Genomic DNA, 57671 nt, shown 5'->3' with positions numbered 1-57671 from the left:
TTAAAGGTTAAAACGATATCTTGTTGCTCACCTTTTTTGTCTCGACGAAGAACAAGACGGTTAATCGTTTTAATAGTCTCAGCATTATTGAGGTCAACTGTTACCGTATTACCTTCAACTTTAGCAGTTGCACCTTGTCTAGTGTAATCGTTCTTACCAATAGTCACAGTAGCACTGTTAGGAATGATCTCAAGCTCTGGAACAACCTTATCTTCAAGCTTGAATGATTGTACTGGTCCAGGCCATGGAGAAGTTACGGTATAGGTAAATTCTTCATCTGATGTTTTTAGATCTTCATGTTCCTTTTGGTTAACCGCTTTTTTAATTTCAGTCTTAACTGGCGGTTTCACATAGACAGCGTTGGAACGACGGATACTGCTCTTTTTATTATTAGCAGGATCTGCAGCATGCTCTGCTTCATTTGGTGTTTCACCACCATTCCACATGATTGATGCTTGGTTAGCTGTACCATATCCAGAACTATCTTGAAGAAGTTTAGTATAGTCCGCTGTTCCTTGCTTCTGGAACTCTTCTTTGAATTTAGCTTTGACGATGAGACGTGCCTGTTTGAAGACTAAGCCATCATAAGAACCTTTATCTTCTTCTGGTTTAGCTCCAGGAGCTTTAGGAATCTGAGCGTAGAGGACTGTTCGATCATTTCCAGAAGCATCTTTCTGTGTGGTTTGTTCAACCTTGTAGTTGAGGCCTAAACCTGAAAGGTCTTCTACGTTAGCTGAAACAACTTCCAAGCGGTAATCAAGTGGATCCACCAACATGGCGTTTTCTTTCCACTCATAAGGGGAGTTGTTAAAGCGATAATTAACTGTATAGGTAAAGCCTTCTTCAGCAGTTGTTAAGTTAGCTGCATAGGCTGGCTTTTTAGAAAGGGCAAGCGGATCTTCAACCTGACCGGCATCATTGCCAGCATCATTGTCTGCAATCTTCTTGGTAGCACTTGGGTAACAGTATTTGATTTCTTCAACTTCAACAGTTGTTGGTTCCTTACCACCAATTTCAGCTGATTCATAATCACCAACCTTAAATTTACCTGTTAATTGAGGAACTTCAATCTTCTCTTTTGATGGCTTATAGTCATCTGCAGGATCTTGTTCATCATCTTCATCAACATTTTCAGAAGTTGTTACACGACCTAAGTCGTAATCAAACTTATTATCACCTGGATTAAAGATACTTTCAGGAACTGAGATAGTGACTTTGTTACCATCTTGTGTTACCTTACCAAGAACTTGTGTCTTCTCATCAGTAACTTTGTCTACAACAGTCTTCCCATTGATACGGACCGCATCTACAGAGTAACCGTCTGTAACTGTAAACTGACCTTCAACATTCTCCTTCACTAAAGCTGCTGTTACAGCTTTTAAGATCCTATCCGAAAAACGTTTAGCATCTGATTGCTCATTGACATAGAAGGAAGCTTTGGCTCCGTTGACCTCTTTATCTGGTGATGCAACAGTTTTAAGAGCTTCATGGAAAATACTTTGAACAGAGCGTGAATCATTTGGATCAAGACCTTTTGACTCATAAGCACCGTTTTTATATTGCCCTTTCTGACTGTTAACATCTTCCCAGAAACCAACAACTACTGTCCCAGTACTCCCAATGGCTTTCTTAATTCTATCACCAGCGGCTTTTAACTCTTTAGATCTTGTAAGGTAATCTTGAGCACCTTCATAAAAATTATTGGCTGAATAGCCGGAACTGTTCAATCTCTTATTACTTACATCAACGTAGACCTTGTTATCAGAGCTATCCCTATAGGCATTAGCAACCCCGTCTGTGACTAAAAGGAACACTGTCTTACGGTTGTTGGCCATACCACCACCTTTTAACTTAGCGGTCTCATAGTCTTTAAGGACATCATCAATAGCCGGAACTGTCGGTGTACCACCACCAACACTGATCTTATTAATAAAGCTGTGCACTTGGGACTGATTTGTCAATAAGCCAGAGTTTTCATACTTGTAACCAGGCCAACCTTGCGAAGCGTATGACACACGACGTTCTTCTTTTGCAAAATCGCGAGTCCTATTTGATGAATAATATTTAACATTATTAACACCCTGATATGATGAAACAAACACTCTGTCTGTTGTCTTTGCATCATTAGTGAAAACAAGACGAGGATTCTTCTCATCGTATTTTTCCAGTGTCGTAGGCGTTGTTAAATCTACCAAAGCTTTTTTTACACTACCAATAGTGTCGCTAAACGAACCAGAGGCATCCTGCAGAATCACCAAATCAATTGGTTGACGAGGTAATTTCCATTCTACCTTCTCTGTCTTTTCAATAACACGTTTACAGCCCTCACGACTAATTTTAGGCTCCCCAGGCACTGTTGTCGGGTTAACGGTTGTTGCTAAGACACTTGTCGCGCTTGGTAAGACTACAAAGAGAGTTGCAAGACTCACCCATAGCTTACGCAGTTTTTCTTTCACTTTCGTTCTCCTTCTATTCATTGACACTATTGTCGGCAGTCATTCTTGTGTGTTTACTTCTTCATGTCTTTCTCATTCGGGTATCGTATCAGTTATTAATCTAAAGCTACACTAAATGACTATTCGATCTACTCCTTCAGAACCGTTTTTAGTTCTTTGGTTAATTGATCTTTTGATTGGTGGTCAACAAAAATTCTTTTAATTTTTTTCGTTTTGTCTACTATGTAAAGAGTAGGAATGGTTTCAACTTGTAGTTGATCAGCGACTTTTGAATTAATATCTAAATAATATGGAAAGGTGAACCCTTCTTCTAAGTAATATTTTTGAGCTGTTGCCTGTGTCTCTTCTCTACCATCTGTAACATTTAACGCTACAAAATGAATTTGAGAACCTAGCTCATCAAAAACTTCCTGAATGACAGGAAGTTGTTCCTGACAATAAGGACACCAAGAAGCCCACTCAATAAGTAAAATAGGCTTGTCAGTGAACGAATCAATTGATACTTCTTTCTGGTCAGGTGTCAACATTGTGAAATTTGGCATCTCTTGACCCAACATCTTTAAAGCACGATTAAGCGTCTCGCTATTTTCTTCTGACTTAGCAAATATATTTTCTGCATCAAGCTTTACGGTCTCTTGCTTAACCAGAAAAAAAAGCGCTCCCAAGACTGTCAGCATAGCAGCAGCCAAAAGCCACCGCTTTGATTTAATCACTTTTGTATCTTCCTCCTTTCCTAAATAGATTTTTAAACAATAACTGATACTTCAGATTAACACATATTGTCAAAAAAAGCAATATTTGAATACTTTTATATTGTAATTTGATGAAAAAAGATTAAATTAATGTTACGGAGCAATTATATTATATTATCAATTTACCCTCATTTATCCTAATATCAGCAGTAAAATGGCTCAAAAAGAGTGCCTAAATGTAAACATGTCTTCTATACGACTTTACTAAAGAATGTTTTTCATGCGTTTGTCCTGTTTCTGATTTTGTTAATCAGCGTAAAAGGAGGCAATCGTGATATAATGAACTTAAACACTCACTCTTATTTGACTTGTCTTAAGGAGGTCTCATGCAAATTCGAACCATCATTGAAAAAGATTATGAGCAAGTCCTCGCTTTACAAAATCATATCTGGACACCCTATAACTCCCCTGTTTTTGATCAAAAGTGGACGGTTGACGATATTTTGAAGCGTCGCGGCTCAAGAGCAGACATACTGATAGCTGTTGAAAACGATCTGGTCTTGGGCATGCTGTCTTATAATCCCATGTATCCCTTTGAACAGGGCGATCATGTCGTAACTTTTGGACTTGCCGTCCACCCAAATGCTCAAGGCAAGGGTGTTGGTAAAGCTCTGCTGCTAGCTTTTTTTGAACTAGCTCATTCACTGGACTTTCTCAAGATTTCCATGCACGTAACTGCCGGTAATAGCTCTGCTATCGCCCTCTACGAAAAAATGGGCTTTCAATTAGAAGCTAAACTGGAGGGAAACCTCCGCATCAATGGCGTTTTCCACGACAATTTGATGTATGGCAAATGGCTGGAGGGTCAAGATGCTTGATAATCTCGCGCTCCGCATGCGCCCCCAAAACATCGATCAAGTCATCGGCCAAAAGCACCTAGTCGGCTCTGGTAAGATTATTCGCCGCATGGTTGAGGCCAAGCGTCTGTCTTCTATGATCCTCTACGGGCCTCCAGGAATCGGTAAGACCTCCATCGCTGCTGCTATTGCTGGAACAACCAAATATGCCTTTCGGACGTTTAACGCTACTGTTGACAGTAAAAAAGACCTTCAAGCCATTGCTGAGGAGGCCAAATTTTCGGGTGGGCTCATTCTCCTGCTTGATGAGATTCACCGACTAGATAAGACGAAGCAAGATTTTCTCCTGCCCCTGTTAGAGAGCGGTCTCATCACCATGATCGGTGCTACTACCGAAAATCCTTTTTTCTCTGTGACACCCGCCATTCGTAGCCGCGTCCAAATTTTTGAGCTCGAACCCTTGACCATTGAACAAGTCAAGCAAGCGCTGACAGAGACTTTAACCAATAAGGAGAGAGGCTTCGATCTAGATGTAGAAATAGCCCCGCAAGCCCTCGACTTTATCGCGACAGCAACCAACGGTGATTTGCGCTCTGCCTACAATTCCCTAGAACTAGCGGTACTTTCCACTACAGCCGATTCAGATGGTACCCTTCGCATTACGTTAGAAGATGTGGAAAATAGCCTCCAGAGATCCTATATTACCATGGATAAAGATGGCGACGGTCATTACGATGTCCTCTCGGCTCTGCAAAAATCCATTCGTGGGTCTGACGTAGACGCCAGTCTGCATTACGCGGCCAGACTAATTGAAGCAGGCGACCTTCCCAGCCTAGCCAGACGGCTTACAGTCATTGCCTATGAGGACATTGGACTAGCCAATCCAGAAGCTCAGATGCATACCGTGACAGCCCTTGATGCCGCCCAAAAGATTGGCTTTCCAGAGGCACGAATTCTGATTGCCAATGTGGTCATCGATCTAGCACTCTCGCCCAAGTCCAACTCAGCCTACACAGCTATGGATGCTGCAATCTCTGATCTTCGTAGTAACGGAGCCTTACCCATTCCTAGACACTTGCGTGATGGACACTACTCTGGCAGCAAGGAATTAGGCAATGCCACCGGCTATCTCTATCCTCATAGCTATCCTGAAAAATGGGTTGACCAGCAGTATCTGCCAGACAGACTCAAAAATGCTCGTTATTTCACACCAAATGAGACAGGCAAATACGAGCGAGCCCTCGCTCTAACTCTAGAAAAAATACAAGAGTTGAAACAAGCTAGAAAGGCAGGCGACAAAGGGTAAACTTGTTAACGTTTTCTAATTTTAAAATTTTCTCTTGAAATTTTTAAAAAAAGTGGTAATATATAATATATAATGATTGCTGTGGTGTACGAATTCATACATCAGTGTTGACCGAACAAATTTTTGTATTTATCTGGGAGACACAAGTCATCTAACAGCATGCAGGCCGTTTCACGCGGAAGCAGCTTAAGTTAGAGCGAGTCGCCCACCTGCTAATTCGCGCGGGTTCAATACAAATCGTGAATCACCGGCACCAATACAGCAAATATGCCTCCTTAGCTCAGTTGGTAGAGCAGTAGACTCTTAATCTATGGGTCGCAGGTTCGAGCCCTGCAGGGGGTATAAGAAATTTTATACTAGAAAGCCTGTCAAATCAGGCTTTTTTGCTACTCATTTTCAGTTGTGCCCGTGACTGTGCCCGTTTCTCGATTTTTCCGCACTAACAGATAATTTGTTAAATTGATCCATATCTTCATACCAAGTTTCTTCTAAATTTGGATAAAATTCACGATAAACACCATTCATATTATTATTTTCACAAGCAACTAAAAGACCAATAACACCCAAACCGATGATTTTCCTCATAAAATTTCTCCTGTTCTCGCTTGTAGATCTTTTAAAGTACCATTTAACCTTTTGTATAAAAGCATCCCCCTTAATGTAAGCCATATCCTTCTCCAAGCTCCCTCATAACCAGAAAACTTTTCTTCATCAACAGACTTTTTCTTAACCTCAAAAGACAGCCTTTTCACTTCCTTACGACATTGTGCTATACTAATTATATAGATTAAAGATGATTAGGGTTTGGCATTGATATTGTAAAGGAGGGAAAGGGATGTCAGTTCAACACATATTAGCATCATTAGATAACATTCAAAAATGGCAGGAGGAGACTTACAAGCATCTTCATCGTCATCCAGAATTATCCATGCAAGAAAAGCAAACGACGCAGTTTATTTTTCATATTTTACAGGACTATGGCTATGAAACACAGATGATTGGTGGTGGGGTGGTCGGTGTCTTGAAAAATGGAGAGGGGCCAACAGTCCTTTTTCGTGCGGATATGGATGGATTACCAATTAAAGAAGAAACGGGTCTGGAATATGCTTCAGAAGTTACGATGGAAGACTTAACTGGCAACACCGTTCCAGTCATGCATGCCTGTGGTCATGATGTTCACATCGTAGCAGGACTAGGAGCAGCCTGGGCTATAGCTACGCACCTAGACGAATGGCAGGGAACTTATATTGCCCTCTTTCAACCAGGTGAAGAATTGGCTGCTGGTGCCAAAGCCATGATAGCGGATGGCCTATTTGAGAAAATCCCACACCCAGAAGTGGCTTTAGGTCAGCATGTCCTGACAGAGCCTGTGGCAGGAAAAGTCGGGACTCTATCTGGTCCATTTTTGTCCAGCGCCGCATCACTTAAAATCACGATTTATGGCCGAGGATCACATGGTTCCATGCCGCATTTGAGCTTGGATCCAATTGTCATCGGCTCCTCCATCGTTATGAAACTACAGACCATTGTTTCCCGCGAAATCGACCCGTTTCAATTTGCAGTAGTATCTGTTGGCAGTTTTCAGGCAGGCTTGAAAGCCAATATTATCCCAGATACAGCAACCTTACTAGTCAATATCAGAACGTATGATGAAACAATTCAGCAGCAAGTCATTGACAGCATTAAGCGGATTGTCCATGCGGAATGTGAGGCAGGAGGTTGCACCAAAGAACCTGAGATTAAAATCTTTGACCGTTATCCTTCGACAGATAACGACCCTAACATTACAGCTGAGGTGACTGAGGCATTTGAGACTCATCTAGGTAAAGAACGAGTAGCGACCTATCACCCCATGACTGCTTCAGAAGATTTTTCCTACATACCACGTGCCCTAGGGATTCCTTACCTCTACTGGGGATTTGGAGGCTTCACAGAAGACCAAGAAACCCACGCCAACCACAATCCAAAATTCGCACCCGCTATCCAACCCACCCTCAGAACAGGCACAGAAGCTGCAATTGTCGCAGTATTATGCTATTTGGGGAGAGTGTGAGACAAAAGTAATCCCAGACTCGCTTATTTCTCTAATTTCCTTGCAAGACGCAGTGGTTAGGGGTAAGGCTTGTTGGCTATGCCAACTTAGTCTTACCCCTGCAAAGATCATTAGGTAGGTGCTTTAGCTCCAATGAACCACTACTGAGTGGTCCCTAATACACTGATAAATCAACTTTTAGAACCCTACTCAGCGGTTCGCTGTCTCCAATCGTTTGCTGACTAACTGAACACGGCCTAAAATGCTCGGTAAAATGCGTGAGTTTCCTTGAGTCTTCAGACTCATCAGTCACTCCCTTATTTTCCATCGCATTTTTAAACGGCCTTTGTATCTTTGTAGTGTGCAACTCTTGGATAGCTATCGCATAGGTGGAACATCTGGGAGTGGGACAGACCAGCATGATGGCTTCGCCCACACCTTATTGTGAATACAAGTTCTTATACCCAATTGATATTTTCTACTCTCTTTGCTTAAGCTCCTCTAAAGCGGAAGACCTCTAAGCATTGCAGAAATGTTGCCTTTGATTTTATTGAGCAATAATCAAGAGTAAAACACTTCGTTTCAGAAAGATAGGCCAATCCGTCCTCCACTTTTTGAAGAAGTAGCACCTTACTTTGTTTCATTTTAGTATATCTATATTTTTACAAGATATTGACAACTATGTTTACAGTGTTTTCCTAACTAATTATTTTTTAAAGTCAAAAATTCCTAAATTATCACTATTGTTCGAGACCATTACTTGAACAATGCAAAAAAACATTGACATCATTGTCAACGTTTCTGTCGCTATTGTTTACTCTGATTCGATATAGCGAATCAGGGTTTTTTCCGTTAATATATCAGAATAAGTATGAGATTCAACGTAAATACGAGAAGCATCGCCGACTGGCTTGGTTTCATCTTCGTACTCAACGATAAAGAGCGATTGATAAACCTCAGTCAATCGACCAATCTTATTTTTCTCACGTTTACGGCCATTTTCAAGGGTCAATTCGACCAGTTTGCCTTCGTTATTTTTAATATCTTCCTTGATTTTCTTCATTTTTGCAACATCTGTAAATGCATCACTCATTTAATAGCCATCCTCTCTTCTTGATATGCTTGAAAATTTATTGTATTCTTTCAGGAAATTGAGTTTAACAGTCCCACGCGCCCCAGAGCGGTTCTTCTCAATAATAACTTCGACCGTATTATCAGGAATAGCATCCTCATCATCGCCACGATCGTAATAATCCTCACGGTAAAGAAAGGCAACAATATCCGCATCTTGCTCAATCGATCCTGATTCACGAATGTCAGATAAGACTGGTCGCTTATCCTGCCGCTGTTCAACACCACGAGACAGCTGACTTAGCGCAATGACTGGTACTTTCAGTTCTTTGGCCAAAATCTTGAGCTGACGTGAAATCTCAGAAACCTCTTGTTGACGATTTTCACGACCAGTACCTGTGATCAGCTGCAAGTAGTCAATCAGAATCAAACCTAAGTTCTTTGTTTCCTGAGCTAACTTCCGAGATCTGGCACGGATCTCCGTAATCTTGATACCAGGTGTGTCATCAATATAAATGGACGCCCTAGCTAACTGAGCCTGAGCCATGGTCACTTTCTGCCATTCTTCCTCGGTTAGTTGACCCGTACGCAGAGAATGCGAATTAATCACGCCCTCGGCTGCCAACATACGGTCTACCAAGCTTTCCGCCCCCATCTCCAAGGAGAAAATAGCAACCGTCTTATCCTGTTTTGTACCAATATTTTGAGCAATATTAAGGGCAAAAGCTGTCTTACCAACCGCAGGACGGGCTGCTAAGATAATCAATTCTTCCTCATGAAGTCCTGTTGTCATCTGATCAAGATCAGGATAGCCTGTGGCAATACCAGTAATCTCTGATGTCTGCTGAGAACGCTTCTCCAAGGATTCAAAGTTAAGGTTGAGAATATCATCAATGCGCTTAAAGCCACTTCGACTGGCTCCTTCACCGATGTCAATGAGCGACTTCTCCGTCTGAGCAATGATATCATCTGAGCCTTCCGAAGCCTCATAAGCCTTATTAATGGACTCAGTCAGACTTTCAATCAAGCGACGCAGACTAGCCTTTTCTGCAACGATCTTGGCATAGTATTCCGCATTGGCAGAGGTTGGCACCGAGTTGATGACCTCAACCAGATAACTGATGCCACCGATATTTTGTAGGTCTCCCTTATCAGCCAGATAGTTACGAATTGTCGTTGCATCAATGGCATCGCCACGTTCTGTTAAGGCTACCATAGCTTGAAAAATCAGCTGATGAGCGTATTTAAAGAAATCTCTAGCATCAATATATTCACGGACAAACACAAGCTTGCTTTCATCAATGAAAATAGCTCCGAGGACAGATTGTTCTGCTAGGATATCTTGCGGTTGCACGCGCAGCTCTTCTAAATCTGCCATGATAACCTCCTTTCCATAATATCTGAGATTTACTTAGAACTCGTATTCACAAGCAACACGCTTAGAGTGACAATAGCATTTCTTCGATAATCAAAACAGCCTTTTAATAACGCGTAAGTAGTGAAATAAAGTCTTTTCTATGGCTGCAAGTCCTAAGCCTCGCTGATGTAAAGACGAATCACACTGCTGATGTCTTGGTAAATTTTAACTGGAACATCAATTGAGCCTAAGGCACGAATCGGATGATCTAACTTGATATGACGTTTGTCAATCTTGATACCAAACTGTTTTTCCAGCTCTTCTGTAATCTTTTTACTGGTAATAGAGCCAAAGGTACGCCCATCTGGTCCAACTTTTTCGTTAAACGTCACCACAGTTGCTTCTTTTTCGAGTTGAGCCTTGATGACCTCCGCTTCAGCAACAAGCTCGGCATGCGCTTTTTCTTTAGCCTTTTCTTGACCGCGCAACTCACCAATAGCTTGAGCAGTCGCTTCTTTTGCTAGGTTTTTCTTAATCAAGAAGTTTTGGGCATAGCCAGTAGGAACTTCCTTGATTTCTCCCTTTTTTCCCTTGCCTTTGACATCTGTTAAAAAAATAACTTTCATGGTAAACTCCTATTCCTCTGTCGTATTTTCTAGTGAAATCTTAGAAATGTGATCCATCAGGGTGTTATAAACCTGTTCCAAAGTCTGATCCTGAATCTGGGCAGCAGCCTGTCCAAAATGACCACCGCCACCCATATCTTCCATGATTTTTTGAACATTGATTTTATTGCGGCTCCGAGCCGAAATAGCGACTTCTCCGTCTTCAGTTTGACAGAGGACAAATGTTGCCTCTATACCAGACATGGTCAGCATAGTATCTGCTGCCTTGCTCATCACCACACGGTCGTAAACTTTGCCATTGTCTGCCTTAGCAGCAATAACCTCCGGGCGCACACGCTGTCCGTTTAAAATAAGTTCATTCACTTCTCGGTACTCATCAAAATCCGTCGCTGAAATATTTTGAATTTCGACACTGTCGCTACCGCAACTTCTCAGATAACTCGCCACATCAAAAGTACGACTGGTCACGCGAGATGAGAAATTCTTGGTGTCCAGCATAATCCCAGCCATTAAAAGGCTTGCCTGTAAGCGTGTCAGACGCTTTTTCTTCCCTGCTTGAAATTGGAGCAATTCTGTCACTAATTCACAAGCACTGCTAGCTCCACTTTCAATGTAGCTGATAACAGCGTTCTCCGGAAAATCACTATCTCTACGATGATGATCAACAACGATGACTTGACTAAATTGTTCGTAAAGTTCCTTAGATAAAGTAAGGCTCGTTTTCGAATGATCCACCATAATCAGGAGAGACTGCAGTGTTACCATATCCATGGCTTCTTCAACTGTGACTAGCTTTTCCGTTTCTTCCTCTTTGAGACGAGCGATTGCACGCGCAATGTCACTAAACATATCCTTCCCGTCATAAACCGTATAGGCATTAGGCATGATATTTTGCGCAAAGTGCTGCATCCCAATGGCGGATCCTAGTGCATCCATGTCTAGATGCTGATGCCCCACAATGAAGACTTGATCAACTGAGCGAATCTTATCTGAAATAGCTGACATCATCGCACGAGTTCTCGTACGTGTTCGCTTCACCATTGATACAGAGTTGCCACCAAAGTACATCGGCGCCTTATTCTCACCGCTCTCTTGGATAACAACTTGGTCTCCGCCTCGAACCTCGGCCATATTAAGGTTCTGGATCGCCAGCTGTCCAATCGCACTATGGTCATGATTGCCATAAGCAAAGCCCATACTGAGAGTCAGTGGAAGTTCTCGTTCTTTAGCCGCTGTCCGAAACTGATTGATGACTGAAAATTTATCCTCAATCAACTGTTCCAAGACACCGTAATCTGTAATCAAATAAAACCTATCCATACCAACACGGCGGTAGAAGATCTGATGCTTATCCGTAAATTCTGTAACAAAGTTTGCCACAAAACTATTGACCTGACTGATGTCGGAGTCTGAAATCGTATCCTCCAAATCATCATAGTTATCAACCCCGATAACCCCAATAACAGGTCTCAGACTGGTCACTTCTTGATTGGCTTTATACTCTGAAGACACATCAAAAAAGTAGAAGAGATTATTGGGCTCATCAGAATGCACGATGTAGCGCTTGCCAGAAAAGTGAGCATAGATCCTAGATTTATCAAGACCAACCGACATAATTTCCTTAAAGCGTGCGTAGTCAAATTCCCCATCTTCCTTGGTGAAAATGATCTCAGCAAAGGGGTTAAACCACTCCACCTCATCTTCTTCAGGAGTCATCTTGATGACCCCTACAGGCATATTCTCAAGGAGTGATGTCATGCTGTTTTCGGCTTGGTGGTTGACATATTTGATTTTTTCAAGCTCATCTAGGACATAAATTTTATTTTGATAAACTAAGAGTATGACAAAACAAGCTACAACAAAGAAAGCCAGAAGCAGTAGAATAGCTTGGCTGGAAAGCAGGTTAATAGCGGTGGCCAAAAGCCCAAAGGCTAATAACCCTATCAACAGAAAATGAATGTTAGCAAATCGAAATGGTTTCATTTTTTTCCTCTTAGGCGCTATTTTACCATATTTAGACCAAAAAAGCTATGCTTGAGCAGATGTTCCACGACAAACATATGAAAAACGCCTTTTGGCACAACAGCCAAAAGACATTTTTAAAATTGTAGATTATTATTTCTTTTCGAATTACTAACCAAGATCTCTACAACCTAATTTTAACAACTATATGCTTTGAGAGTAACAACATCATAGCTAGCTGTGTCACTTTCTTAACAGTGTAAACTATGTAAACATCTTGTCAACCTACTCTTTACTCAACTGCTTTTTCGAAATGGATCGACTGCGTCCTTCCAAATAAACCATCAAAATAGAGATATCAGCTGGATTAACACCTGAAATACGGCTGGCCTGACCAATTGTTTCTGGATTGATCATCTTGAATTTTTGACGGGCCTCAGAAGCGATAGAGTCAATATCATCCCAGTCAATATCTGCTGGAATACGTTTTTCTTCCATCCGTTTCATTTTAGCAACCTGATCCAGTGCCTTAGCAATGTAACCTTCGTACTTAATTTCGGTCTCCAGAAGCTCTATCGTTCTGGCGGAGAGTTCTTCCTCAGCTGGGCCGATAAACTGAATGACATCTGCATAACTCACTTCTGGTCGACGCATAAATTCTTTGGCTGTCATAGCATCCGTCAAAGGTTTGAAACCAAGAAGCTGAATCTTAGCATTAGTTTCAGCTATTGGCTTAAGTTTAATACTGCCAAGGCGTGTCAACTCCCTGTCAAATGCTTCTTTATGAGCTAGAAAATGCTGATAACGGTCGTCATCTACTAGACCGATGTCACGTCCCATCTGCGTCAATCGCATATCTGCATTGTCATGACGGAGGATTAAACGGTATTCTGCACGAGAAGTCAGAAGGCGATAAGGTTCAACTGTTCCTTTTGTGACAAGATCGTCAATCATAACCCCAATATAACCATCGCTGCGCTTAAGAATCAATTCTGGCTTATCTTGAACTTTGAGGGCCGCATTGATACCAGCAATTAAGCCCTGGCCAGCAGCTTCTTCATATCCCGATGTTCCGTTGGTTTGACCTGCTGTAAAGAGACCCGAAATTTTCTTGGTTTCAAGAGTCGCTCGCAACTGATGAGGCATGACCATATCATATTCGATGGCATAGCCAGTTCGCATCATTTCAGCATTCTCCAAGCCTACGATAGAGTGAAGCAACTCCTTTTGCACATCCTCAGGAAGGCTGGTTGACAGCCCTTGGACATAAACCTCCTCAGTATGACGCCCTTCAGGCTCTAAGAAAAGCTGGTGGCGCTCTTTATCCGCAAAACGAACAATTTTGTCCTCAATAGATGGGCAATAACGTGGACCAACCCCTTTGACAATCCCTGAAAACATCGGCGCTCGGTGGAGATTGGCATTAATGATGTCATGACTAGTCTGATTCGTATAGGTCAGCCAGCATGGTACCTGATCAGTCACATAGTCCTCATCCTTAGACAGGAAAGAGAAATGATTAGGCTTATCATCACCTGGTTGAATTTCTGTTGCCTCGTAGTTAATCGAAGAAGCCTTAACGCGAGGGGGCGTTCCCGTTTTGAAGCGTCCAATTTCAAAGCCCAAATCACGCAAGTTATCCGCAAGAGCAATTGAAGCCAGACTATTGTTCGGTCCTGACGAATATTTAAGATCCCCAATGATAATCTCACCACGCAAAGCAGTCCCCGTAGTCACCACAACCGTCTTGGCCGAAAACTTTTGATTCGTCGCCGTACGAACACCAATTACTCGGTCATCTTCCACTAAGATTTCATCGATCATGGTTTGACGCAAAATTAAGTTTTCCTGATTTTCCACTGTATGACGCATTTCACGGCTGTAAAGCTCCTTGTCAGCTTGGGCACGAAGGGCACGAACAGCTGGGCCTTTACCCGTATTGAGCATCTTCATTTGAATGTAAGTCTTGTCAATATTCTTACCCATTTCGCCACCCAGAGCATCAATCTCACGGACCACAATTCCTTTGGCCGAACCACCAATAGACGGGTTACATGGCATAAAGGCCACCATTTCAATGCTGAGCGTAGCTAGTAAGACACGACAACCCATGCGGCTAGCAGCTAAGGCTGCTTCAACACCCGCATGTCCTGCACCAATCACCACCACATCATAATCTTCTGTAAATGTGTGTTTCATAAATTTATCCTTTATTAATAATATGGGTCACTTGCCCATTCCAATTTTTTAAAGCTGTCTTTAAAAAGGCTGGTCGAATGTCAATCTTGTCAACATTGTCAAGTTTTACCCACTCACAGGCCATCGTTTTCCCGTCTTCCATCAGAGTCTGATTTGGTAAAGAGAGAGGAGTAACACGATAGTGAAACTCAATGTTGTGAAAGTTGACATCTCCTTGACAGAATTGGTTTTCAACGATAAAAGCGAGTTTTTCAATCTGCACTTCAAGTCCGATCTCCTCCAGAATTTCACGTTTAACTGCTTCTTCAGTCGTTTCTCCGACAGCAACAGCACCACCAACGACATAATAACCACCTCGGTCATCTCTGTAAAGGTAAATCTGATCATCTTTGATAATGAGCCCACTTGCCCTGACACCAAACACCTGATTATCTATTCTCGTTCTAAAATCTTGACTCACTTGACACCTCCTTGACACATTGACATTTACTTTACAACACAAAAAATCAAAGCTATTGAATTGCAGACCAAAAACCTGCAAGACTACGAGCTTTGACCTTCATAGAATTACCTGCTCTATATTGTAACAGAATATAAAGATTTGTCAATTTATTTCAACAGCTTAATTATAATATAGTCCTTTGGCTGTGAACAAGTTCCTTATATATACTGCCTCACAACACCGTCTTTAAAGGCATTGTCAATCATGCCACCACCAAGGCATTCGGCACCATCATAAAAGACGACAGCCTGACCTGGTGTAATGGCTCGTTGATCTTCTGCAAAAACCACCTCAGCCCGATCCCCCTTAACATGAACCGTCACAGCCGCATCAGGTTGACGATAGCGGAATTTGGCAGTACAGTTGAGGGTAAATTCCTCAGGCATGCTCTTAGTAAAGTGAATCTGGCTAGCCTGAAGACTATCTGCCATCAAGTGTTTATGATAGAAGCCTTGGCCGACATAGAGAATGTTTTGAGACAGGTCTTTACCAACCACAAACCAAGGTTCATTTTCCCCACCTTGTTGGCCACCAATGCCAAGTCCACCACGCTGCCCGATAGTATAATACATAAGACCAGCATGTTCGCCCATATCCTTGCCATCCAAGGTCATCATGCGACCCGATTGAGCTGGTAAATAGTGGCCCAGAAATTCCTTGAAGTTTTTCTCACCGATAAAGCAGATCCCTGTAGAATCTTTCTTCTTAGCGGTCACAAGTTCTGCACGCGCTGCAATGGCTCGAACCTCTGATTTTTCCAAGTGCCCTAATGGAAACATGGTCTTTTGCAATTGATCTTGAGATAATTGACTTAAAAAATAAGTTTGATCTTTATTATTATCCCTGCCACGAAGCATGCGAACCGTCCCGTCCTCATCATGCGCTATCTGGGCATAATGCCCCGTTGCGACATAATCGGCTCCCAAATCCATCGCATAGTCCAAGAAAGCCTTGAACTTAACTTCTTTATTGCACATGACATCTGGATTCGGTGTCCGCCCGGCTCGATATTCGGCTAGGAAATATTCAAAAACGCGGTCCCAGTATTCCCTTTCAAAATTGACCGAGTAGTAGGGGATGCCGATTTGATCTGCTACCGCAGCAACATCCTTATAATCTTCTGTGGCTGTACAGTAGCCATTTTCATCGGTGTCGTCCCAGTTTTTCATGAAGATGCCAATCACATCATAGCCCTGTTCCTTGAGCAAAAGGGCTGTCACTGACGAATCCACACCACCACTCATACCGACAACAACGCGTGTTTTAGAGTTATCACTCATGATTTTCTCCCATCTTTCGTTAAGATACAGCAAAAAACTGAAAATCTCATTGAAATTTCCATATTTTCTGATGTTCCTTTTGAAATAACGATTTGAAGGTCGTATTTCGATGTGTTCAAAGAAAACAGTTTGAAAACCGTATCTGAATACCCTTCATTATAACACGAAAAAAAGAGGACGCCAAATTTTCAAGCGAAAATCTTTACATTCTCAATTCAGAACAGATGGATTAAAAAGTTCTCCTAGTATTTTTGAAAATGAGTAAAATATCCTGAAATATCCAAAATCAGCTATAAAAATCAGAAGAAATGCTGCTTTCTTTAAAGAAATTTACCGTTTTCCAGTCATTGACGCTGATTTTCTATCGAAATATGAGGTTTAAAATCCCCAAAATACACACTCACCGTTTCTAATGATTGATTTTCCTCATAGATTTGGCATGATTCTCAACCAGCCTCACAATACAAAGCTTCTAATTTGTGGTATGATAAAGACGAACATTATTTTATGGAGAAAACTCGTATGAACCACTTAAGATTCCAATCTGTCTTTGATATTATTGGCCCTGTCATGATCGGACCATCATCAAGTCATACCGCTGGTGCTGTGCGTATCGGCAAGATCGTCTCAGCAATTTTCGGAGAAACACCAACCGAAGTTGAGTTTCAACTCTTTAATTCCTTTGCCAAGACCTATCGCGGCCATGGAACAGATGTCGCTCTTGTTGCTGGGATTCTTGGTATGGACACCGATGACCCTCGCATCCCTAATGCCCTTGACATCGCTAGAGAGCGCAATATCAAGATTTACTGGAAGATTAATAAAGATTCATCTAACGCTCCGCACCCTAATACCACTAAGATTATTATTCGAAACGCTGAAAAATCACTATCTGCGACAGGTATTTCTATCGGTGGTGGAAATATCCAAGTGACGGAGCTCAATGGCTTCGCTGTCAACCTCAATATGAATACACCAACGATCATCGTTGTTCATCAGGATGTCCCAGGCATGATTGCCCATGTCACCGATTGTTTGTCTAAATACGATATTAACATTGCCCAGATGAATGTAACCCGTGAAAAAGCCGGAGAAAAAGCCATTATGATTATTGAGGTAGATTCTCGCGAATGTGACCAAGCCATTTCAGAAATTCGAAATATTCCTCATCTGCACAATATCAATTTCTTTGGATAGGAGATGTTATGTTTTACACCATTAAAGAACTAGTCCAACAGGCGGAAAAGCTCAAAAATGGCTCCGTTGCTGAACTCATGATCGAGACAGAATTCGAGCTCTCAGGCCGCGAAAGAGAAGAAGTGATGGCACTCATGACCCGAAACCTAGACGTCATGCTAGCTTCCGTCAAAGATGGCCTCACAGACAGTAAATCCGTCTCAGGCTTGACAGGAGGAGACGCTGCTAAGCTAGACCGCTACATCAAGGCTGGCAAGGCTTTATCAGATTATACCGTTATCTCAGCTGCTCGTAACGCCATGGCTGTCAACGAACTCAACGCTAAGATGGGACTAGTCTGTGCTACACCAACGGCTGGTTCAGCTGGATGTATTCCAGCCATTATCTCAGCAGCAACTGAAAAATTAAATCTTTCAAAAGAAGACCAGCTGGACTTCCTCTTTACAGCAGGAGCTTTTGGCCTTGTCATTGCTAACAATGCCTCAATCTCAGGGGCAGAAGGCGGTTGTCAAGCTGAGGTTGGTTCTGCCTCAGCCATGGGAGCAGCTGCTTTAGTAATGGCAGCAGGAGGAACAGCCTACCAAGCTAGCCAAGCGATCGCTTTTGTTATTAAGAACATGCTGGGACTCATCTGTGATCCAGTAGCTGGACTGGTCGAAGTTCCCTGTGTCAAGCGTAATGCCCTAGGCGCTAGTTTTGCATTTGTCGCTGCTGACATGGCTTTAGCAGGTATTGAATCCAAAATCCCCGTTGACGAAGTTGTCAACGCCATGTACCAAGTCGGATCAGCCATGCCAAATGCCTTCAGAGAAACAGCCGAAGGTGGTCTGGCTGCTACCCCAACTGGACAACGTCTTGCACAAGAAATTTTTGGATAGCTTTATGAAAACAACTATTTATTTCGTCCGCCATGCAGAGCCTAATTATCGAAATCATGACGATTTCAATCGCGAACTGACTGAAAAGGGAATGAAAGACAGTCTAAAAGTAACGCACTTCTTTCTTGACAAAAAGATTGACAAGGTTTACTCCAGTCCTTACAAAAGGGCTGTTGATACGGTCAAAGATTTAGCAGATAAACTTGATCTCCCTTTACAAATCGAACAGGACTTCCGAGAACGCAAGATTGACAGTGTTTGGATTGAGGATTTCAATGCTTTTGCCAAAAAACAGTGGGAAGATTTTTCCTATCGCTTGTCAGATGGAGAAAGTTTAAATCAAGTTCAAGAGAGAAACATTCGAGCCTTAGAGGCTATTATCTCAAAGCATCCTGGTCAAAATCTAATCGTTGCCAGTCATGGAACAGCCCTGTCAACCATTGTCAATCACTACCAATCAAACTTTCAATTAGAGCAATTTCAACAGATCAAGCATCTCTTTCCATTCATCGTTCGATTTGATTTCGTCGCCAACTCTTGCCAATCCATTACTTTATACGATATTTTACAGGAGACAATCCATGAAACACCTCTTCTTTGACCTCGATGGGACCTTGGTTGACAGTTCCGAGGGAATTATTAATAGCTTTACACAAACCTTTACAGAGCTTAAGATGGAAGTTCCAAGTCTCGAAGTACTAAAAACCTTTATTGGACCACCTCTTGAGGCAAGTTTTTCTCATTTCGGAGATGAGACATTTGTTGAGACAGCTGTTGCCGCTTATCGGGTATACTATAAAAATTTCGGGATAACTCAAGCGAAACTCTACGATGGCATATTAGAAATGCTTGACTACCTTGCAAACGAAGGGCACCGACTTTATGTTGCAACCTCTAAACATGAACCAATGGCTATACAGATGCTCAGTGATTTTAAGATTGACAATAAATTTACAGCAATTTTTGGTTCGCTTAACAATGACCATAAAGCAGATATCTTAACCCGTGGAATGAAGACCTGTCAGATTTCACCAAAACGAGCCATCATGATTGGAGACACTCATTATGATATGATTGGTGGGAAGTCAGTCGGAACCAAAACAATTGGCGTTACTTGGGGGTTCGGATCTGCCAATCAGTTGCTAAAAAGCGGAGCAGATTTGCTAATAGATGCCCCTCTAGATATTATAAAAAGCGTTGAAACTCTTTAAAGTCTCAACGCTTTTTATTGATTTAATAGACAGTTTCGAGTCCTAGTAACCCCAAGCCGACAAACCTTGTGCATTGTAAGCATTCAGAGCAGACTGGATTTGATCCTCAACAGTAGCTGTAGATCCCCAACCTGGCATTGTTTGGAAAAGGCCTGAAGCTCCTGAAGAATTATAAGCATCTACTTGACCATTAGACTCACGAGCAATAATATGCTCCCAAGTTGATGCAGGAACACCAGTGGCAGCAGCCATTTGTTGAGCTGCATATGCTCCAGTAGCACCTGTTGTATTACCATTTGACAGAACTACACCTCCACTAGCTGAAGCAGGTGTGTAATAAGTAGGTGTTGCAGTGGAAACAAATGATGAGACTGTTGTTGCACTTGTAGAAGAAGCTTGGACAGTATACACTGCTTTTACTCTAGGAAGCGTCTTACCTTCTGATAATTTCTCACCATCTCCCAACTTTATCTCCTGACCGACATCAATATGATCCGAATTTTTTATCTCATTAAGAGCAATGAGATAGTCAAGTTCCCGATTGTGATCTTTAGCAATTTGTGACAAAGTGTCACCAGCTTTTACTGTATAAGTTTTTTCGTCTTCTTTTTTTGAAGTATTGTCTTTTTCATCCGCCTGAGCTGATGAAGTTGTGAACAGTGCGGCAAATGCTGCCAAACCGATCAAAGCAGTCTTAAGACTGAAATCTTTTAAAAAGTGCATGATATGCTCCTATTTTTTTATTTTCACCATTTTATCATACACATTAATTGTTACGATTAGGTAACATCTCTGTTACTAAAATTACGTTTACATATTGATTTAACGAAGAATACACTTTTTTAGGCACTTTCATGCTTCCCATTGACATTGCTGTCAATATTTTAGTAAATAGAGTGTCAATCCTATCAAAACCATTGTTACTATTGTCAAGCTATCTGTCAATTTCCATGAAAGTTGGCGGTATTTAGTTCTTCCCTCTCCCCCTTGATAACCTCTCGCTTCCATAGCAATCGCTAAGCCATCCGCACGTTTGAAGGACGAAGCAAACAGAGGAATCAAAATAGGAATAATCGCTTTAACTTTTTGAATCAAATTTCCTTCATTAAAATCTACCCCACGCGCCCTCTGTGCGTTCATAATGCGTTGTGTATCATCCATTAGTGTCGGAACAAATCTTAGGCTCATCGAAAGCATAAGACCCAGCTCATGCACAGGAACTTTAAAAAATGCTAAAGGCTTTAAAAGCGACTCCACTGCATCTGCAAGGCTAAGTGGCATTGTTGTCAATGTCAGTAAAGTTGAAAAGAAAATAATCAGGATAAAGCGTGTCAGAATAATCCCTGCTTGTTTAATGCCAAAACTGGTTATTTGAAAAATCCAGAAAGACCAATAAATCTCCCCACCCTTGGTAAAAAAGACCTGAAAGAGCGTCGTAAAGAGAATCAATCCGATCATTGGTTTTAACCCATTAAGAAAGTATGATAACTTGATTTTTGAAAGAAAAACTAGACTAAACACAAAGGTAAAGACAATAAGATTGGTCCACAGATTATTTGCCCAAAAGATAATACCAATAAAAATCATCATAGCTAAGAGTTTAGCGCGTGGATCCAGTCGATGAATGAGGGAGTTCCCAGGAATATAGCGGCCTAAAATCAATTTATCCATGTGTCAAGGCCTCCGTTAATTCTGAGATCGTTATTGGCAAGCGAGCAAAATGATGCCCTAATTTAGCAAGACCTAGAGCAAATTTCGTCACTTTCGGAACACCTAACTGAATGCTGTCCATAAAATCGACATCTTGAAAAACATCACTTGGAGAGCCCGATTGAACCAATTGACCTTTAGCCATCACATAAACTTTGTCTGCAAAATTTGCCACATCGTCCATCAAATGGGTCACCAAAACAATCGTCAGACCATCCTCATGTAATCTTTTAAAAATAGCCATCAACTCTCTTCGACCCGCTGGATCCAATCCTGCTGTAGGCTCATCCAAAATTAATATTTGAGGCTCCATAGCCAAAATACCCGCAATGGCTACCCGACGCATTTGACCACCTGAGAGTTCAAATGGGCTACGCTCAAAGAGTTCCTCCGAAATACCAACAATAGCCAGTTTTTCATGAGCTATTCGCTCAGCCTCTTCCTTTGAAACGCCAAAATTTTGTGGACCAAAAGCGACATCCTTTAAAACTGTTTCATCAAAAACCTGGCTTTCCGCAAATTGAAAAACAAGACCAACCTTTTTACGAACTTGCTTAATGTCCTTGTCCACCGAATCTGGTGTAATCACAAAATTATCAATATGCACCTGTCCACTGGTTGGCTTAATCAAGCCGTTCATCAGTTGCAATATTGTTGATTTGCCACTGCCAGTGTGCCCAATCAAAGCTGTATAAGAACCATCTTCAATGCTTAAATCGACATCAAAAAGCGCACGCCCTTCAAAAGGTGTGTCCGCTTGATAGGTATAGCTTACATTTTGGAGATGGATTCCCATAATTTCTCTTGTAATTCCTTTTCGCTAAAGTAAGTATCTGGTAATTCAAAACCAGCTTGGTTTAATGAGTCTTTTAAATGCTGAGTAAAGGGAAAGTCAAGGCCCAATAGTTGTAAATCCTTACGAGCAAAAAGTTTGCTAGGAACACTACTTGATTCAACCTGTCCCTTTTTCATGACTAAAACACGATCACTCAAGGCAACTTCATCTAAATCATGTGTGATTGATATCACTGTTATACCATATTGTTCCTTGATCCGTTTGACTGTTTCAATTAAGGCAAGTCTTCCTTCTGGATCAAGCATCGATGTCGCTTCGTCCAAAATAATGATTTTAGGTCTAAGAGCCACAACCCCTGCAATAGCAACACGCTGCTTCTGACCACCTGACAATCGAGCAGGTTCCCTTTGTTTAAAGTCACTCATACCAACCAATTCAAGAGCTTGGTTGACACGATCCTTCATTTCTTGTAAAGGAATGCCCTGATTCTCCAGACCAAAGGCAACATCGTCCTCAACCGTTGCACCCACAAATTGGTTATCTGGATTTTGAAAAACCATACCGATTTGATGCCGTTTTTCCCAAACATTTTCAGGTGTTAATAAATCTCCTAAAATGTAAATCTCACCTGATTCAGCTTCTAATAGCCCGTCAATCAAGCGGACGGTGGTTGATTTTCCAGATCCATTGTGCCCAATAATGGAGAGCCACTCACCCTGTTTCACGTGAAACGAGACGTCTTTAAGCGTGTAATGATCGCTGTCTTGATCGTACTTGAAAGTCAAATTTTTTACTTCAATAATAGCCATTACTTAAAGGTATCCTTAAACAAGAAACTAGCACCCTTGAAATAATCATAGCCCGAATAGAGGGTAAAAAAGAGCGCAACATAGAGGAAAATTTGCCCCAGCAAACTCCAGTGAAAGAGCAGGAAGATAATAGCAAACATCTGCGTAAAGGTTTTAATCTTGCCTGGCATAGCAGCCGCAAGAACCTCACCACCTTGCTCTACCAGAAGCAAGCGTAAGCCAGTTACAGCCAATTCGCGACAGATGATGAGAGAAGCTACCCAGCCCGGAACAAATCCTAGCTCCACTAGCATGATAAAGGCCGACATAACGAGCATCTTATCAGCCAACGGATCCGCAAACTTACCAAAATTAGTCACGACACCCCATTTTCGAGCCAAGTAGCCATCCAAATAATCGGTAAAGCTAGCCACCGCAAAAATAATCCCTGCGATCACATGTGCCCATAAGCTATCCGAAACACTTAAAATTAGAAGAAAAATCGGAATCATGATAATCCTGATAACCGTTAAAAAATTGGGAAAGTTTTCTTTAGTTGTGTATTTTTCAAACATTTTTCACCTCTAGTTAAAGTAAAGAGTCAGTGCAGTCGGTTGAACAGTTATAGATGACAAATCGATATTCTGCCCATTTATTGTCAACTTTAAACCCTTGACGACACCTATAGAAAGAATGACAGAAGGCGTCAACATCTTGTCAATTAAAACGGTTGCTGTCTGTTCCTCAGCAGACAGAGTTATTCCACTTGCTAACTCTGTGTTAGAAACTGCTACCCAACTTTCTGAATCTTTGACAGAAAGTGTCAACTCAATCTTATCAGGTGCCTGATTTACAGTGATAGTCGTAGGGTTTACAGTTGGTGTCAAGGTAATGTCTAACGATTGAGTGTCTTGCGTTTCACTTGTTTCTGTTGGAAATTGAGATGCCTCATCAGTTTTGCTTTCGACTACCTCAGACACAGTTGGCTCTGTTAAAGTTGGCTCATTGTCAACTATGCTTGTCTGTTCGTCACTTTGTTGGTAACTCCAAACAGTATATCCTATAAAGCTGAGAATAACTAAAGAAAGTAGAATCAGTAGAACATCTCCCCAATGCGACTGACCTGAACGACCTAATTTTGACCTGACATATCTTGGTTTATCAGCCCCAACTTCATAAACTCTCAATCGGCTATGTGAGTCAAAAGCATCCATTATCATTTCAACATCAAGTTCTAGAAATTCAGCATACCTAACCAATAGCTTTCTAGCCTGATTATTTCCTGGAATAGTTTCAAATTGGTCTTTCTCTAGTGCTCTGATATAGCGCCTATGCGTTTTCAGGTGGCGATTAGCATCCGAAATACTGATCTGTAAATCCTCACGAGCAGCTTTTAAAACTTGACCAATTGTCAGCTCTGCCATTTATTCCTCCTTCCAAGAAAATCTCAAGTAAAACCTAAAACGTCCAAGATACCATGAAAGTCTAGTGTTTGCATCATCTAAGACACTCTACCCACCAGAACAATCTATATATCTTACTATTCTATCAAAAAACCAACTAAATTTCGAGATTTCATTGAGGAAAAATGATAAAATCCGTCATCTCAGACTTTGCCATAAAATCACGACCAACACTTAAAATATCGTCTAAAGAAATGGAATCCAAAATCTCTGGGAATTCAAACAAATCTTCTTCATCAATCCAAGCATTTACATATTGCATAGCAGTACTTTCCAAATGGTTAAGTGATTTCAAAAATTCACCATACATTTCCTGTTTCACCAAAGTCAAATGGGCTTCATTTAAATCTTCAAGGCTTTCAAATTGATGCAATAACTGACGAATGCGTTTAGACATTGCCATGGGTTCAGAAGTATCCATGGTTAAAATTAAAAATTGATAGGCCTGTGTGATTTCAATTTCCATCTGAAAGGAATCATCAATTTTTCCCTTGTCGTACCAATCCTGATAGGTGGATGAGGTCCACCCAAGTATCATAGCCATCAAAAGCTTGATAGATAATCGGTACTTGAACGTTGACAGGTTTGTAAAGTTTGATTGACTCCTCAGTCCAACTGCCAACTTAGGTCCTGCAACAGAAAATTCCATACTCGATGATGTTAGAACCGGCTGCAACGACATTGCTTGCTTTTCAATAGGGACTTTCTTTCGTGGGCGTCTCCCATTTTGGAAAGCCTCAACACTTGTAGCAACCTCTTCTATGTCAAAATCGCCCATCAATAACAAGACCATATTGGATGGCTGGTAAAAGATATCATAATTCATGACAAGTTCTTTTGAGGTGATTTGTACAATAGACTCAGCTGAACCTGCGATATCTTGAGCTAAAGCCGTGTTAGGATAGAGTTGCCCCAAAACAGACATATATAGCTGATAATCTGGATCATCCTGATACATATTAATTTCTTGAGTGATGATCGCCTTTTCACGATTTATGGATTCTTCCGTAATATTCAATTTACTTGTAAACTGCTGCAAAAGTTCAAGAGCTTTCAGCGCTTGACTAGCTGTCGAAAAATAGTAAACTGTTTGATTGTAGCCTGTAAAGGCATTCACTTCAGAACCCAATTGGGCAAAAATAGTCATTGCATCTGCGCCATTTGGAAGTTCAAATAGTTTATGCTCTAAAAAATGGGCAATACCTGCTGGAAACTGACGTATGAGCTTACGGTTTTTAGGTCTAAAAGCTAGGTCTAACGCACCAAATCGACTGGCAATCAGTCCAATCGTTTCCTGAAATCCAGTCTTTGGTATCAAAACAACCTCTAAGCCATTCTCCAATGTTTGACGATAGGCTGTTTCACCTAATCTAGGGTATTTTGTTTCTTGCAAAGTCATCATCTACCCTCCATAAAGTAAAGCGCCTGTAGCTTAACACTTGCTGCAATTTTTTGCACAGACTCTTTAGTAACTCTTTCAATACCTGTCAACCAGTTGTCAACTGAAAATTCAACATTACTCAAGACCTTACTGCCATATTCTTGTTCAATCAAGTTTACTTGTCGATCTTCTGACAGTCTCACATTATTTGATAAAGCTAATTTAGTCTGATCTAATTCAACTTGACTAAATTGCCCCTTTTTGATAGCTAAAAGTTGGTGATGAACTAACTTCATTGTTCGATTCAAGTGCGTTCTATCAATCCCAGCATATACCTTCAAACAAGCTGTCAAACTGTCAAATTGACTCCCTATTGTGTATGCCAACCCTTCTTTTTCTCTAACGTTGACAAACAATTTAGAATGAGCAAAGCCGCCCAGCAAACCATTCAGAACTATCAAACTAAAATAGTCTTCACTGCCATACTCTGCTGGTGCATAATAAGCCTGTTGTAAGATAGATTGGTTAGCTTTTTTTTGCTCGATTTGTCTAGGGGTAATATTCGAAAAACCTTGATCTATAAAGAATGTCAATCTTGATTTACGATCCTGTAAATTAAAATTTTCTAGTTCCGATGTTACTGAAACGGTGTCAAATTGACCAACAAAGAAAACATCAATACGATCCTGTGTCAACATTCTTTGAAAAGCTCTAAAAGTTGACTGGGGTGACTCTGCTTTGACAAGCTCTACAGTAGCTTGCCTAGGCAGTTGCAATGCTTCTGACTTGTAAAACAGCTGATTGATTCTGAGATTGGCCTGATAAAAATTATCCTCAGTCTCTGTTTCCAGATTGTTTACAAGATTCTCTTGCTCAAGCAAAAATATTTTCTCATCAAAACTGTCTGCTTTCGTCAGTGGCTGAAAAAGGCTTGCTTTTAAAAATGAGAGAATTTCTGAGGTCAAATCCTGCCCCCCGATATAAGCCGGCGCTAAGTAAGAAATATCAATATCTAGAATATGGACAGCTCCTTTTTTGCTGATGGTCGTATCAAAGGTTGCTCCATAAAGACTAGCTAATTTTTGACGAAAAAGCCTTGCATTTGGATAAACTTTATTGGCAGACTCTAAGATATAAGCCGTCATCACACGGCCAGCCAAAGTCTTTTTATCCAACGGCCCAGAAAAACGCATCTTAATCCGCTGGGTTTTATATTTTTGGGTCTCAATAAAATGAAGATGAACACCCTCAGCTAATTTCATAACCACACAACTCTCCATGTCTTTCTAAAATCCTATTATACCCTTTATTGGCTAATTTTGCTGATTTTTTGAGCAGATTCTACGCTAAACACTTGAAATTTTCAAAAGGTGATGTTTGCTATCGCTTTTTGATTAGTTTCCATCATTTACCAAAACTATGGCAACTTTTCATCCAAATGCAACAGAAAATCCGTTGACAAAAAGTAATAATCTCTCCATCCGCTTGTCCTGAGCAAACAGTCTCTCTTTTTATGCTATAATGAACCTTAAGGAGAAAATCATGGACTATAAATTATTTGAAGAATTCATTACCCTGCAAGCTTTGTTGAAAGATTTAGGTATTATCCAAAGTGGGGGTGCTATTAAGAGCTTTCTTGCAGAAGAGACCGTACTTTTAAACGGTGAAGATGAAAAGCGTCGTGGAAAAAAAATTCGGATTGGTGATGTCGTAGAATTGCCAAATCAAGGGATTAGTATTACTCTAGCAAAACCTTCTGTCCAAGAAGTCGCTGAGTATCAGAAGGAGAAAACTGAAAAGGAGCGAGTCGCAGCTATTGTCAAAAACTTAAATAAGAAAGTCAAAAAAGCGAACAAGACTCAAAAAGAAGTTAAGAAAGCGCCAATCCGATTTCCAGGTACCTAATCATGTGGTTAAAATCAATTCATTTACAGAACTACCGCAACTATAAAGAGCAAACTGTCAATTTTCATCCTGGGCTTAATGTTTTTCTAGGCCAAAATGCTCAAGGAAAGACTAATATTTTAGAAGCGATCTACTTTTTATCATTAACACGCAGCCACCGAACACGCTCTGATAAGGATCTAGTTTATTTTTCAAAAAATCAATTTAGTTTATCAGGCCAAGTGGTAAAACAAACTGGAACTATTCCTCTTGAAGTTAGTCTAACGGAAAAAGGACGGGTGACCAAGGTCAATCACCTCAAACAGACACGCTTGGCCAACTATATCGGCCATCTTAATGTCGTTCTCTTTGCTCCTGAGGATTTACAGCTGATTAAAGGAGCTCCAGCATTAAGACGAAAATTCATGGACATGGAGCTAGGGCAAATGAAACCCATTTATCTGTCTGAATTAGCCAGCTATCACCATGTTCTCAAACAGCGCAATACCTACCTCAAGCAAGTTGAAAAGATTGATTTGGATTTTCTAGCTGTTTTGGATGACCAGCTAATCGAATATGGTTCTCGTGTGATTGAACAGCGTCTAGATTTTGTAAAGCAACTTGAAACCTTTAGTCAAGCTAAACATTATGATATTTCCAGTAAAAAAGAAGAACTGAGCCTGTCTTATCAATCTTCATTTGATTTCAAAGACGTTGACACTATCCGTCAAGATTTCCGTAAATCACTTGACGATTCACGTAAACGCGATTTGTTCAAAAAAAATACAGGTGTTGGCCCTCATCGTGATGACTTGAACTTTTTTATCAATGGAATGAATGCTCATTTTGGCAGTCAAGGACAACACCGTAGCCTTGTCTTATCCATCAAACTGGCCGAAATTAATCTGATGGAATCCGTGACGAAAGAAAGCCCTATTCTTCTCCTTGATGATGTCATGAGTGAACTTGACGACATCCGTCAACTAAAACTTCTAGAAACTATCTCAGATAAAACCCAAACCTTTATTACGACCACATCACTAGATCACCTGAAACAATTACCAGAGACCTTGAAGGTATTTCACATTGATAAAGGAATTATCACAACCGACTAGAGGAGCATGCATAGACAACTATGACGGCTTCTCCCCACACCCCAAAAATATATAACGTTGAAGATTACGTATAAAAAGTAATTCCAGCTTCGCTTATTTTTCTAATTTCCTTGCAAGACGCAGTGGTTAGGAGTAAGACTTGTTGGCTATGCCAACTTAGTCTTACCCCTGCACAGTTCATTAGGTGCTTTAGTATCAATGAACAGTCCAATAAAAATTCGATAGACTCCCCAATCACCGTGATTATTTGTTAAACATTAAAATGTAAAAGAGGCTAGGAACTCCAGCCTCTTTTACATTTACAGTAAGTTGACAGCTATTGAACTGAATAGTTCGGTGCCTCATTAGTAATTTGGACATCGTGTGGATGACTTTCTTTAAGACCAGCACCTGACATCTCAATAAACTGCGCATTGTCATGCAGATCCTGAATATTTGCCGCACCAACATAGCCCATACCTGAGCGGATACCTCCAACCATTTGGAACACGATATCAGCAACAGCGCCTTTATAGGCTACACGACCTTCGATCCCTTCTGGAACTAGTTTATTCGCTTCGTTGACAGAACCTTGGAAGTAGCGGTCACTAGAACCCTTCTTCATAGCTGCAATGGAGCCCATACCTCGGTAGGTTTTGAATTTACGACCTTGGAAAATTTCGGTCTCGCCTGGCGCTTCATCCGTACCTGCTAACATTGAACCCAGCATGACTGCATGACCTCCAGCCGCCAAAGCTTTGGCAATATCACCAGAATACTTGATCCCACCATCCGCAATGATCGTCTTACCATACTCACGTGCCACATCAGCCGCATCGTAAATAGCTGTGATCTGAGGAACACCGACACCTGCAACAACACGAGTCGTACAGATAGATCCTGGACCAATCCCTACCTTAACCACATCTACACCGGCTTCATAAAGGGCGCGCGCTCCCTCACCTGTTGCAATATTACCTGCGATCAGTGTCTTATCAGGGAAGGTTTGACGAATTTCAGCAATTTTACGTAAAACTCCTGCAGAATGACCATGAGCTGTATCGATAACAATAGCATCTGCCCCTGCTTCAAAAAGAGCTTGAGCACGTTCAAAAGTGTCAGAAGTCACACCGACAGCACCTGCAACCAAGAGGCGACCAAACTCATCTTTCGCCGCATTTGGAAATTCTATGACTTTTTCAATATCCTTAATGGTAATAAGCCCAGCTAAACGACCATTATCATCCACCAAAGGTAACTTTTCGATACGATGCTTGTGGAGAATCTTTTCAGCTGTTTCCAAATCTGTTCCGATAGGAGCTGTAACCAAGTTTTCCTTGGTCATATTAGCCGAAATTGGCTGGGTATAATCAGAAATAAAACGCATATCACGGTTCGTAATGATACCAACCAATTTACGATTTTCCATCGTCTCCACAATTGGCACACCTGAGATACGGTAGCTTGCCATCAAGTTTTCAGCCTCTTCAACTGGCGCGTCTGGTGTTAAAAAAAATGGGTCAATGATAACACCGTTCTCAGACCGTTTTACCTTGCGCACTTCAGCTGCCTGCGCTTCGATAGACATATTTTTGTGGATGATCCCAAGACCACCTGCACGAGCCATAGCAATCGCCATTTGACTCTCAGTCACCGTGTCCATAGCAGCTGACAAAATCGGAATATTCAAGGTCAAATTAGGAGCGAGCTGTGTTTTTAAATCAATTTCATTCGGTAAGACATGACTTTCTGCAGGGATGAGTAGGACATCATCAAAAGTAAACCCTTTTTTCAAGAACTTTGTTTCCCAATTTGACATTTCAATAAACCTCTTTTCTAGTATTTCCTAATGAAAAATTTTTGGATTGATAATATCATAACATTATCAATTTTTTTGTCAACCCAAAATACGGAAAAAGGGAGGACGACAAAATCAGAATTTCATCAAATCGATTTTGCCATCTCCCTCCCTAAGGATGATAGACTTATAAAAACCTATTAAAACCAATCACTTATTGCGCAAACCTGTGTTTACAACTCGACACTTTCGGAGTTCTTTTCTCCACTCCCAAATTTTGAGAAATGCACAATTGAAATAGTTTACTTTCTCTATTAGTCAGGTATTATTTAAAATAATTGATACCCATAGCCGTTTTGACCTCATCAAGGGTCTGAGCTGCAACATTTCTTGCTTTATCGCTACCTTTTGCCAGCATATTGTAAACTTCCCCCATATCCTTAGCAAACTCCAAACGGCGCTTACGAATAGGAACCAGTTCACGCTCAAGAATTTCCAAGAGATAGCGCTTGGTCTTAACATCACCAAGCCCGCCTCGTTGATAGTGTTCTTTCATTTCCGCAATTGTTACCTGATCTTCCTCACGACCAAAGACATCCAAATAAGTAAACACCATATTTCCTTCGATTTTACCTGGATCTTCCACGCGGATATGGTTCGGATCCGTATACATAGACATGACCTTTTTTTGCACCGTGTCAACATCGTCTGATAAGTAAATACCATTACCAAGAGACTTGGACATCTTAGCATTGCCATCTAACCCTGGTAGGCGACCTTCTGTTTCTGTCTTTGGAAACAGACCTTCTGGCTCAACCAGAACATCCGTTTGATAAGTATAGTTAAAAGAGCGAACAATCTCTCTGGTCTGCTCAATCATCGGTTTTTGGTCATTTCCAACCGGGACAAGATTAGCCTTAAAGGCTGTAATATCTGCCGCTTGAGAGACTGGGTAGACTAGAAAACCTGACGGGATAGACTCTCCAAAGCCTTTTTGACCAATCTCTGTCTTAACTGTCGGATTGCGTTCCAAACGTGCAACAGACACCAAATTCATGTAGTACATCGTTAGCTCTGCTAACTCAGGAATCTGACTTTGGATAAAAATAGTGACCTGCTCTGGATCAAGACCGACGGACAGATAATCAAGGGCTACATTACCAATTGATTCGTAAATACTTTGCGATTCTTTGGCATGGTCTGTCAAGGCCTGCTGGTCAGCTAAAAAGACAAACATATCATACTTATTTTCATTCTGTAAAAGAATACGGTTTTTAAGGCTACCAATATAGTGGCCAAGATGTAATTTGCCAGTCGGGCGGTCTCCTGTTAGGATGACAGGTTTAGTCATAACAAATGCTCCTTCTTTCAATTAGGTCTATTATACCATTTTTCTTAAAACTGGCGATAGGCTTGGTAGGATTATTTGAAAAAAATCCCCTTTTCCTGTAGAATAAAGAGACTACAATATTTAGGAGAATCACTTTGCTTACAGTTTCAGATGTTTCACTTCGTTTCAGCGATCGTAAACTTTTCGATGATGTCAACATCAAGTTTACAGCTGGCAATACCTATGGTTTGATCGGTGCCAACGGTGCTGGTAAATCTACCTTTTTAAAAATCTTAGCAGGCGATATTGAACCAACAACTGGCCATATTTCTCTCGGTCCAGATGAGCGCTTGTCAGTCCTTCGTCAAAACCATTTTGATTACGAAGATGAGCGTGTCATTGATGTTGTCATCATGGGGAATGAGCAGCTTTACAATGTTATGAAAGAAAAAGATGCTATCTACATGAAGGAAGACTTTTCTGAAGAAGATGGGGTTCGTGCAGCAGAATTAGAAGGCACCTTTGCAGAATTAGGCGGTTGGGAAGCTGAATCCGAAGCCTCACAACTTTTACAAAACCTCAATATTCCAGAAGATGCTCACTATCAAAATATGAGCGAATTGACCAACGGTGAAAAAGTTAAAGTCCTCTTGGCTAAAGCCCTCTTTGGCCAACCAGATGTCCTGCTTCTTGACGAGCCGACCAACGGTCTTGACATTCAGTCCATCTCTTGGTTGGAAGACTTCTTGATTGACTTTGAAAATACCGTTATCGTTGTCTCCCACGACCGTCACTTCTTGAACAAAGTGTGCACGCACATGGCTGATCTTGATTTTGGTAAAATCAAACTTTTTGTCGGTAACTATGACTTCTGGAAAGAGTCTTCTGAGTTGGCAGCACGTTTACAGGCTGATCGCAATGCCAAAGCTGAAGAAAAAATCAAGCAACTCCAAGAATTTGTGGCTCGCTTCTCAGCTAATGCTTCAAAATCTAAACAAGCAACTTCCCGTAAAAAGATGCTTGACAAGATTGAATTAGAAGAAATCGTGCCATCAAGCCGTAAGTATCCATTTATCAACTTTAAATCAGAGCGCGAGATTGGTAATGATCTCTTGACAGTTGAAAATCTCTCTGTCAAAATTGACGGGGAGATAGTCATTGACAACATCAGCTTTATTCTTCGTCCAGGTGACAAAACAGCTCTGATTGGCCAAAACGATATTCAGACAACAGCCCTTATTCGTGCCTTAGTTGGAGATATTGACTACGAAGGAACTGTCAAGTGGGGTGTGACAACGTCACAATCTTACTTGCCAAAAGACAATAGTAAAGACTTTGAAAGTGATGAAACTATTCTTGACTGGCTTCGCCAATTTGCTAGCAAAGGTGAAGATGACAATACCTTCTTGCGAGGTTTCCTCGGACGTATGCTATTTTCTGGTGAGGATGTTAACAAGCCTGTCAACGTCTTGTCAGGTGGCGAGAAAGTGCGCGTGATGCTCTCTAAACTCATGCTCCTCAAATCTAATGTGCTTATTTTGGATGATCCAACCAATCACTTGGACTTGGAATCTATTTCAAGCCTTAACGATGGGCTCAAGGCTTTCAAAGAGTCTATTATCTTTGCCAGCCACGATCATGAATTTATCCAAACTTTAGCCAATCATATTATCATTATCTCTAAGAACGGCGTTATCGACCGTATTGATGAGACTTACGACGAATTCTTGGAAAATGCTGAAGTTCAAGCAAAAGTCCAAGAACTTTGGACTCAATAAGCTTAAGAGACTGAGGAAAAAAACTCAGTCTCGTTTCTTTTATAGTTTGAACAGATTGACACAGTAGTTATTGGGTTTGTAGAATGAATCCGGAACACCCGAACCTAGGAATAAAAGAATAAGGATAGTCGATTTCAGTGAAATCACAGCCTCTGTATCACTCCCTTTTTCGCATTTCTCTAAGTTTTCTGATACAATAACATTATGAAACGTGTCCAAAAAAGAAAGATTCAAAACAGAAAATTATTTTTAGCCTGCAGTTTGTCTTTCCTTATTCCTGTTACTGTCATTATAACTCTTCTAGCCTTAAAAGGGATCTACCCTGGGAGTGATCGAACAATTCTAGCCAGTGATGGTTTCCATCAGTATGCTATTTTTCATACAACCTTGCGAAATATTCTTCACGGTGACGGTAGTATCTTCTTTACGTTTACTAGCGGCCTAGGACTCAATTTCTATGCTTTAAGCAGCTATTATTTAGGCAGTTTCTTGTCTCCTTTAGCCTATTTTTTCACCTTAGAGACCATGCCAGATGCTCTTTATTTCATGACAATTATGAAATTTGGGTTGATCGGTCTATCAACTTTTTTAAGTTTACAACACATTTACTGTAAACTTGACAACAGATTGACACTTCTTTTATCTTCCTCTTTCTCTTTGATGAGTTTTTCAACTTCACAACTTGAAATCACTATGTGGCTAGATGTTTTCATCATAGCTCCAATAATTATCTGGGGAATGAGCCGATTTATCAAAGAAGAAGGAAGAGGACTTTATTTCACAAGTCTGACACTCCTCTTTATCCAAAATTACTATTTTGGTTTTATGATGGCTATTTTTCTGACGCTTTGGTATATTGTTCAGTTGTCTTGGAATTTTAAGGAGCGTATTAAAACCTTTTTTGACTTTACAATTGTGTCAATATTATCTGCTATCACTAGCTTAATCATGATTTTGCCAGCTGTTCTTGATTTACAAACACACGGAGAAACACTGACACAAATTAATCAATTGCAAACCGATGATTCTTGGTGGCTAGATTTATTTGCTAAAAATCTCGTCGGATCTTACGATACCACAAAATTTGGCGCTGTTCCAATGATTTATGTCGGTTTGTTACCGCTCATTTTAGCATTGACATTCTTTTTTATCAAAGGAATTAAGAAAAGAGTTAAACTCGCTTACCTTACTCTTATTAGTTTTCTGACGATTAGTTTTTATCTGGAGCCACTGGATCTTCTCTGGCAGGGCATGCACGCGCCTAATATGTTTTTGCACCGTTACGCGTGGCTATGGTCTCTCCTTATCATCCTCATGGCAGCAGAAGTTTTGTCTAGGCTTAACCTACTAACTTGGAAATCCTTTGTTATTCCCTCATTGATTGTCATTTCAGGCTTTGTCCTAACTTTTGTTTACAGGGCTCACTATGAATACTTAGAACCGATTCACTTTATTTTGACAGCTGAGTTTTTAGGAACTTATTGTGTCATAGCTCTCTTTAGTAAAAAATTGGCCAGTAAACAACTCGTTTACAGTCTCCTCTTTTTCAGTATCTTTGAATTATCTTTAAATGCTTATTATCAAATTTCAGGGATTGAAAATGAGTGGCATTTTCCTAGCCGTGAAAGTTATAATAAAGACTTGACAGATATTGTCAACTTAGTTGACAACACAAAGCTTGAAAATGACACATTCTTTAGAACAGAGCGTTTGTTGACACATACTGGGAACGACAGTATGAAGTTCAATTATAATGGTATCTCTCAATTCTCATCAATTCGTAACCGTTCTTCAAGCCAACTTTTAGACAAACTAGGCTTTAAATCATCTGGCACCAATCTCAATCTTCGATATCAAAACAATACTCTTCTCATGGATATGCTTTTTGGTATTAAGTACAATTTAGCTAAAACAATGCCTGGTAAGTATGGATTTACTATGGTGGAGCAATCACATCAAATGCAGATTCATGAAAATAGCCATAGTGCCTCTCTAGGTATTTTGTCAACTCAACCTTACCAAGATGTTCCTCTTAGCGATTTGAGTCTTGACAATCAAACCGCTGTTATCAATAAATTGACAGGGCTTGATCTGACTTATTATAATCATTTAACTCCTGTATCTATTTCCAATTTGGATTTGAAAGCTATTCAACCGGCTATTATCGCAGATTCAAGTCAACTTCAATCAGATTTCGCTAGTGCTCAGTTTGAAGTCACTACAGACAGAGATAGCCAAATTTATCTCAGTCTTGCAGGATTAACAATGACCAATGACGACTATAATGACATTCAAATTATTGTTAATCAAAAGCTTTATAATTACACCATTGACGACAGTCATCCCCTCTTTGACTTAGGATTTTTTACTGCTAATCAAACTCTGGATGTGCGCTTGATTTTTCCAAATCAAAAAAAGATAACCTTTGATGATTTTCAGGTACTAGCTTTGGATATTAACCACTTCCTAGCAGCCAGTGAAGTCTTAACCCATCAAAATGTACATACTAAAGTTTCAAAAAACCAGGTCAAAACAAGTTACGTCACAGAGAAGGATACCTCAATTATTTATACTCTCCCTTACGATAAAGGCTGGACTGCAACTGTCAATGGCAAAAAAACACCTATCGAGCCTTTTCAAAAAGGATTAATGAAAATTGCAGTTCCTAAAGGAAAAGGGGAAATTGTTCTGACCTTTGTTCCAAATGGATTGGTAGAAGGCAGTATTGCATTTGTAGTAGGAATAGCTCTATTTTTTATTTATGATTATTCTAAAAGAGTTAGGAAAACCACGATATCATCTACAAGGTAACATGTTATCTTAAAATACTGTAGGATCCCTCTAAAAATTTAGAATTTTTAGAGGGGTCTCGTTAAATATTTTGCATTCACAGGGTTTTAATGTATGTAAAATAACTGTCTGAGATATTTTTTCATACCCTCAAGAGGCTAACTTCATTTTAGAACTTTCAAAATCAAAATAACACGTGAAAAAAGTAAAAAAGTTAAGCAAAAGTATTGACATGATTATTAATCTGAGATATAATGAATCTTGTCTTGTTAAGACACCTCTAGAATGGTCCGTTGGTCAAGGGGTTAAGACACCGCCTTTTCACGGCGGTAACACGGGTTCGAATCCCGTACGGACTATAAGAAATTATTCCGCCATAGCTCAGTTGGTAGAGCGCATGACTGTTAATCATGATGTCACAGGTTCGAGCCCTGTTGGCGGAGTAAGTAGACAGGTGAAACGCTGATTAATCAGCGTTTTTTAGTTTGTTTTCTCTGCTTGATTCTTATTTTGATTGGAAAATGTCAGTAAAAAACGAGATCACAGTAATTTTTTAGACACGAAGTGACAATCTTCAAAGGAATTTCACAATTATCTTGACATCTTAACCTATTTTTTGTTAAACTGAATAGAGTTACTAGAGGTCTCATAGCTCAGCTGGATAGAGCATTCGCCTTCTAAGCGAACGGTCGCAGGTTCGAATCCTGCTGGGATCAAAATGATGACCACCCGTTAATGCGGGTGGTTTATTTGTGTTGCACTTCATAGATGCGAGACAGACTTAAAATCATAGAGTTAAAAAGAGACCAGAATAGACCACCATGTTGGCTTCGTCCTCACCCAAAAAACATGTAATCTTTGAAGATTATGTATAAAGTCCTAGTCTCTTTACAAAATTAAATTATTAGTCTAACAGACGAGACGAGGTTAGAACAAAAACCTTACCTTAAAAATAAAGATAGAGTTTCTGCTTCTGATAATCAATCATTGTTCGTCTTTTCTTTTTTATTTTAGCAGTGAGAATGACTTTATGGCGCAGAATTTTTAACATTAAAATCTTTTTTTATACTAATCTTCAATGGTTCCTTACTTTTGCGGGTGAGGTCCCTCTTTTTCATTGATTAACCAATAATTCAAAAGTAAGACTGGTATAATGGCAAGGTATAAGGCATATTCTTCAAAATGACTGGTAACATAGGTTGAAATAATAATTCCCACAACAAAACTGAGGATGACACCATAAACCAGTAAACCTTCTTTTTTAAACTGCCTATTCTTTTCAAGAAAACCTTTAGACAATAAATGAGCTGCATTTTTGATATTTCCAGTCATCATGACATTACCATAGGGAGCTCCGCGTAAGCGTTTAAAAGTATCTACCTGAATCGATGCAAAAAAACTCAAACCAGTAATAGTCAAAGTAGGAGGTAAATGATTAGCAGTTAAAGCGGTAAGAACGAGAATGATTAACATCATGTGGCTTCCAAAAGCATGCCATCTCAAATTAGAGACAGTAATGTGCCTGCGAATGGCATAATTGAACCACTGACCAAAACTAAAAACAAGTAACGGAACGGCGTAATCAAAGACGCGTACCCAATTTTGCTCAGCCAAAGCCATTGCAAAATAAATCAAATTTCCTGTCTGAACCGCAGCAAATCGCTGTCCTTGTGTGTGAAAAGTATAAGCATCAATGTAACCACTGACAAAGGTTAAAAGCGTTGCTACTCTAAATCCCTCATAGAGACGATATTTTTTTCTTTTCATCTTTGTTTCCCGTGAAACTTTTTTTACCATTTTATCATACTTTTTCGAAAATGGTTGACTTGTGTTACAATTAAACTATGAAAATTAAAATCATAACTGTTGGAAAAATCAAAGAAAAATACCTCAAAGACGGCATTGCAGAGTATAGCAAACGCCTCAGTCGCTTTTGTAAATTAGAGATGATCGAACTTCCTGATGAGAAGACTCCTGATCGGGCAAGTGAAGCTGAAAACCAGCAAATTCTAGCCAAAGAAGGCCAACGCATCTTAGGAAAAATCGATAAGCGTGAATTTGTTATTGCTCTAGCTATTGAAGGTAAACAATTTCCTTCTGAACAATTTAGTCATTTAATGGATGAGAAAACGAGTCAAGGATTTTCAACTCTGACCTTTATCATCGGTGGTAGTCTAGGTCTCACCCCAGAAGTCAAGTCACAAGCTAATCTCCTTATGAGCTTTGGCCAACTGACCCTTCCTCATCAGCTCATGAAACTGGTCCTAATCGAGCAAATTTATCGAAGCTTCATGATTCAGCAGGGAAGTCCATATCACAAATAATTTTTAAGTTTTTCTTAAGGTGCTAGCTATATAATTTCGTCAAAAGTTTGAAATTAAGTGGAAATGGAGTTATTATTATGAAAAATAGTATGAAAAAATTATTACATATTTTATTGATTCTACTTGTAGGATTTATCGGTGGTACTTTAGGCGTAGTAACCATGCAAAAATTTGGAAATTCCTCTGCGGTTACTAACAGCACAACAACTACATCAACAAAGAATGGAACTACAACTAGTAATGTCACCTATAACAATACAACCTCTGTCTCAGAAGCTGTTGATAAGGTAAAAAATGCCGTTGTTTCTGTCATCAATTATCAAACCTCTAATAACAATTCAAGGAATCCTTACAGTATTTTTGGTGATAATAACAATAGTGGTGAATTAGCTGTTGCTGGTGAGGGATCTGGTGTTATTTACAAAAAAGAAGGGAACTCTGCTTACCTAGTTACCAATACTCACGTCGTTGCTGGCGCTGAACAAATTGAAATCAAATTAGCTGATGGTAACACTGTAAAAGGAACTCTAGTTGGATCAGACACCTATTCTGATATTTCTGTCGTTAAAATTGACGCTTCTGTAGTCACTACTGTTGCTGAATTTGGAAACTCTGACAGCCTTAATGTAGGTGAAGTAGCGATCGCTATCGGTAGCCCACTAGGAACCGAATATGCTAACTCAGTCACCCAAGGTATCGTGTCTAGTCTTAGCCGAACTGTCACATCCAAAGCTGAAGATGGTCAAACTATCTCAACTAATGCTATCCAAACAGATGCTGCCATCAACCCTGGTAATTCAGGTGGACCACTGATTAACATCCAAGGTCAAGTCATCGGTATCACTTCAAGTAAGATTACATCTAGCTCAGCATCACTTTCTTCCAGTGTTTCCGTTGAAGGTATGGGATTTGCCATTCCAGCAAACGATGCTGTTGCTATCATAGCGCAATTAGAAAAAAATGGTAAGGTTGAACGCCCTGCTTTAGGCATCCAAATGGCCAGCCTCAGTAACTTATCTGCTACAGATATTGCACGTCTAAATGTCCCTAAAGACTTAACTGCTGGTATCGTTGTTGTTTCTGTTCACTCTGGTCTTTCTGCTGACGGTCGTCTTAAAGCTTACGATATCATCACTAAAATTGATGGCAAAACGATTGAATCAAGCAGTGATTTGCAAAGTGCCCTTTATTCTAAGAACATTGGAGACACTATTACAGTGACTTTCTATCGAGATGGAAAAGAACAAACAACAGATATTCAATTGAGCAGCTCAACAGACGATTTACAATAATGTCAACCTAATCTCCCAAGTGATTGTATTCACTGGGAGATTTACTTTACACGCAAAATATATTATGATAGAGCTATGAATGAAACATTTGCAATCATAAACATTAAAGATATTCAAACCAATCCCTATCAGCCACGTCAGCATTTTGAACCAGAAAAGTTAAGTGAGCTAGCTCAGTCGATTCGTGAAAATGGGATTATTCAACCCTTAATTGTCCGTAAATCAGCCATTGTTGGCTATGAACTCATGGCTGGGGAAAGACGTTTACGTGCTAGTCAGTTGGCAGGTTTAGAAAAAGTTCCTGCTATCATCAAGGAACTGTCAGACCATGACATGATGACTCAGGCTATCATTGAAAATCTGCAGCGTCATGACCTTAACCCTATTGAAGAAGCGCGTGCTTACAAACGATTGATGGACAAGGGAAATACCCATGAAGTCATCGCTCAAACCGTGGGTAAATCACGTCCTTATATCAGTAACAGTGTTAGGCTACTTAACCTTTCTGACACTGTTTTAGATGCTGTTGAAAAGGGGCAAATCTCTCAAGCTCATGCTAGAACCTTGCTTTCCTTAGAAGATTCGATCAGTCAAGAGCAGTGGCTGGAAAAAATTATCAACCAAAATATTAGCGTACGAAAGCTAGAACAGCTTCTTCAACCTCCCCAATCAAAAGAAAATCGTAAAACCACTGATCTTTTTTCTCAAAATGCAGCAAAGAAACTCAGCCAACAACTAGGGACAAAAGTGACTATTTCAGAAAAAAAGGGTAGTGGCTCTATTAAAATTCAATTTTCATCCCTTGAGGAATTCGAACGACTTATGCACATGTTCAAATAAACCTGTGTATTCTTAAAAATCTATTCTCAGATTTATCCACAAGTTAATCCTCTTTTAAAAACGATAAAAAGTGTTTTCCATTGACTTATTCACAAGTTGTGGAAAACTTTTTTCCATATTGTGGACATTTATCAACAAGTTGTGGAAAACTCTAGCAAAATATGATAAAATGAGAAGACATGACTTAAGAAGCAAGGAGGAAAAGGTGGTGCAAGAAGAACAGTTTTGGCAACGTGTCCAGGAACTGGCCCAAAAATTTTTAAAGCAAGCTACCTACGACTATTATGTATCTCAAGCAAGACTCGTAAAAGTCGAAAATGAAACAGCTACAATCCAGCTTGATTTGCCTTTGAAACAACTTTTCTGGGATACCAGCCTTCAACCGATGCTGATACAAGCTGGTTTTGAAATCTTTGAATTTGAGATGAAAGTTGCTTATGTTTTTTCAGATCAAGCTACTCCTCAAATAGCGCAAAGTCTTGAAGAACCGAAGCGAGATATGACTTATCCACAGGATGCTGAAACTCAGCTAAAAGAAAGTCATCAAATTCAAGATAAGCCTGATGTTAATCCTAAATATACCTTTGATAATTTTGTCCAAGGTGAAGGTAATCGTTGGGCCTTTGCTGCAGCCTCAGCAGTTTCTGAATCGCCAGGTACTGCTTATAACCCTCTCTTTATCTGGGGAGGCTCAGGTCTTGGAAAAACCCATCTCTTAAACGCTATCGGCAACAAGGTTCTTGCAGACAACCCAAGAGCTCGGATTAGATACATCACCACAGATAATTTTATCAATGAATATATTTCCCATATTCGTCTGAACTCCATGGACGAACTCAAGGAAAAATTCCGTAATCTAGATGTCCTACTCATTGATGATATCCAATCTCTAGCCCAAAAAAAATCAACTCAGGAAGAATTTTTTAATACTTTCAATGCCCTCTACGACAATAAAAAGCAAATAGTTCTGACTAGCGATCGCACACCAAGTCAGTTGGATGGACTGGAAGAACGTTTGGTCACGCGCTTCAACTGGGGACTTCCTGTTGACATTACACCACCTGATTTTGAAACTCGGGTTGCTATTTTGAATCAAAAAATTCAAGAATATAGTCATCTAACTTTCAAACAAGAAACCATTGAATATTTGGCCAATCACTTCAATTCCAATGTTCGCGAACTAGAAGGCGCACTCAAGAATATCAGTCTTGTTGCTAATGTCAAACAAGTTGATACCATCACCGTTGACTTGGCTGTTGAAGCTCTTCGATCACGAACACAGACACCTGCTAGTATGACCGTTATTCCAATTGATAAAATTCAGCATGAAGTTGGTCAATTCTACGGTGTCAGCGTTAAAGAGATTAAGGGGACAAAGCGAGTGCAAAATATTGTCCAAGCCAGACAAGTGGCCATGTATCTGGCGCGTGAGTTAACGGATAACTCGCTACCCAAAATTGGCAAGGAGTTTGGTAATCGAGACCATTCAACTGTTCTCCATGCCTACAATAAAATCAAAAGCGCTCTGGCCAAAGATGATAATTTAGCAATCGAACTTCAAACGATTCGTGGAAAAATCAGATAGGTTTGTGTATAAAAATCTAACTGATCCACAGGTTGTGAACAAGTTTTAAATCTTATGGGTACTAGCTTACAACTATTTTTCCACTCTTTCCACAGAGCCTACTACTTCTACTAAACTTAATGATCTATAATAATAAAAGGAGTTTTCTGAATGATTCACTTTTCCATTAACAAAACTTATTTCCTACAAACTTTAAATACGACTAAACGTGCTATTAGCCATAAAAATGCAATACCTATCTTATCTACTGTTAAAATTGATGTCACGCAAGAAGGCATAACATTGACAGGATCTAATGGTCAAATTTCGATTGAAAATTTTATTACCTCAAAAGAAGAAAATGCTGGTCTGTTAATTACTGACACAGGATCGATTTTGCTTGAAGCAACTTTCTTTATCAATGTTGTTTCAAGCCTTCCTGATGTGACTTTGGATTTTAAAGAAATTGAAAAAAACCAAATTGTTTTAACCAGTGGCAAATCTGAAATTACTCTTAAAGGTAAAGATTCTGAGCAATATCCTCGCTTGCAGGATATGCAAACAGAAAATCCATTGATACTTGAAACCAAAGTGCTTAAAGACGTTATTAACGAAACAGCCTTTGCAGCGAGCTTGCAAGAAAGTCGCCCTATTTTGACGGGTGTTCATTTGGTGCTTTCAGACAATCAGTTTCTCAAGACTGTGGCTACAGATTCTCATCGTCTCAGTCAGCGTAAACTTTCTTTGGAGAAAAAATCCGATAATTTTGACGTTGTTATTCCAAGTCGTTCTCTACGCGAATTCTCAGCTGTTTTTACAGACGATATTGAAACAATCGAGATATTCTTCTCCAACAACCAAATCCTCTTTAGAAGTGAAAATATTAGCTTCTACACACGTCTTCTTGAAGGAAATTACCCAGATACGGATCGTCTGATTCCAATAGATTTTAATACTGTGATTATTTTTGACCGTGATCGTCTGCGTTCAGCGATGGAACGTGCTCGTATTTTGTCTAACGCAACGCAAAATGGTACTGTAAAACTGGAAGTCGCATCAGGTTTGGTGAGTGCTCACGTTAATTCTCCAGAAGTCGGTCAAGTGCATGAAGAGCTTGAAGTAGTTAACTTATCAGGTGAAGATTTGACCATTAGCTTTAATCCTACTTATTTGATTGATGCCTTAAAAGCTATGGACAGTGAGCAGGTAACTGTTTCCTTTATCTCAGCTGTTCGTCCATTCACTTTGGTACCTTCAGAAGATCAGGAAGAATTTATCCAGCTAATCACACCAGTTCGCACTAATTAAAGAACTTAGGAGAGTGAGACAGATAGCCATTGTGGTTACTTGTCTCAGCCTCTTTTTGCTGTAATGGAGGATAAACCATGTACGTATTAGGTACTCTTGTTGAAATGAAAAAGCCCCACGCCTGTACCATCAAATCAACAGGTAAGAAAGCCAATTGTTGGGAAATTACCAGACTTGGCGCTGATATCAAAATCAAATGCACCAATTGTGACCATATTGTCATGATGAGCCGATATGAGTTTGAGAAGAAGATGAAAAAGGTTGTGCAACCGTAAAAAGCCGAACAAATTAAGCTTTTAGCCCTAAATGTAACCTCTAATTGACAAGGTTTTACAGGATTTCAATGGAGTGTTGCTAGCAAAAAAAGAAAAAATTGACTAGGATAAAGCTGAAAGGAGGGGAAAATATGTTAGCTATTTCAAAACAAATTAAAAAATACCGCATGGAAAGAGGCATGACTCAGGAAGAGCTAGCAGAGCAACTTTTTATCTCCCGTCAGGCTATTTCGAAGTGGGAAAAAGGCGAAGCTAATCCTGACTTGGATAACACAGTTAAGCTAGCGGCTATTTTTGAAGTCAGTTTGGATGATCTGGTTTTGGAGCATAAAATAACAGAAGAAAATCAAACTCATTTTGATCATTTTATCTACAATCCAAATACTGGGGAGTATGAAAAACACCGTGTTCAGAAAATGACCAATTTTTATGATTTTGTTGCTCGGTTTTGGCCATTACTCTTGATTTTACTGTGGGGCTTGTCTCATTTTATATACAGCATTATCAAATTGTTTGTATAGTAGGGAAGAATGATGACAAAACATCTAATTTCCGTTAGAATAAAGGCCGTTTTTAGATTATCTATTGATTGTAGTCTATCTTCTATGTTTATTGGTCCTCACTTTATATTTTTAGGAAAAATTCCAGAATTTAGCATGTTCTAATTACAGTTGATTGCTAGTTTCATCCCTGTCTTACCCATTATTTTTGGATTTACTTATATGGATTTTTATGGAAGACCTTTTGGAAAAAGGAAGTTTGGATTGGTGGTGCGTTATCAGAAAATAGTCTTCTTCGCAGTTTTAATCAGAAATCTATTTAAATTTTTACCTTGGCAATTAGGACATATCGGAAATCATTGGGGTTTACACAGAGTTTACAAATCTGACAGGACATGTCTGTACTTGCTTAAGTGTTATGCTGGCTATGTTTTTTTGGAAAGAATGAGCGTCATTTAGGAGATTTATTGGCTGGAATTCAAAAAATGAGGAGCAACCCAAGGAAACCTTTAAAATCAACTTTTTAGACGCTTGATGCAATTCTCAGTTGCGTCCGAAAGTGCTGGTTTTCCACAGAAAACTCTTTTATAATAGACTTAGAAAATGAAAGGAGGTCTGTGTTATGACCATGTTTGCTCATCAACTAAAGAAATTTCGTACAGCTAAAAATCTCTCTCAGGAAGACTTAGCAGAACAACTTTATATCTCTCGCCAATCCATTTCCAAATGGGAAAATGGTGATGCCACACCAGATATGGAAAATTTGACCAAGCTAGCTCAAATCTTTCAAGTTAGTTTAGATGAATTAGTCTTGGGGCAACAACCAGAAGTCAGAGTGGAGCGAGTGGTTGAAACAGTGGAATCAAAAGCCCCAATGAATGCTTGGGAATTTTTTGCAAATTATTGGTGGCTGGTATTTCCTGTTGGCGCCTTTTTATACGGTCTATTTGCTGCAGCAATGAAAGTTTTACAGATGTATGGTTAATTTATAAAAGTCTGCTGTAGGGTAGGCTTTTTTCCATGTTTTTATGTTATAATAATCAATGATTGAATTGAGAATGGAGAAATACTAAAATATGGCTTTAACAGCAGGTATTGTCGGTTTACCAAACGTTGGGAAATCAACCCTATTTAACGCGATTACAAAAGCTGGTGCAGAGGCAGCCAACTACCCATTTGCAACCATTGATCCCAATGTCGGTATGGTTGAGGTGCCTGACGAGCGCTTGCAGAAAATTACAGAACTTATCAAACCTAAAAAAACTGTCCCAACAACTTTTGAATTTACCGATATTGCAGGTATTGTAAAAGGCGCTTCAAAAGGTGAAGGGCTTGGAAATAAATTCTTGGCCAACATCCGTGAAGTAGATGCGATTGTCCATGTCGTTCGTGCCTTTGATGATGAAAATGTTATGCGGGAGCAGGGGCGTGAATCAGACTTTGTTGATCCGATGGCTGATATTGAAACCATTAATTTAGAGTTGATCTTAGCTGATTTGGAGAGTGTCAACAAGCGTTATACGCGTGTGGAAAAAATGGCGCGTACGCAAAAAGACAAGGATTCCCTAGCAGAATTTGCTGTTCTACAAAAAATTAAACCGGTTCTTGAAGATGGAAAATCGGCTCGTACAGTAGACTTTACAGATGATGAGCAAAAAGTTGTCAAGCAACTCTTTCTCTTAACCACAAAGCCAGTCCTCTATGTGGCCAATGTCGATGAAGACAAGGTTGCTGAGCCAGATGATATTTCTTATGTTCAGCAAATCCGTGACTTTGCAGCCACAGAAAATGCAGAGGTCGTTGTCATCTCAGCGCGTGCGGAAGAAGAAATCTCAGAACTTGACGATGAGGACAAGGTAGAATTCTTAGAAGCTATCGGTTTGACGGAATCTGGTGTGGATAAGTTAACCCGTGCAGCTTATCATTTACTGGGACTGGGCACCTACTTTACAGCTGGTGAAAAAGAGGTTCGTGCTTGGACCTTTAAACGAGGCATTAAGGCGCCACAAGCTGCAGGTATTATCCATTCAGATTTTGAAAAAGGTTTTATCCGTGCTGTGACGATGTCCTACGAGGATCTCATGCAATACGGTAGCGAAAAGGCAGTCAAGGAAGCAGGGCGCTTGCGTGAGGAAGGAAAAGAATACATTGTCCAAGATGGCGATATTATGGAATTCCGCTTTAATGTTTAAGAGAAAGTGCTAACCTGCAAAGGAATTTTGTCTCGGAGATGACGCTTGGATACGTTAACTAGGAGAATGCTTGTCATTTCAATAGTTTAGTATGGTTTCTGTAAAACTCCTAATACGTATACTTTCCCCGCACAGTTACGGTGGTAACACTGGTTTGTTACCACCTATGCGATAGCTGTGCGAAACGATTGGAGACAGCGAACCGCTGAGCAGGGGTCTAATATATTAAATCCTAATCAGCAGTGGTTCATTGACGCTAAAGCACCTAATGATCTTTGCAGGAGTAAGACTAAGTTGGCATGGCCAACAAGTCTTACTCCCAACCACTGCGCTGAGAGGTTTACGCAAACGATGAGATGAGATGAGAGGTGAGGTTGGCCTTTTTCCCAGCCTCCTTATTGACAATTTCAACTGTCTCCAGATGGTTTAGATCTGTGGGGATGGGACACTAAAATCGATTTCTTCGAAATTTCGGTTTTTGTTCCACTCCCCCTTTTGGCGTTTACACATCTGTAAAGAAAGAGGAAATAATGACAAAAATGATTGTTGGCCTAGGAAATCCTGGCTCCAAATACCACGAAACACGTCATAATATTGGCTTTATGCTAGTTGATAAGATGGCTCAAGCTGCTAATGAGACATTTACAGAGGATAAGGTTTTTAAGGCAGAAATCGCAACAACACGCTTATATGGGGAAAAAATCTTCTTAGTTAAACCAACCACCTTTATGAATAAATCAGGAGAAGCAGTGTATGCTCTTTTAACCTATTTTGGTCTGGATATAGAGGATCTAATTGTCATCTATGATGACTTGGATATGGAAGTTGGTAAAGTTCGCTTCCGTCAAAAAGGTTCTGCTGGTGGCCATAATGGTATCAAATCAATTATAAAGCATTTAGGCACCCAGGAATTTGATCGCGTGAAGATTGGGATTGGACGGCCAAAAAATGGCTTACCAGTCCATCATCATGTCTTGACCAAGTTTGAAGATGATGATCGTATTAATATTTTAAAAGCTCTTGACAGAGTTGACAGTGCTGTCAATTTCTATTTACAAGAACATGATTTTACTAAGATGACACAGAAATATAGTGGTTAGAATGGATATTAGAGATTTATTTAGGGAAAACAAGCAGATTAGTTCTTGGCTGATTAATCATCAAAAAAAGGAACGTCAGTTAGTAATGGGGCTGTCTGATTCTTCAAAGGCGGTTGCTATGGCGACAGCTTTGGATGATTTGAAAAGCCCAAAAATTCTTATTATTACTTCCAATAATAATGAAGCAGAACGTCTGATTGCTGATTTAGAAAGTTTAGTTGGTCAGGATAAGGTCTATCATTTTTTTGCAGATGATGCTGCAGCGGCTGAATTCCTCTTTTCATCAGACGATAAAATTCATTCTCGAGTTCGAACCCTTAATTTTCTGGAAAATCAGGCTCAGTCTGGTTTTGTGGTGGCTAGTATTCAGGCTAGTCGGCTCTTTCTTCCTAGTCCAGATCAATACCAGAAGTTTATTTTAAACTGGGAGCTTGGCTCAGAAGTGGAGATGGGAACGCTTGTTCAACGCTTGCTCAATATGGGTTATAAAAAAGAAGACCGTGTTCTCACGCCTGGGGAATTTAGTCTACGTGGTGATATTCTAGATATTTTTTGTTTGGAAGAAGCTTATCCTTATCGTATTGAGTTTTTCGGAGATGAGGTTGACAGTATCCGTAGTTTTGATACCGTGAGCCAAACTTCTCTAGAAACCCTTGATCAGGTGAGGGTTTATCCTGCTAGTGACATGCTTTTTACAGAGACAGACTACCAGAGAGCTGTCAATTATCTATCAACTAAAATTGACACTAGTGGCAATGAGATTTTTAATTCTTATTTAGATGAGTTGAAGTCAGAGTGGATCCGTCAATCCAGACATGCTGACACTCGAAAATTTCTTTCATATTTTTATGAAAAAGCGTGGACAATCTTAGATTATTTCCCACAAGGAACTCCTATCTTCTTTGATGATTTTCATCGCATTCAAGACAATCATGCCAAGTTTGAGATGGAAATCGCTGAGTACTTGACAGAAGGTTTACAGCAAAACAAAGCTTTAGCGGATCAGGTTTATTTTACCTCCACTTATTCAGCCTTGCGGCAGTACAAACCAGCGACCTTTTTCTCACCCTTTCAAAAGGGTTTAGGAAATCTTCAATTTGATCATCTTTATCAGTTCAACCAGCACAAAATGCAGGAGTTCTTTAGCCAGATTCCTATGCTCTCTGATGAGTTACGACGTTTTGGAAAATCAGGCTACACAGTTCTAATCCAAGCAGATTCAGAGCAAGGTTTACAATCTTTACAGAAAACTTTACAGGAGTATGACATCAATCTACCTTCTGTCTCAGAAAATTCCCTTGAAAAAGAAGAGACTCAGCTGGTTTTAGGACACTTGTCCTCTGGTTTTGATTTCATGGATGAGAAGATTGCTTTCATTACCAGCTATGAAATTTTTCACAAAAAGGTTAAGCGCAGGACTAGACGAGCCAATCTTAGCAATGCAGAAAAACTCAAGGATTATTCTGAGCTGGAGAAGGGCGACTATGTGGTGCATCATGTTCACGGTATTGGAAAATATCTAGGAATAGAGACCATTGTTGTATCAGGTGTTCACCGAGATTACTTGACTATTCAGTATCAAAATTCAGATCGAATTTCTCTGCCTGTTGACCAGATTGAGTTATTATCCAAATATGTAGCTAGTGATGGTAAGGAACCCAAAATCAATAAACTTAACGATGGCCGTTTCCAAAAGACTAAGACTAAGGTTCAAAAGCAGGTCGAGGATATTGCAGATGACTTGATTAAGCTTTATGCTGAGCGCAGTCAGTTGGTCGGTCATGCCTTTTCAGCTGATGATGCTAATCAAGCTGAATTCGATGATGCGTTTGCTTATGTGGAGACAGATGACCAACTTCAGTCTATCAAGGAAGTCAAAAAAGATATGGAAGCCAAACAACCGATGGATCGTCTTTTGGTAGGAGATGTTGGTTTTGGTAAGACTGAAGTGGCTATGCGGGCATCTTTTAAGGCTGTCAATGATGGCAAACAGGTCGCTATTTTAGTTCCAACGACGGTACTCGCCCAACAGCACTACACCAACTTTTTATCCCGGTTTTTAGATTTTCCAGTAAATATAGATGTTTTGAGTCGTTTTAGAAGCAGGGCTGAACAAAAAGAAACGCTAGAAAAACTGAAAAAAGGGCAAATTGACATTATTATTGGGACGCATAGACTTTTATCAGATGACGTTGTCTTTGCCGATTTGGGGCTTATTGTTATTGATGAAGAGCAAAGGTTTGGCGTGAAACATAAGGAAAAGCTCAAGACCTTAAAAACCAAGGTTGATGTCTTAACCTTGACAGCTACCCCGATTCCTCGAACTCTCCATATGTCTATGCTGGGAATTCGAGATTTATCTGTTATTGAGACGCCACCGACTAATCGTTATCCTGTCCAAACTTATGTTATGGAGACCAATCCAGGAGTCATCAGGGATGCTATTTTGAGAGAATTAGACCGAGAGGGTCAGGTTTTTTATCTTTACAATCGCGTTGACACTATTGAACAAAAGGTTTCTGAATTGCGAGAATTGGTTCCTGAGGCGAACATTGGTTTTGTTCACGGTCAGATGAGTGAAGTCATGTTGGAAAATACCCTGATGGATTTTATCAATGGCGAATACGATGTTCTTGTCACCACGACTATTATTGAGACTGGTGTTGACATTCCCAATGCTAATACTCTCTTTATTGAAAATGCTGACTACATGGGTTTATCAACCCTTTATCAATTGCGTGGTCGGGTCGGTCGTAGCAATCGCATTGCTTATGCCTACTTCATGTATCGTCCAAATAAGAGTTTGACCGAGGTAGCAGAAAAACGTTTGGAAGCTATTAAGGGCTTCACAGAGCTAGGAGCTGGTTTTAAGATTGCCATGCGAGATCTCTCCATACGCGGTGCAGGAAATATCTTAGGTGCTTCCCAGTCTGGCTTCATTGACTCTGTTGGCTTTGAAATGTATAGTCAATTGTTAGAAGAAGCTATCTCCAAGAAACAGGGTCTAACGCAGGAGCGCCAGCGTTCTAATGCGGAAATTAGTCTTCAAATGGATGCCTATCTCCCTAACGATTACATCAGTGATGAACGCCAAAAAATTGAAATTTACAAACGAATTCGACAAATTGATAGTCGAGAGGACTATGTGGCCTTACAAGATGAGTTGGTCGATCGCTTTGGTGACTATCCTGATGTCGTTGCTTATCTGATCGAAATTGGTCTTCTCAAGTCTTTTATGGATCAGGCTTTTGTCGAATTGGTCGAAAGAAAGACTGGGACAGTAACTGTTCGTTTTGAAGTGACAGCGCGCTTCCTTTTTTTAACTCAGGATTATTTTGAAGCCCTCTCCCAAACTAATCTCAAGGCTAGGATTGCTGAAAATGGTGAAAAAATGGAAGTGATTTTCGATGTTCGTCGGCAAAAAGATTACGAAATTTTAGAGGAATTGCTCACCTTTGCTGAGCACTTGATCAAAATCAAGGTTAGAAAGAACACATCAACCGCATGACGAAAACAATCATTAAAAAAAGATAAATTTTCCTTGACGAAGACATTATGCCCTTTGGTTTTTGCTATTTCAGAAAGCTATGAGGACTTTCTTTATGCGTTTGGCGTGGCAGAAAGAAGAATTAAACTGTCATTTTAGGGTAAAAGTGGTATAATAGAGGAGATTTTGAGGTAAAGTATTATGAGATTAGATAAATATTTAAAAGTGTCCCGCATCATCAAACGCCGGACAGTTGCAAAAGAAGTGGCCGATAAGGGTCGAATCAAGGTCAATGGCATTTTAGCTAAATCGTCAACAGATTTAAAAATCAACGATGAAATCGAAATCCGCTTTGGCAACAAAATTTTAACGGTTAAGGTCCTTGAGATGAAAGATAGTACCAAAAAAGAAGATGCTGCTAAAATGTTTGAAATAATCAGTGAAAAACGGGTAGAATCAGATGAGCAAGACTAAATCAAGAGTATTACAACTCAATAACGCCTTTATTCAAACTCAGAAGACCAAACGCCAAAAGGTCTTAAAAGAGAATCAGAAGAAAAATCGCCTGATGGGGATGATTTTGATTTTGGTCATCTTCCTCTTTACCTTGCCAACTTATAATCTCATGCAGTCTTATGAAAAATTGTTAGAAAAGCGAGCACAACTAGCTGAAATGAAGACTGATTATAAGGAATTAGAAGAGCAGGTTGAGACAGAGCAGGCATTGGTGAAGAAACTTTCGGATAAGGATTATGCGGCTAAGTATGTCCGAGCCAAATACCATTATTCCAAAGAAGGTGAATTTGTTTACACCATTCCCAATCTTTTACCGAGGTCAAAATAATGGAAGATCTAGTAAAAACGGTCGAAACGTTTTTAGCTTATTCTGATGAAAAGTTAGAAGAATTATCACAGAAAAATCAAAAACTCAAACAAGAAGAATCCCTAAAAGAAGAAAAGCCATAAGAAAGGAGGAGGGACACATGCGTAAAGTCATTTTATTTTTTGTGACCTCCACTTTTTTTATGACAACTCCAGTCGATAGTATAGAAAAAGATTTTGAACTGTCCAATGAAGGACAATTTCAGCTGACTAGCCCTATCTATTCAGACTATTACGATAGAATTCCTGTTAATCCGAATGTCTACGAAACGCTCAAAACGTTTAAAGACATTAATTTGACAGAAACAGCCGGTAATCTTCAACCAAATCAAAAAATCGTCATTAGCGATTTTAAAGTCAATGACCAGCTTCAACCAGTTTTTGTCTTAGAAAATGGTACATTTATCTTAGCTAGTGCAGCTACCATTTTTGAGGATAAAATCCAAAGTTCTTATCTAACAAAAGACACGTTTTGGCTAGAAAAAAATGCTATGGTCATGACCAGTCCTATCGGAAACGAAGCTAAAAAAGTGTCAAAAACACCTGCTGCATTTTCACAAGTGACGGTGACAGAATTTGTCACGACTCCTCGAGGTGATTTTGCTAAAATAGCGGAGGGGTGGGTGTCAACAGAGTATTTGTCAGCAGAAGATAACCGTATGGAAAAAGTTCAGGAAATTCTCTCTCAAAAATACAATCAGGCTGATTACGGCATCTATGTGCAGCAATTAGAGACCGGTATAACTGCTGGTGTCAATGAAGATAAGGTCATGTATTCTGCCAGCACAGCTAAACTTCCTATTCTTTACATGGTTCAGTTGCAACTAAATGATGGAACTATTAAGTTATCTGATAAACTTAAATATACGGAGGCTGTTCATCAATTTGATGGTGCTTATAAGCCAGAAGGTGCAGGAAGCATGCCTAAAAAAGCAGATGATAAAGAATACACGATTGGCGAATTAATCCAACTTACAGCTAAAAAATCAGACAATGTTGCCAGCAATATTTTAAGTTATTACCTTACTAAGGAATTTAACGATACCTATTATCGGACTTTAGATGCTGTCACAAAAACTCGGTGGGAAATGACAACTAGAGACGCAACTGCTAAACAAGCTGGCTTGGTTATGGCTGCACTCTACAATCTCAATCCCAATGGGGAAGTTTTAGAAGCACTGTCCAATACGGATTTTGATAAGGAGCGCATCGCGAAAAATATTGACGTTAAAATTGCCCACAAAGTAGGAGATGCTTATGATTTCCGTCATGATGTGGCTATAGTCTATACTGACTCTCCTTACATGATTGCGATTTTTACGAACAATAAATCTTACAACGATATAACAAACATCTCAGATGATGTTTATGCGGTACTTAAATGATAAGAGATAAATTTTTAAAAGTTGCCTCTGAGAGGCACTTTTTTGATAACCACCAGAAGGTTCTTATCGCGGTTTCAGGTGGTCTTGATTCGATGAATTTACTGGAATGGATGCTAAATTTTCAGGAACAGTTTCAGATTGAGATCGGGATTGCTCATGTCCATCATGGACAGCGTCCAGAGTCTGACCTAGAAGCTGACTACCTTGAATCTTATGCTAGAAAACACCAGATTCCCTTTCATTTTTCAAAATTTACAGGTCAGTTTTCCGAAAGTTATGCGCGAGATTTTCGCTATCGGTTTTTTAAGGAATGTATGAAAACATACGGCTATACAGCTCTTTTGACTGCTCATCATGCAGATGATCAGGCAGAGACAATCCTCATGCGAATCATCCGAGGGAGCCGTTTGCGACATCTTTCAGGAATGGCAGAGCGTCAATCTTTTGGATCTGGAGAGTTGATTAGACCTCTTCTGACTTTTACAAAGTCAGAGTTAGAGCCTCTTTTTCATTTTGAAGATGAATCTAACGCCTCACTTGATTATTTTCGGAATCGCATACGTCAGAATTACCTGCCTCAGTTATCAGAAGAAAATCCTAGACTGAGCCAGCACCTTAATTATTTAGCACAGGAAGTTGGCGATTTATCCCAATCATTAGCCTATTTTATCAAAGCTATCCATTATCAGAACTTAGCAGTTTTTCGGGTTTATCCAGAAGCGGTGCAACGCCAATTTTTACAGGATTACCTGCAGCAATTTCCAAAATTAAACATTCACAAAGCCCAATTTGAAGATCTCCTACATATTATCCAAACCCAGAAAAATAAGACGCTTCCTATAAAACAAGGGTATCGTCTCATTTTGACTTACGAAGAATTTTATCTTGAGAAAATCCAACCAGAGACGGATGAAGAAGTGAAACCTTTTGTGTTACAATCAGAAAATCTCGTTTTTTATGGTGATTTTCAATTTGGTTTTAATCAGCGAATCAAAAATGCTGATCAAAAACTGTATTTACACTCAGAAAACCCTGTTTATCTGAGAACTAGACAGCCAGGAGATCAGATTCAAATCAACGGTTATCATCGAAAAGTTCGCAGATGGCTGATTGATCAAAAAATCCCACTTTTTGAGCGAAATAAACTTCTTCTTATCGAGCAGGATCAAAAAATACTCGGAATTGCAGGAATTGTGGTCAGTGATTTGAGTAAATCTCCAAAAAATGATACAATGAAAAACATACTATATATCAAAAAAATCAAATGAAAGAAAGCATCATGTTAGAACAAGATATCAAAAAAGTCCTCATCACTGAAGAGGAAATTAGAGCTAAGTCTAAGGAACTTGGACAGATTTTAACCGAAGAATACGCTGATAAAAATCCTATCCTTATAGGTGTTTTGAAGGGGTCTGTTCCATTTTTGGCGGAATTAATCAAGCACATCGATACTCATATTGAACTTGAATTTATGATTGTTTCAAGCTATCACGGTGGAACTGAAAGTACAGGCCAAGTTAATATTATCAAGGATGTTGACTCTGATGTGACAGGTCGTGATTTGATTTTTATTGAAGATATTATTGACACAGGACGCACCTTAAAGGATTTGCGTGAGCTTTTCCTCAAGCGAAATCCAGCTTCTATTAAGATTGTTACCTTGGTTGATAAGCCAGCGGGTCGCGTCGTTGAGATTGAAGCAGATTATACTGGATTTGTAGTTCCAAATGAATTTTTGATTGGATTTGGATTAGATTATGATGAAAATTATCGTAATCTTCCCTACATCGGAGTATTAAAAGAAGAAGTTTACAATAACTAAGTTAGATAAGCAGGTATTTGCACACTTATGAATAATAAAAAAAATAGCTTCCTAAGAAATTCTTTTCTGTATATAGTGCTCATTATTGCACTTATTTCTGGTTTCCAATACCTTTTTGCAGGCAATGCGAGCATGAGTCAGGAAATTTCTTACACTCAAATGCTAGAGCAAATTAAGGATGGCAAGGTTAAAGAAATTACCTACCAACCCGGTGAGGGTGTTATCGCAATAACTGGTAAGTATAAGGAAGCACAAGACGCAGAAAAGACAACTGAGACAGGAATTCGTTTTTTCTCAACGGTTCCTACAAAGGTTAAAGAATTTAAATCTTTAGTTCTAGCCGCAGATACGACTATTGATGAACTGACGGATTTGGTGGCAGAAGAAAATGTCAAAATCACTGTCAAACCCGAAAGTTCTAATGGATTATGGATCAGTCTTCTGATCAACTTTGTGCCATTACTTTTTATAGGCTTCTTTCTTTTCTCCATGATGGGACAAGGTGGAGCTGGCGGTGCGCGTGGTGCTATGAGCTTTGGTCGTAATAAGGCGCGTTCCATGAGCAAAGGGGATGTTAAGATTCGTTTCTCAGATGTCGCTGGCGCTGAAGAAGAAAAGCAAGAATTGGTAGAAGTTGTCGAATTCTTGAAAGATCCAAAACGCTATACAGCTCTTGGAGCTCGTATTCCTGCTGGTGTTCTTTTGGAAGGTCCTCCAGGGACCGGTAAAACCTTGTTAGCTAAAGCTGTCGCAGGTGAAGCTGGCGTACCATTTTTCTCAATCTCAGGCTCTGACTTTGTTGAAATGTTTGTTGGTGTCGGCGCTAGTCGGGTGCGGTCTCTCTTTGAGGACGCGAAAAAAGCTGCACCTGCCATTATTTTCATCGATGAAATTGATGCTGTTGGCCGCCAACGTGGTATAGGACTTGGTGGTGGTAATGATGAGCGCGAGCAAACCCTTAATCAACTCTTGATTGAAATGGATGGTTTTGAAGGCAATGAAGGTATTATCATTATTGCTGCTACAAACCGAAGTGATGTTTTAGACCCGGCTCTTCTTCGTCCAGGCCGTTTTGACCGTAAGGTACTTGTAGGTCGCCCAGATGTTAAAGGACGTGAAGCTATTCTTAAAGTCCATGCTCGTAATAAGCCGTTAGCAACTGATGTTGACTTGAAACTTGTTGCCCAACAGACACCAGGATTTGTCGGTGCTGACTTGGAAAATGTTCTTAATGAAGCGGCGCTCGTAGCTGCTCGTCGTAATAAAACTAAAATTGATGCTTCTGACATTGATGAAGCAGAAGATCGTGTTATCGCAGGCCCATCTAAAAAAGATCGTACGATTTCGCAACGCGAGCGTGAGATGGTTGCTTACCATGAGGCCGGTCACACCATCGTTGGACTCGTGCTTTCAAATGCACGTGAAGTTCATAAAGTTACTATTGTTCCACGTGGGCGTGCAGGTGGTTATATGATTGCTCTTCCAAAAGAAGATCAAATGCTTCTTTCGAAAGATGATATGAAAGAGCAATTGGCTGGCCTTATGGGTGGCCGTGTAGCTGAAGAAATTATTTTCAATGCCCAGACCACCGGTGCTTCAAATGATTTTGAACAAGCAACTCAGATGGCGCGTGCAATGGTCACAGAGTATGGTATGAGTGATAAGATGGGACCGATGCAGTATGAGGGTAACCATGCCATCATGCCTGGGACAGTCAGTCCTCAAAAATCTTTTTCTGATCAAACAGCTTATGAAATTGATGCAGAGGTGCGTAGTTTACTTAATGAAGCCCGTAATAAAGCAGCAGAAATAATTCAGGGTCACCGCGACACTCATAAATTGATAGCAGAAGCCCTCTTAAAATATGAGACACTTGATAGTAATCAAATCAAATCCATTTATGAAACTGGGAAAATGCCTGAACAGATTGATGAGGAAGAAGTCAAAGCCCTTTCTTATGAAGAAGTAAAGCATAAATTGGAAAAAGAACCCCCATCCCAATAGAGATAGTAATAAGGACAGAACGGAAAGCGGTCTGTCCTTTAACAAGCTCAAAGAACGACCAAGAAAGAGGAGGGGATAATAGGGCATGAAACAGGTCTAAGTAAGGCGGAAGAAAACAGGAGAAGTAACAAAGTAAAAAAAAATAAAAAAAGATAAGCAAAAAGTGTTGACAAGAAAAAAAGTAGGTGATATACTAAGATAGTTGTCTCGAGAGCGGGACGCATAAGACCATTGAGAACTAAATAAGACGAACCAAAC

The 57671-nt window shown here is 39.9% G+C and carries 50 protein-coding genes, 4 tRNA genes and 1 other RNA gene (1 of these 55 running past the window's edge); 34 read left to right on the top strand and 21 right to left on the bottom strand.

Annotated elements, in window-relative coordinates:
* The coding region annotated (locus tag A3I5_RS13055; RefSeq protein ID WP_428835812.1) for an isopeptide-forming domain-containing fimbrial protein crosses the window boundary (this coding region is incomplete at its 3' end): on the bottom strand, nt 1-446 show 446 of its 1750 nt. The annotated region extends 1304 nt beyond the left edge of the window.
* 2138 nt (nt 447-2584) lie between these two features.
* Nucleotides 2585-3169: a TlpA family protein disulfide reductase gene (locus A3I5_RS0105390; protein WP_018373602.1), complete on the bottom strand. Its 585-nt coding sequence runs from the start codon at nt 3167-3169 to the stop codon at nt 2585-2587.
* Between the two features lie 365 nt (nt 3170-3534).
* Here A3I5_RS0105390 and A3I5_RS0105385 point away from each other — a divergent pair, with 365 nt between their 5' ends.
* The 4 genes from A3I5_RS0105385 (at nt 3535) to A3I5_RS0105375 (ending at nt 5653) form a co-directional block, all read left to right on the top strand.
* Nucleotides 3535-4026 carry a GNAT family N-acetyltransferase gene (locus tag A3I5_RS0105385; protein WP_018373601.1) on the top strand — a complete coding sequence of 164 codons (492 nt, stop codon included), beginning with the start codon at nt 3535-3537 and terminating at the stop codon, nt 4024-4026.
* Nucleotides 4019-5311, top strand: coding sequence for a replication-associated recombination protein A (locus A3I5_RS0105380; protein ID WP_018373600.1), 1293 nt, complete (start codon nt 4019-4021; stop codon nt 5309-5311). Before A3I5_RS0105385 ends, A3I5_RS0105380 begins: the two co-directional genes overlap by 8 nt.
* A 73-nt stretch (nt 5312-5384) precedes the next feature.
* Nucleotides 5385-5580, top strand: a non-coding RNA gene (gene ssrS, locus A3I5_RS12270) — 6S RNA.
* A tRNA-Lys gene (locus tag A3I5_RS0105375) sits at nt 5581-5653 on the top strand.
* 54 nt (nt 5654-5707) lie between these two features.
* Here the strand turns inward: A3I5_RS0105375 and A3I5_RS0105370 are convergent.
* Nucleotides 5708-5980, bottom strand: coding sequence for a hypothetical protein (locus tag A3I5_RS0105370; protein ID WP_145955201.1), 273 nt, complete (start codon nt 5978-5980; stop codon nt 5708-5710).
* A 166-nt stretch (nt 5981-6146) separates the two neighbouring features.
* Here A3I5_RS0105370 and A3I5_RS0105360 point away from each other — a divergent pair, with 166 nt between their 5' ends.
* Nucleotides 6147-7364, top strand: coding sequence for an amidohydrolase (locus A3I5_RS0105360; protein ID WP_018373597.1), 1218 nt, complete (start codon nt 6147-6149; stop codon nt 7362-7364).
* A gap of 793 nt (nt 7365-8157) precedes the next feature.
* Here the strand turns inward: A3I5_RS0105360 and A3I5_RS0105355 are convergent.
* From A3I5_RS0105355 to mnmA, 7 genes are all read right to left on the bottom strand, one after another.
* Nucleotides 8158-8436 carry a Veg family protein gene (locus A3I5_RS0105355; protein ID WP_018373596.1) on the bottom strand — a complete coding sequence of 93 codons (279 nt, stop codon included), beginning with the start codon at nt 8434-8436 and terminating at the stop codon, nt 8158-8160.
* Entirely contained in the window at nt 8437-9792 is a 1356-nt protein-coding gene (gene dnaB / locus A3I5_RS0105350) for a replicative DNA helicase (protein ID WP_018373595.1), read from the bottom strand.
* Between the two features lie 152 nt (nt 9793-9944).
* Entirely contained in the window at nt 9945-10397 is a 453-nt protein-coding gene (gene rplI / locus A3I5_RS0105345; protein WP_018373594.1) for a 50S ribosomal protein L9, read from the bottom strand.
* Between the two features lie 9 nt (nt 10398-10406).
* Entirely contained in the window at nt 10407-12380 is a 1974-nt protein-coding gene (locus A3I5_RS0105340) for a DHH family phosphoesterase (protein WP_018373593.1), read from the bottom strand.
* Nucleotides 12381-12644: 264 nt separating this feature from the next.
* Entirely contained in the window at nt 12645-14558 is a 1914-nt protein-coding gene (mnmG, locus tag A3I5_RS0105335; protein WP_018373592.1) for a tRNA uridine-5-carboxymethylaminomethyl(34) synthesis enzyme MnmG, read from the bottom strand.
* Between the two features lie 4 nt (nt 14559-14562).
* Complete coding sequence (locus A3I5_RS0105330; protein ID WP_018373591.1) at nt 14563-15018, bottom strand: NUDIX hydrolase; 456 nt, start codon at nt 15016-15018, stop codon at nt 14563-14565.
* Between the two features lie 200 nt (nt 15019-15218).
* Nucleotides 15219-16340 (bottom strand): tRNA 2-thiouridine(34) synthase MnmA, encoded by a 1122-nt coding sequence (gene mnmA, locus A3I5_RS0105325; protein ID WP_018373590.1) that lies wholly within the window; start codon nt 16338-16340, stop codon nt 15219-15221.
* A gap of 522 nt (nt 16341-16862) precedes the next feature.
* On the opposite strand from mnmA, the gene sdaAB reads away from it, so the two are divergent.
* The 4 genes from sdaAB to A3I5_RS0105305 are packed head-to-tail and all read left to right on the top strand — an operon-like array spanning nt 16863 to nt 19626.
* Complete coding sequence (gene sdaAB / locus A3I5_RS0105320; RefSeq protein WP_018373589.1) at nt 16863-17537, top strand: L-serine ammonia-lyase, iron-sulfur-dependent subunit beta; 675 nt, start codon at nt 16863-16865, stop codon at nt 17535-17537.
* 8 nt (nt 17538-17545) lie between these two features.
* Nucleotides 17546-18415: an L-serine ammonia-lyase, iron-sulfur-dependent, subunit alpha gene (sdaAA, locus tag A3I5_RS0105315; protein ID WP_018373588.1), complete on the top strand. Its 870-nt coding sequence runs from the start codon at nt 17546-17548 to the stop codon at nt 18413-18415.
* 4 nt (nt 18416-18419) lie between these two features.
* Nucleotides 18420-19016, top strand: coding sequence for a histidine phosphatase family protein (locus A3I5_RS0105310; protein ID WP_018373587.1), 597 nt, complete (start codon nt 18420-18422; stop codon nt 19014-19016).
* On the top strand, nt 18997-19626 hold the full coding sequence (locus A3I5_RS0105305; RefSeq protein WP_018373586.1) for an HAD hydrolase-like protein: 630 nt from the start codon (nt 18997-18999) through the stop codon (nt 19624-19626). Before A3I5_RS0105310 ends, A3I5_RS0105305 begins: the two co-directional genes overlap by 20 nt.
* 42 nt (nt 19627-19668) lie before the next feature.
* Here the strand turns inward: A3I5_RS0105305 and A3I5_RS0105300 are convergent, their stop codons facing one another.
* The 8 genes from A3I5_RS0105300 to yfmF all read right to left on the bottom strand — a co-directional run bounded on the left by A3I5_RS0105300 (nt 19669) and on the right by yfmF (nt 27026).
* Nucleotides 19669-20349, bottom strand: coding sequence for a LysM peptidoglycan-binding domain-containing protein (locus A3I5_RS0105300; protein WP_018373585.1), 681 nt, complete (start codon nt 20347-20349; stop codon nt 19669-19671).
* A gap of 153 nt (nt 20350-20502) precedes the next feature.
* Nucleotides 20503-21297: an energy-coupling factor transporter transmembrane component T family protein gene (locus A3I5_RS0105295; RefSeq protein ID WP_018373584.1), complete on the bottom strand. Its 795-nt coding sequence runs from the start codon at nt 21295-21297 to the stop codon at nt 20503-20505.
* Complete coding sequence (locus A3I5_RS0105290; RefSeq protein WP_018373583.1) at nt 21290-22132, bottom strand: energy-coupling factor ABC transporter ATP-binding protein; 843 nt, start codon at nt 22130-22132, stop codon at nt 21290-21292. The genes A3I5_RS0105295 and A3I5_RS0105290 overlap by 8 nt, the downstream gene beginning before the upstream one ends.
* Entirely contained in the window at nt 22108-22941 is an 834-nt protein-coding gene (locus tag A3I5_RS0105285; RefSeq protein WP_018373582.1) for an energy-coupling factor ABC transporter ATP-binding protein, read from the bottom strand. Before A3I5_RS0105285 ends, A3I5_RS0105290 begins: the two co-directional genes overlap by 25 nt.
* Nucleotides 22941-23495 carry a CDP-diacylglycerol--glycerol-3-phosphate 3-phosphatidyltransferase gene (gene pgsA, locus A3I5_RS0105280; RefSeq protein ID WP_018373581.1) on the bottom strand — a complete coding sequence of 185 codons (555 nt, stop codon included), beginning with the start codon at nt 23493-23495 and terminating at the stop codon, nt 22941-22943. Before pgsA ends, A3I5_RS0105285 begins: the two co-directional genes overlap by 1 nt.
* Before the next feature lie 9 nt (nt 23496-23504).
* On the bottom strand, nt 23505-24344 hold the full coding sequence (locus A3I5_RS0105275) for a helix-turn-helix domain-containing protein (protein ID WP_018373580.1): 840 nt from the start codon (nt 24342-24344) through the stop codon (nt 23505-23507).
* A 151-nt stretch (nt 24345-24495) separates the two neighbouring features.
* A complete protein-coding gene (yfmH, locus tag A3I5_RS0105270) occupies nt 24496-25785 on the bottom strand; it encodes an EF-P 5-aminopentanol modification-associated protein YfmH (RefSeq protein ID WP_018373579.1) in 1290 nt (429 codons plus the stop codon).
* Nucleotides 25782-27026, bottom strand: a complete 1245-nt coding sequence (gene yfmF / locus A3I5_RS0105265; protein ID WP_018373578.1) for an EF-P 5-aminopentanol modification-associated protein YfmF — start codon at nt 27024-27026, stop codon at nt 25782-25784. Before yfmF ends, yfmH begins: the two co-directional genes overlap by 4 nt.
* Before the next feature lie 280 nt (nt 27027-27306).
* On the opposite strand from yfmF, the gene yaaA reads away from it, so the two are divergent.
* Both yaaA and recF read left to right on the top strand, forming a co-directional pair.
* Nucleotides 27307-27669 (top strand): S4 domain-containing protein YaaA, encoded by a 363-nt coding sequence (yaaA, locus tag A3I5_RS0105260; RefSeq protein WP_018373577.1) that lies wholly within the window; start codon nt 27307-27309, stop codon nt 27667-27669.
* A 2-nt stretch (nt 27670-27671) separates the two neighbouring features.
* Entirely contained in the window at nt 27672-28763 is a 1092-nt protein-coding gene (gene recF, locus A3I5_RS0105255; protein WP_018373576.1) for a DNA replication/repair protein RecF, read from the top strand.
* 316 nt (nt 28764-29079) lie between these two features.
* Here recF and guaB read toward each other — a convergent pair whose 3' ends face one another.
* Complete coding sequence (gene guaB / locus A3I5_RS0105250) at nt 29080-30561, bottom strand: IMP dehydrogenase (RefSeq protein ID WP_018373575.1); 1482 nt, start codon at nt 30559-30561, stop codon at nt 29080-29082.
* A gap of 304 nt (nt 30562-30865) precedes the next feature.
* Complete coding sequence (gene trpS / locus A3I5_RS0105245) at nt 30866-31891, bottom strand: tryptophan--tRNA ligase (protein ID WP_018373574.1); 1026 nt, start codon at nt 31889-31891, stop codon at nt 30866-30868.
* 134 nt (nt 31892-32025) lie between these two features.
* Here trpS and A3I5_RS0105240 point away from each other — a divergent pair, with 134 nt between their 5' ends.
* The 5 genes from A3I5_RS0105240 to A3I5_RS0105220 all read left to right on the top strand — a co-directional run bounded on the left by A3I5_RS0105240 (nt 32026) and on the right by A3I5_RS0105220 (nt 37154).
* Nucleotides 32026-33648 (top strand): ABC-F family ATP-binding cassette domain-containing protein, encoded by a 1623-nt coding sequence (locus A3I5_RS0105240; protein WP_018373573.1) that lies wholly within the window; start codon nt 32026-32028, stop codon nt 33646-33648.
* Between the two features lie 204 nt (nt 33649-33852).
* Nucleotides 33853-36459 (top strand): YfhO family protein, encoded by a 2607-nt coding sequence (locus A3I5_RS0105235; protein WP_018373572.1) that lies wholly within the window; start codon nt 33853-33855, stop codon nt 36457-36459.
* Nucleotides 36460-36725: 266 nt separating this feature from the next.
* Nucleotides 36726-36797 (top strand) — tRNA-Glu (locus A3I5_RS0105230).
* 11 nt (nt 36798-36808) lie between these two features.
* Nucleotides 36809-36881 (top strand) — tRNA-Asn (locus A3I5_RS0105225).
* Nucleotides 36882-37080: 199 nt separating this feature from the next.
* Nucleotides 37081-37154 (top strand) — tRNA-Arg (locus A3I5_RS0105220).
* A 370-nt stretch (nt 37155-37524) separates the two neighbouring features.
* On the opposite strand, the gene A3I5_RS0105210 is transcribed toward A3I5_RS0105220, so the two are convergent.
* Nucleotides 37525-38205, bottom strand: coding sequence for a YoaK family protein (locus tag A3I5_RS0105210; protein ID WP_026216943.1), 681 nt, complete (start codon nt 38203-38205; stop codon nt 37525-37527).
* Between the two features lie 77 nt (nt 38206-38282).
* Here A3I5_RS0105210 and rlmH point away from each other — a divergent pair, with 77 nt between their 5' ends.
* The 18 genes from rlmH to ftsH all read left to right on the top strand — a co-directional run bounded on the left by rlmH (nt 38283) and on the right by ftsH (nt 57413).
* Nucleotides 38283-38762: a 23S rRNA (pseudouridine(1915)-N(3))-methyltransferase RlmH gene (rlmH, locus tag A3I5_RS0105205; RefSeq protein ID WP_018373569.1), complete on the top strand. Its 480-nt coding sequence runs from the start codon at nt 38283-38285 to the stop codon at nt 38760-38762.
* A gap of 77 nt (nt 38763-38839) precedes the next feature.
* Nucleotides 38840-40054 (top strand): S1C family serine protease, encoded by a 1215-nt coding sequence (locus A3I5_RS0105200; protein ID WP_018373568.1) that lies wholly within the window; start codon nt 38840-38842, stop codon nt 40052-40054.
* A 75-nt stretch (nt 40055-40129) separates the two neighbouring features.
* Nucleotides 40130-40894: a ParB/RepB/Spo0J family partition protein gene (locus tag A3I5_RS0105195; protein ID WP_018373567.1), complete on the top strand. Its 765-nt coding sequence runs from the start codon at nt 40130-40132 to the stop codon at nt 40892-40894.
* A gap of 205 nt (nt 40895-41099) precedes the next feature.
* The gene (dnaA, locus tag A3I5_RS0105190) at nt 41100-42479 is read left to right on the top strand and encodes a chromosomal replication initiator protein DnaA (RefSeq protein WP_018373566.1); all 1380 of its coding nucleotides are present in this window, start codon (nt 41100-41102) and stop codon (nt 42477-42479) included.
* A 150-nt stretch (nt 42480-42629) separates the two neighbouring features.
* Nucleotides 42630-43766 carry a DNA polymerase III subunit beta gene (dnaN, locus tag A3I5_RS0105185; RefSeq protein WP_018373565.1) on the top strand — a complete coding sequence of 379 codons (1137 nt, stop codon included), beginning with the start codon at nt 42630-42632 and terminating at the stop codon, nt 43764-43766.
* A gap of 77 nt (nt 43767-43843) precedes the next feature.
* On the top strand, nt 43844-44041 hold the full coding sequence (locus A3I5_RS0105180) for a DUF951 domain-containing protein (RefSeq protein ID WP_018373564.1): 198 nt from the start codon (nt 43844-43846) through the stop codon (nt 44039-44041).
* A 131-nt stretch (nt 44042-44172) separates the two neighbouring features.
* Nucleotides 44173-44562: a helix-turn-helix domain-containing protein gene (locus tag A3I5_RS0105175; protein ID WP_018373563.1), complete on the top strand. Its 390-nt coding sequence runs from the start codon at nt 44173-44175 to the stop codon at nt 44560-44562.
* 601 nt (nt 44563-45163) lie between these two features.
* Nucleotides 45164-45526, top strand: coding sequence for a helix-turn-helix domain-containing protein (locus A3I5_RS0105170; protein WP_018373562.1), 363 nt, complete (start codon nt 45164-45166; stop codon nt 45524-45526).
* A 91-nt stretch (nt 45527-45617) separates the two neighbouring features.
* Nucleotides 45618-46733, top strand: coding sequence for a redox-regulated ATPase YchF (gene ychF, locus A3I5_RS0105165; RefSeq protein WP_018373561.1), 1116 nt, complete (start codon nt 45618-45620; stop codon nt 46731-46733).
* A gap of 530 nt (nt 46734-47263) precedes the next feature.
* The gene (gene pth, locus A3I5_RS0105160) at nt 47264-47833 is read left to right on the top strand and encodes an aminoacyl-tRNA hydrolase (RefSeq protein ID WP_018373560.1); all 570 of its coding nucleotides are present in this window, start codon (nt 47264-47266) and stop codon (nt 47831-47833) included.
* A gap of 1 nt (nt 47834) precedes the next feature.
* Nucleotides 47835-51341 carry a transcription-repair coupling factor gene (mfd, locus tag A3I5_RS0105155; RefSeq protein WP_026216942.1) on the top strand — a complete coding sequence of 1169 codons (3507 nt, stop codon included), beginning with the start codon at nt 47835-47837 and terminating at the stop codon, nt 51339-51341.
* A 180-nt stretch (nt 51342-51521) separates the two neighbouring features.
* Nucleotides 51522-51794: an RNA-binding S4 domain-containing protein gene (locus A3I5_RS0105150; RefSeq protein WP_018373558.1), complete on the top strand. Its 273-nt coding sequence runs from the start codon at nt 51522-51524 to the stop codon at nt 51792-51794.
* Nucleotides 51781-52164 carry an FtsB family cell division protein gene (locus A3I5_RS0105145; protein ID WP_018373557.1) on the top strand — a complete coding sequence of 128 codons (384 nt, stop codon included), beginning with the start codon at nt 51781-51783 and terminating at the stop codon, nt 52162-52164. The genes A3I5_RS0105150 and A3I5_RS0105145 overlap by 14 nt, the downstream gene beginning before the upstream one ends.
* Nucleotides 52164-52286, top strand: coding sequence for an SP_0009 family protein (locus A3I5_RS11655; protein WP_018373556.1), 123 nt, complete (start codon nt 52164-52166; stop codon nt 52284-52286). The genes A3I5_RS0105145 and A3I5_RS11655 overlap by 1 nt, the downstream gene beginning before the upstream one ends.
* 17 nt (nt 52287-52303) lie before the next feature.
* Nucleotides 52304-53587, top strand: coding sequence for a serine hydrolase (locus A3I5_RS0105135; protein WP_018373555.1), 1284 nt, complete (start codon nt 52304-52306; stop codon nt 53585-53587).
* Nucleotides 53584-54855 (top strand): tRNA lysidine(34) synthetase TilS, encoded by a 1272-nt coding sequence (gene tilS / locus A3I5_RS0105130; protein WP_018373554.1) that lies wholly within the window; start codon nt 53584-53586, stop codon nt 54853-54855. Before A3I5_RS0105135 ends, tilS begins: the two co-directional genes overlap by 4 nt.
* 11 nt (nt 54856-54866) lie before the next feature.
* The gene (gene hpt / locus A3I5_RS0105125) at nt 54867-55409 is read left to right on the top strand and encodes a hypoxanthine phosphoribosyltransferase (protein ID WP_018373553.1); all 543 of its coding nucleotides are present in this window, start codon (nt 54867-54869) and stop codon (nt 55407-55409) included.
* Between the two features lie 27 nt (nt 55410-55436).
* On the top strand, nt 55437-57413 hold the full coding sequence (gene ftsH, locus A3I5_RS0105120; RefSeq protein WP_018373552.1) for an ATP-dependent zinc metalloprotease FtsH: 1977 nt from the start codon (nt 55437-55439) through the stop codon (nt 57411-57413).
* The last annotated feature ends 258 nt before the right edge of the window (nt 57414-57671 follow it).

The organism is Streptococcus merionis DSM 19192, from assembly GCF_000380085.1.
Taxonomy (GTDB): Bacteria; Bacillota; Bacilli; order Lactobacillales; family Streptococcaceae; genus Streptococcus; species Streptococcus merionis.
The sequence above is the reverse complement of the archived record's forward strand: the minus strand, read 5'-3'. Positions and strand labels throughout refer to the sequence as shown.

Bases quoted from the DNA above. Each gene is read 5' to 3' on its own strand.
- sdaAB (WP_018373589.1), top strand. From the start codon at position 16,863: ATGAACCACTTAAGATTCCAATCTGTCTTTGATATTATTGGCCCTGTC.
- A3I5_RS0105150 (WP_018373558.1), top strand. From the start codon at position 51,522: ATGAGATTAGATAAATATTTAAAAGTGTCCCGCATCATCAAACGCCGG.
- rplI (WP_018373594.1), bottom strand. From the start codon at position 10,397: ATGAAAGTTATTTTTTTAACAGATGTCAAAGGCAAGGGAAAAAAGGGA.
- A3I5_RS0105200 (WP_018373568.1), top strand. From the start codon at position 38,840: ATGAAAAATAGTATGAAAAAATTATTACATATTTTATTGATTCTACTT.
- yfmF (WP_018373578.1), bottom strand. From the start codon at position 27,026: ATGAAATTAGCTGAGGGTGTTCATCTTCATTTTATTGAGACCCAAAAA.
- A3I5_RS0105285 (WP_018373582.1), bottom strand. From the start codon at position 22,941: ATGGCTATTATTGAAGTAAAAAATTTGACTTTCAAGTACGATCAAGAC.
- recF (WP_018373576.1), top strand. From the start codon at position 27,672: ATGTGGTTAAAATCAATTCATTTACAGAACTACCGCAACTATAAAGAG.
- yaaA (WP_018373577.1), top strand. From the start codon at position 27,307: ATGGACTATAAATTATTTGAAGAATTCATTACCCTGCAAGCTTTGTTG.
- hpt (WP_018373553.1), top strand. From the start codon at position 54,867: ATGTTAGAACAAGATATCAAAAAAGTCCTCATCACTGAAGAGGAAATT.
- pgsA (WP_018373581.1), bottom strand. From the start codon at position 23,495: ATGTTTGAAAAATACACAACTAAAGAAAACTTTCCCAATTTTTTAACG.
- A3I5_RS0105175 (WP_018373563.1), top strand. From the start codon at position 44,173: ATGTTAGCTATTTCAAAACAAATTAAAAAATACCGCATGGAAAGAGGC.
- yfmH (WP_018373579.1), bottom strand. From the start codon at position 25,785: ATGATGACTTTGCAAGAAACAAAATACCCTAGATTAGGTGAAACAGCC.
- A3I5_RS0105180 (WP_018373564.1), top strand. From the start codon at position 43,844: ATGTACGTATTAGGTACTCTTGTTGAAATGAAAAAGCCCCACGCCTGT.
- pth (WP_018373560.1), top strand. From the start codon at position 47,264: ATGACAAAAATGATTGTTGGCCTAGGAAATCCTGGCTCCAAATACCAC.
- A3I5_RS0105370 (WP_145955201.1), bottom strand. From the start codon at position 5,980: ATGGCTTACATTAAGGGGGATGCTTTTATACAAAAGGTTAAATGGTAC.
- A3I5_RS0105305 (WP_018373586.1), top strand. From the start codon at position 18,997: ATGAAACACCTCTTCTTTGACCTCGATGGGACCTTGGTTGACAGTTCC.
- ychF (WP_018373561.1), top strand. From the start codon at position 45,618: ATGGCTTTAACAGCAGGTATTGTCGGTTTACCAAACGTTGGGAAATCA.
- A3I5_RS0105310 (WP_018373587.1), top strand. From the start codon at position 18,420: ATGAAAACAACTATTTATTTCGTCCGCCATGCAGAGCCTAATTATCGA.
- A3I5_RS0105275 (WP_018373580.1), bottom strand. From the start codon at position 24,344: ATGGCAGAGCTGACAATTGGTCAAGTTTTAAAAGCTGCTCGTGAGGAT.
- A3I5_RS11655 (WP_018373556.1), top strand. From the start codon at position 52,164: ATGGAAGATCTAGTAAAAACGGTCGAAACGTTTTTAGCTTATTCTGAT.
- tilS (WP_018373554.1), top strand. From the start codon at position 53,584: ATGATAAGAGATAAATTTTTAAAAGTTGCCTCTGAGAGGCACTTTTTT.
- mnmA (WP_018373590.1), bottom strand. From the start codon at position 16,340: ATGAGTGATAACTCTAAAACACGCGTTGTTGTCGGTATGAGTGGTGGT.
- dnaB (WP_018373595.1), bottom strand. From the start codon at position 9,792: ATGGCAGATTTAGAAGAGCTGCGCGTGCAACCGCAAGATATCCTAGCA.
- A3I5_RS0105235 (WP_018373572.1), top strand. From the start codon at position 33,853: ATGAAACGTGTCCAAAAAAGAAAGATTCAAAACAGAAAATTATTTTTA.
- A3I5_RS0105385 (WP_018373601.1), top strand. From the start codon at position 3,535: ATGCAAATTCGAACCATCATTGAAAAAGATTATGAGCAAGTCCTCGCT.
- A3I5_RS0105300 (WP_018373585.1), bottom strand. From the start codon at position 20,349: ATGCACTTTTTAAAAGATTTCAGTCTTAAGACTGCTTTGATCGGTTTG.
- A3I5_RS0105290 (WP_018373583.1), bottom strand. From the start codon at position 22,132: ATGGGAATCCATCTCCAAAATGTAAGCTATACCTATCAAGCGGACACA.
- A3I5_RS0105170 (WP_018373562.1), top strand. From the start codon at position 45,164: ATGACCATGTTTGCTCATCAACTAAAGAAATTTCGTACAGCTAAAAAT.
- A3I5_RS0105210 (WP_026216943.1), bottom strand. From the start codon at position 38,205: ATGAAAAGAAAAAAATATCGTCTCTATGAGGGATTTAGAGTAGCAACG.
- A3I5_RS0105355 (WP_018373596.1), bottom strand. From the start codon at position 8,436: ATGAGTGATGCATTTACAGATGTTGCAAAAATGAAGAAAATCAAGGAA.
- trpS (WP_018373574.1), bottom strand. From the start codon at position 31,891: ATGACTAAACCTGTCATCCTAACAGGAGACCGCCCGACTGGCAAATTA.
- mnmG (WP_018373592.1), bottom strand. From the start codon at position 14,558: ATGAAACACACATTTACAGAAGATTATGATGTGGTGGTGATTGGTGCA.
- guaB (WP_018373575.1), bottom strand. From the start codon at position 30,561: ATGTCAAATTGGGAAACAAAGTTCTTGAAAAAAGGGTTTACTTTTGAT.
- mfd (WP_026216942.1), top strand. From the start codon at position 47,835: ATGGATATTAGAGATTTATTTAGGGAAAACAAGCAGATTAGTTCTTGG.
- A3I5_RS0105360 (WP_018373597.1), top strand. From the start codon at position 6,147: ATGTCAGTTCAACACATATTAGCATCATTAGATAACATTCAAAAATGG.
- A3I5_RS0105380 (WP_018373600.1), top strand. From the start codon at position 4,019: ATGCTTGATAATCTCGCGCTCCGCATGCGCCCCCAAAACATCGATCAA.
- A3I5_RS0105195 (WP_018373567.1), top strand. From the start codon at position 40,130: ATGAATGAAACATTTGCAATCATAAACATTAAAGATATTCAAACCAAT.
- A3I5_RS0105145 (WP_018373557.1), top strand. From the start codon at position 51,781: ATGAGCAAGACTAAATCAAGAGTATTACAACTCAATAACGCCTTTATT.
- dnaN (WP_018373565.1), top strand. From the start codon at position 42,630: ATGATTCACTTTTCCATTAACAAAACTTATTTCCTACAAACTTTAAAT.
- rlmH (WP_018373569.1), top strand. From the start codon at position 38,283: ATGAAAATTAAAATCATAACTGTTGGAAAAATCAAAGAAAAATACCTC.
- sdaAA (WP_018373588.1), top strand. From the start codon at position 17,546: ATGTTTTACACCATTAAAGAACTAGTCCAACAGGCGGAAAAGCTCAAA.
- A3I5_RS0105135 (WP_018373555.1), top strand. From the start codon at position 52,304: ATGCGTAAAGTCATTTTATTTTTTGTGACCTCCACTTTTTTTATGACA.
- ftsH (WP_018373552.1), top strand. From the start codon at position 55,437: ATGAATAATAAAAAAAATAGCTTCCTAAGAAATTCTTTTCTGTATATA.
- A3I5_RS0105340 (WP_018373593.1), bottom strand. From the start codon at position 12,380: ATGAAACCATTTCGATTTGCTAACATTCATTTTCTGTTGATAGGGTTA.
- A3I5_RS0105295 (WP_018373584.1), bottom strand. From the start codon at position 21,297: ATGGATAAATTGATTTTAGGCCGCTATATTCCTGGGAACTCCCTCATT.